Here is a 41,071-nt window from a genome sequence, read left to right as displayed (position 1 = left end):
CCCGGCCCCGGCCCGCGGGTCCCGGGCGCCGTGGGGGGGGCGGGGCGGGGGTCCCCCGCGCCCCCCCCCCCGGCGCGCTCGCCTCCGGACGGTTTAGAAGAAGTCGTCGTCCTCGTAGTAGTTGTTGACGACCACCTCGGGCGCGTCGTCGCTCAGCGCCTCGTTGAGCAGCACCCCGCCGACCAGCCCCGCCGCACCCGCGCCGATCAGCGCGCCGGTGCCGAAGCGCCGGCCCTGCTCCTGCTGGCCGGGCACCTGGGGGTGGCCCTGCTGAACGGGCTGCGGGTAGCCGCCCTGCTGCGGGTAGCCGGCCTGCTGCGGGGTGTAGAACGGCGGGACGGTGGTCTGGACCCTCTGGGCGCAGGGGCCGCACGCCTCGACCTGGCGCGGCACGCCCCACTGCGGCTGCCACAGCACGGCGGTCGAGCCGTAGCCGTGCGAGGGGTCGAAGAAACACGTCACGGGTGAACTCCCTGTTGCTGGCTGGGTCTTCGGAACGGCGGGCGACACGGCGGGGGCCGGCGGCACCGCGGGGAGGGGAGCGGCAGCCGGGGCGGGCGCCGGAGCGGCGGCGGGCGCGGGCTGGAGGACGTCGACGCCGAAGTCCGTCGCGATGCCCGCGAGGCCCGCGGCGTACCCCTGCCCGACGGCGCGGAACTTCCAGTCCGCACCGTGCCGGTAGAGCTCGCCGAACACCATCGCGGTCTCGCTGCCGGCCTCCGGCCGCACGTCGTAGCGGGCCACCTCGGCGCCGCCGTCCGCGTCGGTGAGCCGGATGTACGCGCCGCGGACCTGTCCGAAGGCCTGCCGCCGCTGCGCCGCGTCGTAGATCGCCACCGCGAAGACGATCTTCTCCACGCCGGCGGCGACGTCCGCGAGCCGGACCTCGATCCGCTCCCGGTCGTCGCCACCGCCGCTGCCGCCCTGGTGCCGGACGGAGCCGTCCGGACTCTGCAGGTTGTTGAAGAAGACGAAGTGCTGGTCCGTGAGGACCTTCCCGGAGGCGCCGCAGAGCAGCGCGCTGGCGTCGAGGTCGTACCCGTCGCCGACGGTCCAGCCGAGGCCCACCCGGACCACTCGCAGCCCGGGGGCCTGCTTGCCCAGGGAGACGTTGCCGCCCTTCGTCAGGGCCACACTCATGGGGTTTCCTCCACCACCGTCCGAATCACGCTGTCCGACCACGACAACGCTGTAGATGTCACGCCGGTTCCCACCCTCCACGTCGGAACCGCGTCAGGACCGCGTCAGGACCGCGTCAGCGGCTCGCGGGTGCCCCGCGGGTGTCCGGCTCAGTACCGGACCGGGAGTTCCAGCAGCCCGCGGGCCCGCAGGGCGGCCCGGTGGCGCAGCTGGCCGACCGGCGCGTCCAGGGCGAGTCCGGGGAAGCGGCGCAGCAGCGCGGTCAGCGCCACGGAGGTCTCCAGCCGGGCCAGCGGGGCGCCCAGGCAGTAGTGGATTCCGTGGCCGAGGGCGAGGTGGCCGTTCTCGCGGCGCCGCAGGTCGAGCCGGTCCGGGTCGGTGAACTGCTCGGGGTCGCGGTTGGCGGAGGCGAGCGAGAGCAGCACCGTCTCCCCGGCCGGGACGGTGACCTCGCCGATGGTCACGTCCTCGCGCGGGAAGCGGCGGATGGCCAGCGGCGCGGGTCCGTCGTAGCGGGCGAACTCCTCGACGGCGCCGGCGATCAGCTCCGGTTCGGCGCGCAGTGCGGCGAGCTGGTCGGGGTGGGTGAGCAGGGCCAGGACGGCGTTGGCGATCAGGTGGACGGTGTTCTCGTAGCCGGCGAAGAGGATCAGGAAGGCGAGCGAGGTCAGCTCGTCCTCGCTCAGGCGGTCCTGTTCGTCCCGGACGGCGATCAGGTCCGAGAGGAGGTCGTCGGCGGGTTCGGCGCGCTTGCGCTCGATCAGGCCGGCGAGGAATCCGAGCATCGAGGCGACGGCGGCACGGGCCTGCTCGGGGCGGGCCGGGTCCGGGGTGATCAGGGTGTCCGTCCAGGCGCGGAAGTCCCGCCGGTCGTCCTCCGGGACACCGAGCAGGTCGCAGATGACGGCGATCGGCAGCGGCGCGGCGTAGTTCGCCAGCAGGTCGGCGCGGCCCAACGGCTCGACGGCGTCCAGGAGTCGCTCGGCCACCCGCTCGATCGGCGCGCGCAGGGAGCCGATCCGGCGCGGGGTGAAGGCCTGGGAGACGAGGCGGCGGATCCGGGTGTGGTCCGGCGGGTCCATGTTGAGGAGGTTGGCGTCCAGTGCGGGCGGCAGCGAGAGGCCCCGGTAGTTCCCGGGAGCGGCGTGCGCCTTGTCGAGGGCGAGCGCCGGGTCGGCGAGCGCCTGGCGGACGTCCGCGTAACGGGTCACCAGCCAGAAGGGCAGGCCGTCCGGCCCGACGATCCGTCGGACGGGCGCCTCGGCGCGCAACTCGGCGTAGGTGCCGTACGGGTCGGTGAGCAGGGACGTCATGGTCGGGTCGGTGGGTGTCACCCGCCCACCCTACGGTCGCGCGGCAGGCGCTCTGGCGGGGCGTCAGCCCGCGACCTATTGTCGGTGGACATGACACAGCTTCGCCGTGCCTCCACCCGCGCCGCCGGACGTGCCGCCCGCCGGGCCGGGCACCCCGCCCCTCGCACCGTCGGACAGACCGTCGCCCGCGCCGCCGCCCTGGCCGCCGCCCTCGCCGGGACGCTCGCCGGCCTGCTGGTGCCGGCGACCGCCCAGGCCGAGCGGGCCGGCTGCCGGAGCGTCACCACGGCCGCCCTGGACGCCGAGCAGACCCGCCTCCAGGACGGCCGGACCGCCGCCTTCACCGAGCACTCCGGCTTCGACGACCTGCTGGCGGGCTTCCCCGCCGCGCTCTGCTCCGCCCGCAACGCCCACCGCGCCGAGCGGGTGGTGGCGGCCTGGGGCCGGGCGCTCTGGCAGGCCGGCGTCGACCGCGCCCAGGGCCGCCGGCCGGGCGGTGCGCTGCCCGCCCGCGACGACCGCCCGCTGTACTGGGCCAGGCTCGCCATGACCGTCCAACTCGCCCGCTGGCAACCCGCGTTCGACGTCGACCACGCCGACCTGCGGACCCGCTTCGAGGACGCCTCGCGAGGCCTGGACGACGGGTTCACCGGCGACCCGGGCATCCGGCGGATCTTCGTCAGCGGCTTCGACCCGTACGGTCTGGACACCGAACCGCGCCGCGCCAACCCGTCCGGTGCGGCCGTCCTGCAGCTGCACGGCCGGCGGATCACCCTCGCCGACGGCAGCACCGCCGAGGTCCGCGCCGTCGTCCTACCGGTGCGCTACGGCGACTTCGACGGCGGCATCGTGGAACGCGCCTTCGGCCCGCACCTGGTGCCCGGCCCCCAGGCGGCCGACCTGATCACCAGCATCAGCCAGGGCTACCCCGGCCTGTTCACCCTGGAGGCCTGGGCCGGCCGCGCCCGCTCCGCCGACCCGGCCACCGACAACGTGGGCGCCCTCTCCGGCGGCACCAGCACCCACCCGGTCGACGCCCCGGGCCTGGCCGACGGACCCCAGTTCATCCGCACCACCCTGCCCACCGACGCGATGACGGCCGTCCAACAGCCCTACCCGGTCGAGCTCAACACGCCCGTCACGGAGATCCCCGAAGGCTCCAGCACCCCCGTCACCCGCGACGACGGGCCCACCCCCGGCTCCCGGGCCGTCGCCGGCGGCGGCGGAGGCTACCTCTCCAACGAGGTCGCCTACCGCTCCAACCGCCTCCGCCTCGACCTCGCCCCCGACCTGCCCGGCGGCCACCTGCACACCCCGGTCCTCACCGGGCTCCCGGCCGACGAAGCCCAGGTCACCTCGCCGGAGTTCGAGCAGAACGAGGCCGCGATCTCCGACCAGGTCGGCGCCATCCTGCGCAGCGCCCGGCTCTGACCGCCGGGCGCCCCGCGCGGGCCGGAGCCGGGCGCGCCGGAGAGGCGGCCCACTGGGGCGGGAACGGCGGGAGAGGAACCGTTCCGACGGGGGCGGCCGCCCGGAACCGGCAGGCGGCGAGCACGGATCGCGCGCGCCCGCTCCCGCCCGGCCCTTGCGCCGCGCTCGCTCCCTCGGCGCCCGGCCCTCGCACCCGTCCGGTCCCGGCAGCCCGGTCCCGCGCCCGCCTTACGCCGGGTGGGCGAACCGGGTCCCCGCCGCACGGGCGCGGGACTCCGCGATCTCCGCGTACGCCGCCTCCCGCCCCGCCCAGTGCGAGCCCTCGACCGACTTGCCGCGCTCGAGGTCCTTGTACACCTGGAAGAAGTGGGTGATCTCCAGCAGGTCGAACTCCCGGAGGTCGCCGACGTCCCGCAGGGCCGCGTAGCGCGGGTCGCGGGCCGGGACGCACAGCACCTTCTGGTCCGGGCCGCGCTCGTCCCGCATCACCCACATGCCGACCGCACGGCAGGTCAGCACGCAGCCGGGGACGGCCGGCTCGCCCCCGAGGACCAGGGCGTCGAGGGGTTCGCCGTCGCCGCCGAGGGTGCCCTCGACGTACCCGTAGTCGTTGGGGTAGCGGGTGGCCGTGAAGAGGGTGCGGTCGAGGCGGATGCGGCCCGCGTCGAAATCCATCACGTACTTGTTCCGGGACCCCTGGGGGACCTCGATCATGACCTCGAACTCCGGGAACTCCACCGTGGCCTCCTGCTCGGCATCCTGGGGAGATTGTCCGCCGTCCCGGCGCCGGGGGCACCCGCCGGAACGTCCTCCGCTGTTCGGGGCCGGCCGGTACCATCCGGCGCATGGGAAGCTGGCGGGTCACGGTCACCGACCACCGACGCGAGCGCGGCGGGCGTCCGCAGGGCCGCCCGGAGGGGCCGCTGGCGCGGCGGGACGGGTGGGAGGTGCACGGCCGGGACGGTGAGGTCAGCTGCGTGGACACCACCGGCCGGGTCCGCTGGCGGCAGCCCTGCCCGGGGCGGCCGAACGCGGCGCACGTCTCCTCCGGTCGGGTGCTGGTCACCACCGACTCCTTCGAGTACACCGCCTGGGGCCACCTCGGCCCGGCCCTGCTGCTGGACCTCGCCGACGGCTCCCCGGTCGCCGAGTTGCGCGGCGAACGCGGAGCGGCGCTGGGCGGGGGCCGCTTCGTGCTCGGACTGGAGGGCTACGGCACCTTCGCCACCTGGGCCCACGACCGGGACGGCACCGTCGTCGACTCCTGGCGCAGCTACGGCCACTACGTGGTCGGCAGCGGGCTGCGGGTGGTCGAGACGGACCGCCGCCACCCCACCGAGAGCCGGGTGGTGCGACTGCTGCCCGGTGGGCGGATCGAGCGCGGCCCGCTGCTCGCCGACCCGCAGGCCCCGGCGCCGCTGGTGCTGCCGGACGGCACCCTGCTGGTCCTGGACGCGGGAGTGCTCCGCGCCGTCGGGCGGGGGCTGGACGACGCCGTGCTGGCCGAGCTCCACCCGCTGGCCGCGGAGGAGCGGCACCGCTTCACCGGGACGCTGCGCCGGACCGCCGAGGGCCTGGCCGTGACGCTCGTCGAACGCCATCCGACCCGCATGGGCGACTACACCACCCACGCCTGGACCCTCGGTCTGCACGCGCCGTAGGGCCGCCTTCCGGCCCTCACCCGGCGGTCGCCGCCCAGGGGCCGTCCTCGGGCCGCGCCTCGGTGTCCGTGCCGGGCCAGGGCGGCATGGTGACGGCCGTGATCCGCAACGGGCCGTCGGCGTCGGCCCGGAACTGGAAGGCGGTGCCCAGCGGTATCGACACGGCCGTCCCGGGCACCAGGCGGACGGTCTGCTCGCGGCCGTCCTGGCGCCGCCACAGCTCGCCGCTGCCCGCGGTGACCTGCCACAGCTCCTGGACGGTGGCGTGCGAGACCGCGCGGGTGACCTGCCCGGGGGCGAGGTGGAAGGCGGCGAGGCTGCCCTGACCGTCCAGGACCAGCAGCGGCCGGACCTCGGCGCCGTCCGGGGCGGTCACCACGGGGGCGGCGTCGACCGCGGCGGTGGCGAAGGGTTGGTGCACCGGCTGGTTGCTCATCCGACGACCCGGCCTCTCTTCCCGCGTCCTCCCGCGTTTCCCGTGCCGGGCCACGACGGGAGCACGGGAGCGGTGACGGCGTTCCTGGGCTCATCCCCCACCGCCGATGAGACCACGGCCGCCCGGCAGGCCGCCAGACCCGGCGCCGCCGGACCCACCGGCCCACGGCGCCGGCCCGCGCGCACCGGCCCACGGCACCGGCCCGCGGCTAGTAGGCCCGGTCCGGCACCCCTCCGAACTCGCGCACGGCGTCGGTGACGATGGCCTCCAGCCGCGCGTGGTGGGCGCCCCGCCAGTAGGCCTGCCCGCACTCCTCGCACTGGGCGAAGGCGTCGTAGGAGCGCTCGGTGCCGTCCCGGAGCTGTTCGCGCACCGAGGTCTTGGTCGCGGTCCGCAGCGCGCCGTTGCAGGTGGTGCAGCGGCTCCAGGGGACGAGCGGCGGCGCGAAGCGCGAGAGCACGTCGCGCAGTTGCTCGGCGGGGCGGTGGCTGTAGACGTAGGCACCGGCCCACAGTTCGCGGCGGCGCAGCAGGCCGCGGTCGCGGGAGAGCATGATGCGCTGCTCGGCCGCGGAGCGGGCGGCCAGGGCGGCGTCGCCGATGTCGGGGTTCTCGTAGGCGGCGTCGACGCCGAGCAGCCGCAGTCGGCGGGCGAGGGTGCCGAGGTGGACGTCCAGCAGGAAGCGCGGCGGGGCGGCCGAGGGCTGCGGCCTGGGCACGGCCTCGACGGTGACGTGTTCGCCGTCGGCCGGGACGTGCGAGTCCGGGACGGGCCGTCCGTCCACCAGCAGGGCGCCGACCTCGGTGAGCGGGACGCCCAGCGATTCGACGACGTGGCCGAGGGTGGAGGTGCCGTCGGTGTGCAGCTGGGTGCGGCCGGCCCGCCGAGGCGCGGAGACGAACAGGTGCAGCTCCGGGGCGAAGTCGAGCCAGATCAGGGGTCTGTCCACGCGGTCAGCATGCCAGCGCGTGGCGGGCGGGGGCCAGCGCTTTCCGGGAGCCGGCTCTCCTGCCGCTTCGTCCGTGCCGCGCGCCCGGTCGCCCGGTCACCCCTGGGCCGCGAGCGCCGGGGCGGCGGGCAGGGGCGGGCGGTCGCTCGCCGCCCAGCGGGCGACCGGCCCCATCGCGAGCCCGGCGGCGAGGAAGACCGCGCCGAGGACCAGCCAGCCCGCGAGGCCGCCGTCCAGCAGCAGGGTGGTCAGCAGCAGCGGCCCGGCGGTGCGGGCGACGGCCACGCCGGTGCCGAAGAAGCCCTGGTACTGGCCGATCCGCTCCGGCGGGGCCAGGTCGAAGCCGAGCTGCCAGGAGCCGGCCGACTGCCGCATCTCGCCCGCGACCTGCAGCACGGCCGCGACCGCCAGCAGCGCGCCGACCGCCCACACCGGGACGTCCAGCGCGGACAGCCCGCACACCGCGCAGGAGGCGAGCAGCAGCACCCCGGCCGAGCGGACCGCCTTCACCGCCGAGTCCAGCCCGGTGACGTCGCGCGCCGCCCGGACCTGGAAGGCCAGCACCGCCACGGTGTTGAGCACGAACAGCGCCGAGCCGAGCCAGCCGATCCCCGGCGCGCGCTCGGCGATCCACAGCGGCAGCACCAGGCTGAGCAGCGGCATCCGCAGCAGCAGCACGGTGTTGACCAGGGTGACGGCGGCGTAGCGCCGGTCCCGCAGCACGGCCAGGCGCGCTCCGGTGCCGGGTTCGGCCGCGGCGGGCGGGACTTCGGGCAGCCGGTGGAGGATCACCGCGCCGGCCAGGAGGCCGAGCGCGGTCACGGCGAAGGCCCCGAGGTAGGCGGTCCTGGTGCCGAGGGTGAGCGCGATGCCGCCGATGGCGGCGCCGACCGCCAGCCCGCCGTTGAGGGTGGACTGCAGGTGGGCGAGCAGCCCGGTCCGTTCGGCACGCGGGACGAGGCCGGCGACCAGCGCCTGCCGGGCCGCGGTGAGCCCGGACTGTGCGGTGGCGTAGAGGCACACGGCGAGCAGGAACGGCCCGTAGGAGCGGATCACCAGGAACGCGGCGACGACGGCCGCGGTGCCGAGTGCGAGTGCCACCGCCGTACGGCGCGGGCCCCTGCGGTCGGCGAGGTGGCCGAGCGGGACCCCGGCGAGCGAGCCGAGCGCCCAGGCGACGGCGAGGCCGGCGCCGAGGGCGGTGGGCGACATGCCGACCACGCGGGTGAAGTAGAGCGCGGAGCAGGTGTAGTAGGCACCGTCGCCCACGGCGCTCGCCAACTGGGCGGCGGCGAGGGTCCGTTGCGGTCCGGCGGGTGGCAGCAGGGCGGACCGGGCGGTGGCACCGCGGCTCGACGCGGCTCTCCTGTTCGGCACTTCTCTCCTCACGGGCGGATGGACTGGCGGCTGGCCCGACGGTTCACCCGGGCAACCGGGAAACCGCCGACCGGACGACCGGCGGCATGACGGGCCGGGACAGGCCCGACGGGCCGGGACAGGCCCGACGGGCCGGGACGGGCCCGGCCGCGCCGTCGGCGGCGCGCGAGCCCGGTGTTCACAACCGCTGTCCGTGGGCTCCCGGCGTCCGGAAACCCAGCCTAGGGTGCGAGTGGCCCGTCCGAAAGGTCCAGTGATCTCGAGTTATCCTGGGCCACTTCCGGAGCCGCCACCGCACCGCCGGGCGATCCGTGAACCCTCGTACGACGAGCAGAGGTCGCCCGGCAGCGCCGGGTCACCGCGGCGGGACGGGCCCCACCCGCACGGCCGAAGCGCCGTCCGTACCCGCTCCGCCCCGTCCGGCTCCCACGGTCAGCGGCGGGCCGGGCGGCTCCACCACCCCTGCCAGGGGCCAAGATTGCCGTGTTGACCCGTCAGTAACGCCCTCCTATGCTCATCGGCGTTCGCGATCCGGCACCGGGGCCGGGGCCGTCGGTGCCCGCCCGATCCGGCGCCGTCTCCGGCTCGAAGGGTCCCTCCCATCAGCACCTCCAGCGCGCCCACCGGCACCGCCGACCACACCGGCGGATCGGACCGCGCCGCCGCGTCCGGGTCCACCGGCCGGCGCCGGTTCCTCACCTACCTGCTGGCCGCCCCGACCCTCACCGTCGCCGCCCGGCTCGGCCTGGACGCCGCCGCCCCCGCCGCCGCACCGTCCACCGCGAGCACCGCTGCCGCCGCTGCCGCAGCCGCCCAGGACGCCGCAGCGGCACCGCAGTTGCTCGGCCTGCCGGGCATCCCGGACGTCCTCGACCTGGGCGACGCGATGATCCTCGCCGGGCTGCCGACCGCGCACCTGCTGGTACTGGAGATCACCCCCGCCGGTCGTGCCGCGCTGCACCTGCCCCGGCTGGAGGTCGGCCAGGGCCTCACCACCGCGATCGCCATGCTGGTCGCCGAGGAACTCGACGCCCGGCTCACCGACGTCGACGTCCCGCTCTCCGACGGCCGGCCCGAGCTGCTCTTCAACCAGCTGACCGGCGGATCCAACTCGGTGCGTTCGCTCTACGATCCGGTGCGCGCCGCGGCCGCCGCCGCCCGCGCCCGGCTGGTGACCGCCGCCGCCGGCCGCTGGAACGTTCCCGCGGCCACCCTGCGCACCGCCGACTCCGCCGTCCTCGCCCCCGACGGCCGCCGCCTCGGCTACGGCGAACTCGCCGCCGAGGCCGCCGCCATCGCCGTGCCCGCCGTGCCCGCCACGCCCAAACCGGCCGACCAGCGGCGCCTGGTCGGCCGGCCCACCGGCCGGATCGACGCCCGCGACATCGTCACCGGACGGGCCCAGTACGCCGGGGACCTCCGGATCCCGGGCGCCGTGCCCACCGTGGTCGCCCGCCCGACCACCATCAACGGCACCCTCAAGTCCCTGGACGCCTCCGCCGCCCGCGCCATGCCCGGGGTGCTCGCCGTGGTGCAGATCCCCAGCGGTGTCGCCGTGCTCGCCGAGACCTTCGACCAGGCGCTCAAGGCCCGCGACGCCCTGCGCACCGCCTGGAACCCGGGCCCGGTGGCGGACCTGTCCACCGCCGACATCCAGGCCCGGCTGCGCGCCGCCCACGCGCCGTTCCTCCTCCCGCCGCTGCTCACCCCTTACCTGGACGGCGAGTTCGACTTCGCCTTCGTCAACCACGCCCCGATGGAGGTGCTGACCGCCGTCGCCGACGTCCGGCCGGGCCGCGCCGACCTGTGGTTCGCCGCGCAGAGCCCGATCATCGCCCAGCAGACCATCGCCGCCGACCTCGGCCTGCCGCAGGACGCCGTCACCGTCCACGTCGTGCGCGGCGGCGGCTCCTTCGGGCGCCGGCTGTTCTTCGACGCGGCCCTGGAGGCCGCCCGGATCTCCAAGGCCGCCGGCCGCCCGGTCAAACTCATGTGGACCCGCAACGACGACATGCGCCACGGCCGGATGCGGCCCGCCAGCCACCACCGGATCCGCGCCACCTACGGCCTGGGCCAGGTCCTCACCTGGGAGCACCGGGCCGCCACCGTCCGGACCGACCTCTCGCACGGCCTCGGCGAGGCGCTCACCGCCGCCGGGTTCGACCTCTCACTGGCCGGCCTCAGCCTCGCCCAGGCCTTCTTCCTGCTCACCGAGAAGAACCCGTACGACGTGGGCATCCCCACCCAGTTGCTCGCCGAGGTCCCGCTGGCCGTGCACACCGGCAGCTGGCGCTCGGTCTACTCCGGCACGGTCCGGGTCGCCGACGAGATCATGATGGACGAACTCGCCCGCCGGATGGGTCAGGACGAGGTCGCCTTCCGCCGCGCCCGACTGCGCGACGCCGCCGGGCGCGCCGTCCTGGACACCGTCGCCAAGGCCGGCGGCTGGGGCCGTCCGATGCCCCCCGGCCGGGCCCAGGGCGTCGGCTACCACGACGAGAACGGCGGCCGGGTCGCCTACCTGGTCGAACTGGACGCCACCGACCGGGCCAACCCGCGCGTCACCAGGGCGGTGATCGCCGCCGATGTCGGCCAGGTCATCAACCCCCGCGGTCTGGAGGCCCAGTTGACCGGTGCGCTGGTCGACGGCATCTCGGTCATCCTCCAGGCCGGCAACCACATCGACAACGGCGCGGTGCGGGAGGGGAGTTACGCCGACTTCCACTACGCCCGGCAGCGGCACACCCCTCCGGTGGTCGAGATCCACCTCATGCCGCCGAGCGGGGCCCCGGGCGGCGCCGGCGAGTTGGGCGTCCCGGCGGCCTCCGCGGCCGTCGCCAACGCCTACGCACGCGCGACCGGCACCAGCCCGCGCTCCTTCCCCGTCAACTTCTGAACCCGCCCCCGACCGAAGCGCCCCGGACCGAACCGTCCCGGACCGAACCGTCCCTCCCGACCGAAGCACCGCCGACCGAACCGAGGACCTCGCTTCCCATGCCCACCCACACCTTCGTCCTCAACGGGCAGCCCGTCACCGTCGACGCCCCGGACGACATGCCGCTGCTCTGGGTCCTGCGCGACAAGCTCGGCGTCACCGGCCCGAAGTACGGCTGCGGGGTGGGCGTCTGCCGGGCCTGCACCAGCCACCTCGACGGCCAGGAGTTCCAGCCCTGCACCCGCTCCGTCAGGGACTGCGAGGGCCGGACCGTCACCACCATCGAGGGCCTGGCCGACGGCGACGTCCTGCACCCGGTGCAGGAGGCCTGGATCGACTGCGACGTCGCCCAGTGCGGCTTCTGCCAGCCGGGCCAGATCATGACCGCCGTCGCCCTGCTGCGCCGCACCCCCGACCCCACGGACGCGGACATCGACGAGATCCAGAACATCTGCCGCTGCGGCAGCTACCCACGCATCCGGGAGGCCATCAAGCGCGCGGCGGCCGCCGGAAGGACACCGGGCTGACGCGGGTGTGCCCCGCCCGGCGAACCGGCGGGGCACACCCGGTCAGCGCCGGCTCAGCTGCACGGGGGGACGGTCGGGACGTGGTAGTTCCAGTTGCCGTCCGTGTAGGCGCCGTAGACGTACCCCGTCCCGTACCAGTAGCCGTAGCTGGCGGAGTACACGGCCGTCACCCGGTACCAGACGTTGCCCTGGCTGTTGATGTCCTCGCCACGGATCCAGCACACCATGTTGACCGCGTCGCCGGACCACGAGTACGAGTAGAGGTCGCCGGCGACCTTGGCCGACCACGAGTACGGCTGCGAGTACACGCCCACCCCGTGGTTGGTCGGGTGGTTGTTGAGGTAGTACCAGCCGACGGCGTTCGCGTCGCCTGCCGACAGACCGATGCCGGCCCCCGCCAGCGCCACCGCCGCCACCGCGGTGCCGCCCCGGCGCCCGATCTTCTTGAGGATGTCCTTGACCATGCCGCGTCTCCTGTCCGGTCGAAACGTCCTGGCGCCGCCGGGCTGACCTCGGCGGCGGACACAGCTGACCGGATCCCCGGCGGTGTTCGGTACCGCCTGACAGGAACTGACAACAGCTGACACCCCGCCGAACGACGCTTACAGGCCTTGTTCCCGACCGAAGTCGACGGATCACCGATCACCGCTGCCACCCGCCGCTATGATCCGGACCCGACAAGAAAGCAGCGCCACCAAGGGATCTGACATCTGACAACAGGGGGTGCCATGGCGCAGCACGGTCAGGAGCCGCGACCGGGACAGGAACCGCCGGCACCCAGCGCCGCCGAGCGCTTCGCGGGCGAGCTCCGCACCCTCCGACTGGAGGCCGGCCAGCCCTCGTTCCGCACGATGGCCAAGAAGGCCGGGTCGATCTCCCACACCACGCTCTACGAGGCGGCCTGCGGCTCACGCCTCCCCTCGTGGCCCACCACCAGGGCCTTCGTCCAGGCGTGCGGCGGCGACGAGGAGGAGTGGCACCGCCGCTGGACCGCGGCCGTCGGCGGCGAGACGCCCGGCGAGTCCGTGCTCGCCGAGCCACCGACCGCGGCGCCGGAGCCGGCCCCACCCCCGGCGCCGGCGCTGGGGTCTCGGGAGGCAGCTCGGCCCTGGGGACCACCAGGTCGGCCGGGTCTACCCGGTCCACCGAACCCAGGAGGCCCACCAGGCACAGCAGGCCCCTCCGGACCACTGGAACCGCCACGCCCGGCCGCACCGAACCCGGACCTGCGCCCCCGCCGGCTGTGGACCCACGCGCTCAGCCTGCTCCTCGGCCTGGTGCTCGGCGTCCTCGGCACCCTGGGCCTGCTCGCCATCCGCGCGCCCGCCGCGCAACCCGCCGTGCGCGGTTGTCCCTCGACGGGCCCGTACGCCCCCGATCCGCAGCCCACGCCCGCCGCGGAGGACCCGGGCGCGGGCACCGCGCCCCGGTCCTGGATCGCCCGGACCGCCGGCGACCAGCAGGCCGCCTCCAGCACGGGGGTCACGCTGCCCGTGCGCGTCGCGGTCGCCCAGGGGGACGCCCTGGTCGTCTCGATGATGCTCACCGGCACCTGCTCGGGCCCGGTCAAGGTCACGGACAGCCACGGCGACCGCTTCCAGCTCCTGGGCGACGTGACCGACTCGCTGCGGCACCGGGTGCTCCTCCTCGCCGCCTTCGACGCCTCCGCGCTGACCACCGCCGACTCGATCCGCGCGGACTACCCGCGCGCCGCCGAGTACCACGTCAGCGTCGACGAGTTCCGGGGCGTCACCGCCGTACGGGCCGTCACCCGCGCCTCGGGCGACGCCGGCGGCACCGCCTTCACCACGGCGGCCAACCCGGCCGCGTGCGTTCCGGGCGACCTCCTGGTGGGCACGGTCGGCAGCAACTCGGGTACCGCCCCCGAGTTCGGCACCGGCTGGACCGCCCTGCCGGTGCTCCCGCCGACCTCCTCCCGCCTGGTCACCGCGCACCGGATCGCGACCGACACCGGCCACTGCGTCGCCGCCGGCCGGACCACCTCCCAGTGGGCGACCGTCCTCGCCGTACTGCGGTGAACCGCTCCCCCGGTGGCGCGCGGTGGCGGCCCGAACCGACTCCCGCGCCGTTCCGAAGTCCCGCGCCGTTCCGAAGTCCCCTGCCGTTCCGAGGTCCCGTGCCGCTGCGAAGTCCCCCGCCGTTCCCCTGACGGCCGTGCGTTCCTCCCGCCGTGGTCGAGGGCGGGTGCCGGGGGCGCGAGGCCCGGTGCCGTCACGCGTCGGTGACCGCCCGGGGGTCGCGGCCGAAGAAGCCGGCGAGCCGGTCGTACGGCGGGGCGTCCGCCGGGACGGGCACCTCCGGGCCGAAGGCCTGGTGGTCGGCCTCCTCCCCGCGGTACTCGGGTTTGAGTGCGCCGCGGGCCCAGGCGAGCGCCGCGAGCGCGACCTCGCTGTCCAGGCCGTCCGTGGACCGGCCGGTGGCCCGGGCCAGGTCCCAGGCGTGGACGGCGAATTCGGCGGTCTGCTGATCGACCGGGAAGCGCGCCGGGAGGGTGTGGCCGCCCGGGAGTTCCACCACGCCGGTGAGGTCGCCGGCCGACCGCCAGGCGTCGACCAGCTGCTCGGCGCCGGCCTCGAAGGCGTGCGACCAGTCGTCCTCCACCCGTTCGAAGGACTGGGACCAGTCCGGCCGGCCGCCCTGCGCCCGGACGGTGAACTGCCGCAGGTCGAACAGCAGGTGGCTGACCAGGTCGCCGACGTCCCAGGAGCGGCAGGGGGTCGGGTGCCCGGCCAGCTCGACACCGGTCCCGTCGATCAGACCGGCGGTCTGGGCGAGGGCCCGGGCGAGCAGCTCGATCGGGTCGTCCGCAGCGGTCATGGCACACCTCTCGGTCGGTCGGGGGCACGGGTCGTGCCGGGCGATCGTAAGCGCGCGCGCCGACGACCGCCCGGCACGACACCGGGCCCGGTCCGGTCGGCCGGTCAGGCCGCGAAGCCGCCGTCCACCGCCAGCTGCGCACCGCTGACGTACCGGCCGTCCTCACCCGCCAGGTAGGCGACGGCGGCCGCCACCTCCGCCCCGGTCCCGTAGCGGCCGAGCGCCGTGAGACTGCGCTGGAAGTCGGCGGACTCCCCGTCGGCCGGGTTCATCTCGGTGTCGATCGGGCCCGGGTGGACCAGGTTGACGGTGATCCCGCGCGGGCCGAGTTCCCTGGCCAGGCCCTTGGTCAGGCCGATCAGCGCGGCCTTGCTGGTGGCGTAGAGCGTGCCACCGGGGAAGGGGACGCGCTGGGCGATGCAGCTGCCGATGCTGACGATCCGCCCGCCGTCGGCCAGGTGCCCGACCGCCGCCTGGGCGTAGAGGTACGGCGCGCGGACGTTGACCTCCAGCACCCGGTCGAGGTCGTCGAGGCCGACCTCCTCGATCGGTCCCATCGCGCCCACGCCCGCGTTGTTCACCAGGACGTCCAGCCGGCCGAACCGCTCGGCGACCGCCGCGACGGCGGCGCGCACCGCCTCGGGGTCCGCGCTGTCGGCCCGGACGGCCCAGCCGGTCCGGCCCATCGCGGTGATCTTCGCGACCACCTCCTCGGCCCGTTCCGCCGAGGCCTGGTAGGTGAGCGCGACGTCGGCGCCCTCCTCGGCCAGCCGCAGCGCGACCGCCGCGCCGATCCCCCGGCTGCCGCCGGTCACCAGCGCCACCTTGCCGTCCAGCGCCGCCGCGCCGCTCGCCGCCGTCCCGGTCATCTCCATCGTCGTCTCCACCGTCTCCGCCATCGCCGTCGTCGTGGTCATGTGTGCAGAACTCTTCGATCCGTTCTCGGACATGACTCGATCCTCGGCGGGAACGCCCCGCTGTTCCGGCGGTATTCAGACGTCGAGTTCAACGTTCAACTACGACTTCGCACGCCCCCGTCGCACGACCGGGGCCCGCCGGCCGCCCGGTCCCGTCCGACCCGACCTGGCCCGTCCGACCCGGTCCGCCCGAGGGTGGGCGCCCGCGCACGAGAAGGGGAGCGGGTGCGTGCACCCGGCGCGCGGTCCCGCGAACGCACCGAGCGGCCACCCCGCGAGGGGTGGCCGCTCGGCCGGCGTCATGACGTGCCGGCAGCTCGTCAGGGCGCGCCGACCCCGGTCAGGACGCGCTCGGACGTCAGACGGTGAGGGTCTGCCCCGGGAAGATCAGGTCCGGGTCGCCGCCGATGGTGCGGGCGTTCTTGCTGTAGAGGGTGTCGGTGTCGACGCTGAACTTGGCGGCGATGTCACTCAGCGTGTCGCCGCTCCGGACGGTGTAGCTGCCGCCGGAGGTGTTCTTCTCCGCGCTCGGCGCCGACTGGGCCGGCTTGGCCGACGGCTGGCCGTTCGCGGCCTTCGGCGCGGCCTTGGCCTTGGGCGCGGCCTGCTGGGCGGCCTTCGGGGCCGCAGCGGGCTTCTCCGCCCGCTTCGCGGGCTTGGCCGCGTCGGCGTCGGCCGAGGTGTCGACGGCGGCCGGGGCGCCGCCCTTGCTCAGGCCGGCCTTCTTCGAGCAGACGGGCCAGGCACCCGGCCCCTGGGAGGCGAGGACCTTCTCGGCGACGGCGATCTGCTGCGCCTTGGTCGCCTGGTTGGCCTGAGGGGCGTACGCCGTGCCGCCGTACGCGGCCCAGGTGGACGGGGTGAACTGCAGTCCGCCGTGGAAGCCGTTACCGGTGCTGATGCTCCAGTTGCCGCCGCTCTCGCACTGGGCGACGGCGTCCCAGGCGGAGGTGGTCGCGGCGGAGGCCGAGGTGGCCGTGACGAGGCCGGCCACCGGCAGGGCCGCGACGGCGGCACCCGCGAGGACCGCCATCCGCACGCGGTTGCGCTTCGGGCCGGCGGTGGTGTCGGTGGCAGCGGCGGTCTCGTGACGGTGAGTCATGAAGTTCCTCTCGACAATCCCCGGGCGGGCAGCCGGAACCAGGCCCGGGACATGGGCGGGTGGGTCGCGCTTGCCTCGCTCGTCGGGCGGCCGCGCACGTGTCGGACGTGCCGTGCCGCCCCGGCCACCTCCGCTCGCCGACGGCCTGTTCGAGCCGGCCTCGTCGGCGGGCACCGCCCTTGCGCCGGGGGTCAGTCGGCGGGCAGTGCGTCGGGGTGAACCCGGGTGGCGCTCGTTGCGCCGCCAAGAAAGCTAGGGGCGATGTCCGGGGCGCAGCAAGCGCTTCTGGGAAATCGCAGGTCAGTTGACTGTTACCGGCGGTACGGATCAAGGAACTGCGGTCGATTTGACCGGGTTTGACCGTATTTCCAGGATGAAACGATCAACTTCCGTGCCGTCACTCACATCTGTCCGGCCGTCGGACCGGGCACACCATCGACGCTCCGTAGCGAAAAACTGACGTTCCGTCATCACGGCAACCGGAGTTCCCGATTCAGGAATCCGATCCAGTGGGATCCGCCACAGCGGGCACCCAGAGTGTTGACCCGGACACGCTCAGCTGCGGCCGTCGAGCTCCGCGTCCCGCGCCAACAGCGCCGCCTGGACCCGGTTCTCGCAGCCCAGCTTCGCCAGGATCCGGCTGACGTACGTCTTCACCGTCGCCTCGCTCATGTGGATCCGCGCCCCCGCGTCCGCGTTGGACAACCCCTCGCCGAGCAGCGCCAACACCTCCAGCTCGCGCTCGGTCAGCACCTCCAGCCGGCGCCGGGCCTGCGCCCTGCGCGCGGCCGCCGAGCCGCTGCGGCCGGAGGCCAGCGAGTCGACGATGTGCCGGGTGGCCGCCGGGGAGAGGAAGGCGTTGCCACTGGCCGCCGCCCGTACGGCCTGGATCAGCTCGTTCGGCGCGGTGTCCTTGAGCAGGAACCCGGCGCCGCCGCCGGTCACGGCGCGCAGGACGTTCTCGCGCTCTCCGAAGGTGGTGAGGATGATCGCCCGCGCGCCGGGTGCGACCCTCGCCAGCTCCCCCAGCGCCGCCAGCCCGTCCAGCACGGGCATCTGGATGTCCAGCAGCACCACGTCCACCCGGTGCGCCCGGGCCAGCTCCAGCGCCTCCCGGCCGTCGGCGGCCTCCGCGACCACCTCGATGTCGTCGGCCGAACCGAGGATCATCCTGATCCCGGCCCGGATGAGCGGCTCGTCGTCGGCGACGAGGACTCGGATCACTGGTGGTCATTCCCCTCGAACGGTGGTGCGGCTGCGGCACCATCCTCACATCCCGCCGCGCCCGCCTCCCGCCCGGGCGGCCCGGTGGCAGGGCGCTCGGACGGTCGGACGGTCGCACGGTCGGGCGCTCAGGCAGCCGTCCGGTCGGACGGTCGCACGGTCGGGCGCTCAGACGGCCGTCCGGTCGGGCACCCGGACGGTCGGGCGCTCGGACGGTCGGACGGTCGGACCGTCGCACGGTCGGGCTCGGGACGCTCGGGCTGCTGCACGGTCGCGCCGTGGAACGCCGGGCGGTCAGTCCTTGGTGACGTAGTCGACCTTGTCCACCAGGACCCCGCCCTTGAAGCAGAACCGCGCCACGTGGCTCTCCGACCAGGACTCGGAGCCGCTCTTCGACAGCGAGTACCAACGGCAGTGCGCGCCCTCCGGCCGGTCCGGGCCGCTGCGCTCGTAGTCGGAGGTGAAGAACTCGTTGCCGGGCGGCAGCTCCCGCATCACGTCGGCCTTCGACTCGCCGAGCCGGATCCGGTCGTACACCGACTGATCCACCGTGGAGTCGCCGGCGCCCCGGACGAAGGCCAGCGCGCCCCAGACCACCAGCCCCACCACGACCAGGGTGACCGCCCCCACCCCGGCCGCGCAGCCGACCGCCGGGCTGCGCCGCCCCTCGCCCGCGCCCTCCGCCGCGGGCAGGCCCTCCAGGACCCAGTCCTCCTCGCCGACCGGACCGGCCGCGCTCTCGCTCTCCGACCCCTGGTACGGAAGGACGGCCGCGAGCCGGAAGCCCTCCTCGGGCGTCGCGCCGGCGTGCACCATGCCGCCGACCAGCCGGGCGCGCTCCCGCAGCCCGGTCAGCCCCTGTCCGCCGCTGACGACCGACCCCGCGCCGACGGGTGCGCCGACGAGCTCCGGCGCGCGGGGGTTGGTGACCTCGACGACCAGCGCGTCCGGCTCGTAGCGGAGCGCGACCGCGATCGGCGCGCCGGCGGCGTGCTTGTGCGCGTTGGTGAGCGCCTCCTGCACGATCCGGTAGGCCGCGTTGTCGACCGCGGCCGCCAGCGGGCGCCGCTCGCCCTCGGTCGAGAACGCCACCTCCGCGCCGGCCGCCCGGGAGGAGGCAACCAGCTCCGCGATGCCGTCCACCCCGCCGCGGCCCGGCGCCGCGCCCTGCGCACCGACCGCCGGCGGCAGCGCCGTCGACTCGTCGTGCAGGACCCCGACCACCTCGCGCAGCTCGCGCATCGCCGCGACCGCCGCCTGCCGCAGCACGCCGACCGCCTCCCGCTGCCGGTCGGTGAGGGTGCGGTCCACCTCCAGCGCGCCGGAGTGCACGGAGATCAGCGCGAGCTGGTGGCCCAGGCTGTCGTGCATGTCCTGGGCGATCCGGTGCCGCTCCCGCAACCGCGCCTGGCGCACCACCATGACCCGTTCGCGCACCAGTTGGTCGTTGCGCTCGCGCAGCGCGTCCAGCAGGGCCTGCCGCTGGGCGCGGTAGCGCCCGTACAGCGCGGGCAGGACGGCGAAGACGAGGAACATGCCGAGTGACAGGCCGACGATCAGCTTGGGCGAGGCCGAGGCGCCGTCCTTCACCGTCCCGGTCACGGTGAACAGCAGATAGCTCAGTACGACGGAGCCCAGCAGCCGCCCGACCCGCCGGATCCGCGCCCCGGCCGCCCAGCCCGCGCAGACCAGCATCGGCACCGGCCCGAGCGACCAGCCCGCCATGGCCCCGACCAGGACGAGCACGGCGCCCGGGAACCCGCGGCGCAGCACCCACAGCACCGCGACGGCGGCTCCGAACGGCACCGCCAGTCCGGTCCGCGCGAGCACCTCGAGCAGACCGGCGACCCCGCCCATGAACAGGGCCTGCACCGCCTCGCCCACCACCCGCCGACGGGGCCAGGGCCCCGGCAGCGCCGTCCGTACCGCCCTCGACCAGGCCCGTGCGATCGCATTCACCCGTCGAGGCTAACCGGGGCGCCGCCCCGGGCGCGGTCACCCTTCGTCGCCCGGCGCATCGACGAAAGTCGCCGGTCGGTAGGCGGTGAGCAGCAGCGCCACGTCGTCCACCCGGCCGGTCGAGCCGACCTCGCGCAGCAACCGCTCGGCCAGCTCCTCCGGATCCTCCCCGGGCCGGCCGTGCGCCAGCGCCGCCCGCAGCCGGTCCACCCCCTGGTCGATCGCCAGCGCCGGGTCCTCCACCAGGCCGTCGGTGTAGAGGGCGAGCAGCGATCCGGGCCGCAGCCGCAGCTCGCTGGCCGGGTAGGCGGCTGCTCCGTCCACCCCCAGCAGCGGCCCGCCGGGGACGTACAGCGCCTCGGCCCGGCCGTCCGGGTGGCGCAGCACCGGCGGCAGGTGCCCGGCGCGGGCGACCCGGACGGTGCCGTCCGCGGGGGTGAGGCGGACCAGGCAGCAGCTGGCGAGCAGCCCCGGGTCGAGGTCCAGCAGCAGCCGGTTGGTGCGCCCGAGCACCTGGTCGACCGGCTCGCCGCCGCTGGCGAAGGCGCGCACCGCGCTGCGCAGCTGGCCCATCGCGGCGGCGGCGGCGACGCTGTGGCCCTCGACGTCGCCGATCACCAGGGTGAGGTCCGCGCCGGTGAGGATCGCGTCGTACCAGTCGCCGCCGATCTCCATGCCCTGGGTGCCGGGCAGGTAGCGGGCGGTGATCCGCACGCCCGGCACCTGGGGGAGGCGGTGCGGCAGCAGCCCCTGCTGCAGGCCGCGGGCCAGTGCGAACTCGGCGTCGTAGAGCCGGGCGCGCTCCAGCGCCTGGGCGATGAAGCCGCCCAGGCCGGTGAGCAGGCCGCGCTCCTCGAGGGTGAAGGCGTGCGGGCGGTCGAAGCCGAGGATGCAGCTGCCGACCGGACGGCCGGAGGCGAGCAGCGGCAGGAAGGCCCAGGCGCCCATCTCGTCCAGGGCCAGACCGGGGTAGGCGGCGGCGAGTTCGTGCACCGACTCGAAGAAGATCGGGGTTCCGGTGCTGAGCGTCTCCGCCCCGGGCACCCGGGCGTCGAGCGGGGTGCCCTCGAAGCCGTCCAGGAAGCCGTCCGGGTAGCCGGACTGGGAGACGAGGTGCAGCCGCTGTTCGTGCACCGTGTAGATGGCGAGTTCCTGGCCGCCGAAGGCCGGGAGGATCTCCTCGGCCACCGCCCGGCACACGTCGCGCACGGTGACGGCCTCGGTGAGGGCGCTGGCGAGCTGGAGCAGGTGGAGGGTGCCGCCGACGCCGGTCGCAGCGGTGGACGGTGGCGGGGCGGCGGGCGGTTCGTCCGCGCCCGGCGGGGACTCGGCGGCGACCACCCGGCCGGTGACGCCGTGCGCGTCGGGGTAGAGCGAGAAGGCGAGCCAGCCGCCCGGCGGGCGGGCGGCCAGGAAGGCGGTCGGCTGCTGGGAGAGCAGGGCGGCGCGGTAGCGGTTCTCGTAGAAGGGGTCGGCAAGCCAGGGCAGCACCTCCCACGGGTGGTGGCCGACCAGTTCGTCCCGGTCGGCCCGCAGCAGCGGCTCGGTGGCGCGGTTGGCGTAGGTGATCAGGCCGTCCGGGTCGAGCGCGAAGACGCCCTCGCGCATCCGCTCGACGGCGGCCGCGGCGGCGGTCACGGTGCGGACGTCCAGCACGGCGCCGACCAGGTGGGTCCGGCCGTCGGCGATCGCGCCCGGCACCCGGGCCCACAGCTCCACCGGGTACGGGCGGCCGTCCGCCCCGAGCACGCGCACCCGGGCGGCCAGCACCTCGCCCCGCTCCATGGCGGTCCGGGCCGCCGCCCGGAACCCGGGCACGTCGCCGGGGGCGATCCGGCGGGTCAGGCAGCCCACCGTGCCGTCGAACTCACCGGGGCCGAAGCCGAAGATCTCCTGGAACAGCGCGTCGGCGGCGAGCGCGCCGGTGGTGGTGTTCCAGTCGAACAGCCCCACCCGGGTGGTCGGGGCGGACGGCGGCGGCACCTCCACCACGGCGGCGTCCCCGGACGGCTCGGTCAGTCGCCCGGCCTCCGCCAACCTGTCCAGGCCCGCGCCCAGGCGGGCGGCGACGGCCTCCAGCCGGGCTGACTCCCGGGCCGGTGCCCCCTCGACCCCGGCGGGCCACAGCACGCTGAGCACCCCGAACCGCTGCCCGCCGTGCTCCACGGGCAGGCAGGCGGAGACGAAGTCGTACGGCAGCCCGACCGCGAGCTGGGGGAAGCGCCGCATGGCGTCCTCGGTGTCGGCCAGTGCGATGGTGCGCCCGGTCCGGAAGCAGACCGCGACCGGCAGCGGCCCGGCGGCGGCGATCCGCCGGAACGGGCTGATGATCGACAGCGGCACCCCGGCGAGGGTGAGCAGCACCAGCGACCGGTGGTCCCGCGACCGCAGGTACACCATCGCCCCGTACGCCCCGGTGGTCCCGAGCACCTGACGGACGGCCTTCGCCAGCAGCTCGTCCCGCTCGTCCACCGCCTCCGGCAGCACCCCCGGACCCGGCTCCGCACCGGTCTCCGCGCCCGGCTCCCGGACCACGCCCGAGCCCGCCTCCGGCTCCTGGTCCAGGACCGGTGCCGGCAGCGTTTCCGGGACCGCCGCGCGGACCGGCTCGTCGGCCCCGCCGGTCGCCTGCGGATGGCGCATGCTCCCTTGCTACGTCCGCCCCGGAGCACTGTCAAGGCGAGCCCGGCGGCCCGAGCCGCCCCTCCGCCGACCGCCGACCGGGGTCAGAGCCCGGAGAGGTCGATCTCCACGGGGTAGGGCAACGGCCTTGACGACCCCGCCGAACACCTCGCCCGCCTCGTACGACCGGCTCGCGGCGTCCAGTACATACGTGTGGACGATCGGCACCCGGGCGACCGCCTGCTCGACCCGCCAGTAGAAGGGGACGCCCGCCGTGGCGTACTGGTCGAGCTTGACCACCCGGTCGGTGGTCTCCGAGCCCGGCGAAACGACCTCGACCAGCAGCAGCACGTGCTCCGGCCTGGTCGGCGACTCGTCGATGCTGTCCGCGCGGTAGACCACCACGTCCGGCCGCCGGTTGTTGAGCGGTACGTCCTGCAGCCGCACGTCGAAGTCGGTGTCGGCGTTCCAGTCCTCGCCGCCCGCTTCGTCCAGGGCGTTCGCCAGGAGGCGCGCGATGCGGTGGTGGCGCTTGGAGGCGCTCGGGCTCACGACGACCATCCCGTCGACGATCTCGATGCCCGCGCACTGCTCCTCGGTCCAGGAGTCGTACTGCTCACTGGTGATCTGCCGGTGCATCCACTCGGGTGCGGTCATCTCGGCCGTCACGGCGTACCTCCCCCGGTCTCCTGGGCAGGCCTGTGCTGTGCGCCACAGCTTAGTACAGCCGCAGTCGCCGCCCCGGATGGTTCGCGAGCCGTCCACCCGCCCTCCCGGGCGCGCGGCGGCGCCGTTTTCGAGGGGTCCTCGCATGGCGGTGGGACGGAGGCGGCAGGATGGCCTGGTGCAGGTACGCCCGATCTCCCCCGACAAGCTGGCCGAACTGCTCGCCGACCGCATCACCGCACTGCCCGGCGCCGGCAAGCGGTGGCTGCGGGTCGCGGTGGACGGTGCCGCGGCCGCCCGGCCCGAGGTGCTCGCGGACGCCCTGGTGGAGCCGCTGCGGCTGCGCGGGCGGCCCGCGCTGCGGGTCTCCGCCGCGGACTTCCTGCGCCCGGCGTCGATCCGGCTGGAGTACGGCCACCAGGACGCGGACGCCTTCCACGACCTCTGGCTGGACGACGGCGCCCTGCTGCGCGAGGTGCTCGATCCGCTGGAACCGGGCGGCAGCGGCCGGGTGCTGCCCTCACTGCGCGACCCGGCCACCGACCGCTCCACCCGGGCCCCCTACACCGAACTCCCGCCCGGCGGGGTCCTGGTGCTGGACGGCGCGCTGCTGCTCGGCCGCTGGCTGCCGCTGGAGCTGACCGTGCACCTCGCGCTCAGCCCGGCCGCGCTGGCCCGCCGCACCCCCGCGGACCAGCAGTGGACGCTGCCCGCCTTCGCCCGCTACGACGCGGAGACCGGACCGGCCGAGGCCGCCGACGTCACCGTCCGGGTGGACGACCCGCGCCACCCCGCCCTGGTCGAGCGGACGTGACGGCCGGGGCCGGGCCGCGCTGGCAGTAGGGGCACCAGAACACCGCGCGGTCCAGCGGCGGGTCGCCCTGGCGCCCGGTCCGCACCGGCGTGACGCAGCGCGGGCAGGGCCGGCCCGCCCGGCCGTAGACCCAGTGCCGGTGTCCGGGCCGGGTGTCGCCGGTGGTGATGTGGCCGGAGCGCAGCTTGTTGGCCTCCAGCATCTGCTGGGCGCGCTCCACCAGCCGGTCGGGGTGGGGGAGTTCGCCGACCGCGGTCCACGGGGTCAGGCCGGCCACGAAGCACAGTTCGTTGGCGTAGACGTTGCCGATCCCGGCCAGGTTGCGCTGGTCGAGCAGGGCCTCGGCGAGCGGGCGGCCGGGGCGGGCGAGGAGCCGGCGGACGGCCTCGACCGGATCCCAGTCGGGGCCGAGCAGATCGGGGCCGAGGTGGCCGACGGCGCGGTCCTCGTCGGCGGTGCGCAGCAGTTCGACGACGGGCAGCCGGTAGCCGACGGCGGTGCCCCGCTCGGTGCCGAGGAGGGCGCGGATCTGCCAGGCGGGGCCGCCGCTCCAGCGTTCGCCCGTGCGGTAGAACTCCCAGCGGCCGTCCATCCGCAGATGGGTGTGCAGGGTGAGGCCGCCCTCCAGGCGGGTGAGCAGGTGCTTGCCGCGTGGGACGACCTCCAGCACCCGGCGGCCAGCGAGTGCGGCGGTGGCGTGCGCGGGCACCCGCAGCTCGGCGGCGGTCAGCAGTTGTCCGGCGAGGGCCTCGTGCAGCCGGGCCGCCACGCGGTAGACGGAGTCACCTTCGGGCATGACTCCATTGTGGTCCGGGTGGCGGCCCGGCGGGACGCCGGCCCCTGCGTCCGGGGGCTACTCGGCCTTGTCCCCCGTGAGGCCTTGGCCCTCGCGGACCACGACCACCGGGCAGGGCGCGTGCTCGGTGAGGTGGCGGCTGACGGAGCCGAGCAGGACGCCGGAGAAGCCGCCGAGGCCCCGGCTGCCGACCACCAGCAGCGCGGCGCCCTTGGCGGCCTGGAGCAGGGCCCCGGCGGCGTTCCCCGGCACCACGTTCTCGCTGATCGGCACGCCCGGCTCGGCGCCGACGGCCTTGGCGACGCTGTCGGCGAGCGTCCTGCCCGCGACGTCCTCGGGGTTGTAGACCTCGGCCGGCGCACTCGTGCCGCCCCAGCCGTAGAAGGCGGGGTACTCCCAGGCGGTGACCGCGTCGACGGCGCCTCCGACGGCCTTCGCGTACTCGACCGCCCAGCGCAGCGCCTGTTCCGAGGCGGGCGAGCCGTCCACACCGACGACGATCCGGGGCTTGGCACTCATGACGTGTCTCCTTCGGTTTGCTCCTGCCGGTCCCGATCACCCCCGGGACGGGCCGTATCGGACGTCCGGCCGGTGTCCGCCGCGCGGCCGCGTGGCGGACCGGACGCGGCCCCGAGGCCCACCGTCGAATCAACTGCGGTACGCCGCCCAGGTGTTCGCCATCCGCTCGGCCTGGCCGGGGGTGAACCTGCTCATGCAGGAGTCGTAGCTGTAGTCCATGAAGTTGTGGATCGGGTCGAGGCCGGGGGCCGGGCAGGTGTCGCGGCCCTCGGGGCAGCCGTAGGCGGGGCTGCGCTCCGGCGGGGTGTCGTCCACGTAGTCGCCCGGGGCCAGGCAGCCGCCCTGGAAGGTGTGGAACAGGCCCAGCCAGTGGCCGATCTCGTGGGTGGCGGTGTTGCCCTCGTTGTAGTGGACGGCGGGGCCGCCGGGCAGCGAGTCGTCGAGGACGACCACGCCGTCGCCGGTGGGGTCGGAGCGGTAGGTGTTCGGGAAGGTCGCCCAGCCGAGCAGGGACTGCCCGAGGTGGGCGGTGTACAGGTTCAGCGTGCCCTGGTCGCCCTTGTGCAGGGCCTTCTTCATGGCCTGCTCGGCGGTGGAGCCGGGGGTCATGCCCCGGTACCAGCCGGCGTCGTCCGTCCAGTCGGTGCCGGCCAGCTCGAACCGGAACCCGGTGGGTGTGTTCGCCTCGCCCTGGCCGCCGTAGGTGGCGTTGAGGTGGTCGATCTGGGCGAGGACCGCCCCCTGGTCGAGCCGGCCGGCGTCCCCGGCGTGGATCACGTGGACGTACACCGGAACGGTGGTCGGGGCGGAGGCCAGCGGGACGTGCGCGGAGCCGAGCGCGGCGAGCCGGCCGGCCAGGTCCGCCTGCATCGCCCGGGCCTCGGCGGCGCTGACGGCGTTCGGGTCCTTCCCGGCCTGGCTGCCCGCCGGCCTCCGGGCGGCGGCGTCGGCGCCGTCGCAGACGGCGGCCGCGGCCGCGGCGTGGTGCGGGGCCGGGGCGGCGAGCTGGCTCAGTCCGGCGGCGGCGACCAGCGCGGCGGCGCAGGGGAACAGGCGGGGGGCACGCGAGCGCACCCGGGCGGTACGGCGCATCAGCGCTCCTGTCAGGCGAGGGAGGTGACGGGGTGTCGCCCGCGCCGGCGGGCCGGCCCCTCGGCGACCGCCCACCGACGACCGGGCTGGCACGGCGGTCGGGTGCGGCGGCCGGGTGCGGCGGGCGGCGGCGCCCGGCGCGGATTCGCCGAGACTACGACGCCGTGAAGTCGATCACCCGTAGGGCGCGCGCGGCGCTCCGGTCGAGTACCACGGCCGACGCACAGCCGGCCGGCGGCCGCCGCGCCCCGAGGAGCCGTCGGCGCAGCCGGCCGGCGGCGGCCCGGTGCCGGGCGAAGGCGTAGCGCGAGACGCCGCGGGCCCGGCGCCGCTGGCCGGCCAGGGCCTCGGCCGGGTCGACGTCGAGCAGCAGCAGGTGCACCCGACGGCCCTGCCGGGCGGCGGTGCGGATGAGCCACGCCCGTACGAAGGGGAGGGTGCCGCAGTCGTGCACGGCGAGCGGGCCGCCGTCCAGGACGGCGCGGCGCAGCCGGCGGTAGTGGGCGATCCGGGCGAGCGGGCGGTACAGCGCGTACGGGAGGCGGCCGGGCAGCCGGGCCGCGTACTCCTCGCGGACCTGCTGGGAGTCGACCAGCGGGGCGCGGACGCTGCGGCGCATCAGGGTGCTCTTGCCGCTGCCGGGCAGGCCCGTGACGACCAGCAGGTCACCGGGCGGGTAGTGCAGGGCGGTCGGGCCCGGGCCGCGCAGCTCGTGCAGGCCGGCCCGGAGGGCCCGGCCGTCGGTGGCCCGGGGCGGCGGCACCGACGGCACCGCCGACGCCGCCGCCCGCGCCGTTCGTGTCCCGGCCACCGACCCTCCCCCGCCGTTCTCCTGCTCCCCTGGAGCATGGCGCATTCCCAAGGGTGAGTAAAGGCCCGTGGTCAGGGGCAGGCGGGGGCGGCCGGGACGCCGGTGCTAGCCCAGCTGCGGGGCGACCCGGGCGGCCACCAGCTCCAGGTGGTCCAGGTCGTCCAGGTCGAGCACCTGGAGGTAGACCCGGCTGCTGCCGACCGCCGCGTACCGGCCGATCTTCTCCACGACCTCGTCCGGGGTGCCGGCCAGGCCGTTGGCCTTCAGTTCGTCCACCTCCCGGCCGATCGCGGCGGCCCGGCGGGCCACCTCGGCGTCGTCCCGGCCGACGCAGAGGACCAGGGCGTTGGAGTAGACCAGCTCGTCGGCGGAGCGCCCGGCCCGCTCGACGGCCTCGCGGACCCGGCCGAACTGGGCGGCGGTGTCCGCCACGGAGGCGAACGGCAGGTTGAACTCGTCGGCGAAGCGGGCGGCCAGCGCCGGGGTGCGCTTGGGGCCGTTGCCGCCGACCAGCACCGGGATGCGCTCCTGGGCGGGCTTGGGGAGCGCGGGCGAGTCGGTGAGGGTGTAGTACTCGCCGGAGAAGTCGAAGGTGTCGCCGAGCTTGGTGCGCCACAGCCCGGTGATGATCTCCAGCTGCTCCTCCAGCCGCCCGAACTTCTCCTTGGGGAAGGGGATGCCGTAGGCGGCGTGCTCGGCCTCGTACCAGCCGGCGCCGAGGCCGAACTCGACCCGGCCGCCGCTCATCGCGTCGACCTGGGCGACCTGGATCGCGGTGACGCCGGGCAGCCGGAAGGTGGCGGCGGTCATCAGGGTGCCGAGGCGGATGGTGCTGGTGTCGCGGGCGAGGCCGGCCAGGGTGATCCAGGCGTCGGTGGGACCGGGCAGGCCGTCGACGTCGCCCATCTTCAGGTAGTGGTCGGAGCGGAAGAAGGCGCTGAAGACGCCGAGCTCCTCGGCGGTGCGCGCGACCTTCAGGAGGGTGTCGTAGCTCGCGCCCTGCTGGGGCTCGGTGAAGATGCGGAGATCCATGCGGACCATTGTGGTACGGACCACCGGCGTTCGTGAGCGCAGGGAACGGACCGCGCCACGGAACGTTCCGAGCGTGGCCAAGGTCTCAGCACGGAAGCGTCTCGGGCCGGCTCCCCCGCTCGGCGGCTCGCCTACCGTGGACGGATGTTCGCGACCCCCGACGAATCGTTCCGGCCCTCGCCCGACGGCCCGGCCGGTTGTCCGCTGCCCGGCATCGTGGCCTCCTTCACGCCGCGGCTGGCCGAGTTCGCCTTCGAGCCCGGCTTCGTCGCCGCGGTCGACCAGCACGCGGCGATGCTCCGGGAGCTGCTGTACGCGCAGGGGCCGGAGCTCGCGCCCCGGCCCCTGGACCGTGAGGAACTGGCGGACTACGCGTTGGGCTTCCTGGACGCGCTCGCCGAGATCGGCTGGCGGGAGCCGGTGGGGTACGACTACGCCGTCACCCGGCTGACCGCGATCTGCTGGCTGGTGCGCGAGCAGGGCCTTTTGGAGGCCTGAGCCACCCGGACCGCCGGGCCCGGGCCGTCCGGCCGGACCCGGCCCGCGCCGCCCGGGATCTAGCTCCGGCCCGGGTCGATGCCCGGGGTCGGCGGGTTGCCCGGGCCCGCCTGGGTGGTCGGCCGGACCGGCTGGTTGCCGAGCGCGTCGGCACGACCGGCCTGGTAGGCGGAACCGCGCAGCCGGGCGGTCTCCTGCTCGGCGCTGTCCAGCCACCGCTCCCAGCGCTGGCGCATCGGCATGATCAGGCCGCCGCCGACACCGACCACCACCACACCGGCGATGGTGGCGAGCGCCGCGATCAGCACCGGCCCGGTGATCGCGGTGGCGATCCCGGCCTGGCCGAGCGCCGCGATCACACCGAGGGCCACGATGAACCCCCAGACGACGGTGGAGACGGTGCGGCCGTACGAGGCGCCGGAGAGCGCGTTGCCGACGATGTCGCGCACGCCGTTGGCGATGGCCATCGCGACCACCAGGATCGCGACGGCGACGATGGCCCGGGGCAGCCAGGCGACGATGCTGTGGATCATCACGCTGATCGGGTTGGGGCCGAAGACGCCGAAGGCCAGCTGCAAGGCCATCAGCAGGATCGCGTAGTAGACGATCTTGCAGATGATGCCGGTCATGTCGTACTTGGAACCGGCCAGGTAGCGGGCCATCCCGGCCCTCTCCGCGACCCGCTCCGAGCCGACGCGGCGCAGCACGCGGTCCAGTACCCGGGCGATCGCCTTCGCCACGAACCAACCGATGACCAGGATCGCCAGGAAGGCGAGGAACTGCGGGATGACCTTGGCGATCTTGGACCAGGCCTGGGTGAAGCCCGACCCGAAGTCGACGGACAGTGCGAGCTGCTGAGCCACGGAGTCCTCCACTCGGTGACGCGGCGCCACCGACGGCGCCTGCTGTCCCCCACCCTTCGTGGATAACAGCACCCCGCCCGGGCTGCGCGCGCCCGGTGTGCGCGATGGTTCCGTCGGGTGAACACTCCCGCCGTCCGCCCGCGTACAGTGGCGGTCCGGAGGACCGGCCACGGGGGCGGGAAGGGGTGCGAAGGTGATCGGAACCGGCGCGGACGGCAGCGGCACGGACACCGGCGGCGCAGGACGTGGCACCGACGCCGCTCGTGCCGCGGACACCGGCCGTGACCCGGGCACCGGTACGGCCGCGCACCGGGTGCTGCGGTGGTGGGCACGGCCCGCGGAGGTGCAGGCCGCGGTGCTCGTGCTGCACGGCGGCGAGGAGCACAACCTCGCCCGGCCCGGACGCCTCAACCTGCCCCTGCTGCGGATGCACGGCTTCCTGCGCTCGCTCGAACGGGACACCGCGGGCGCCGGGATCGCCCTCGGCACCGTCCGCTACCGCCACCGCGGCTGGAACGGCGAGCGCGCCGACGCCGCCCGGGACGCGCTGGCCGCGCTCGACGAGGCCGCCGCGCTGCTCGGCCCGGTCCCGACCGTCCTGATCGGCCACTCGATGGGCGGCCGCGCCGCCCTGCGGGCCGGCGGCCACCCGTCCGTGACCGGTCTGATCGCACTCGCCCCGTGGTGCCCCGCCGGGGACCCGTGCGACCACCTGGCCGGCCGCGACGTCCTGCTGCTGCACGGCGACCGGGACACCGTCACCCCGCCCGCCGACACCCGGGCCTTCGCCGCCCGCAGCCGCGCCGCCGGCGCCCGGGTCTGCGGCTACACCGTCACCGGCAGCGGCCACGCCATGCTCCAGCGCATCCCCGACTGGCACCGCGCCACCACCCGTCTCGCCACCGCACTGCTGGGTCTGCGCCCGCTGCCGGCCGAGGCCGCCTCGGCGCTGGCGCTGCCGCCCGCCTCCCGGGAGGCACTGGGCCTGCCGCTGCCCCGGCAGCCGCGGACCGCCCCGATGCTGCCGTCGGACGGCTGAGCGGGGGGGCCGGTCCGGGGCAACGGCCGTTCGCCGTACGGGGCGCGGCCGTTCGCCGCCCGGGGCGCGTCGGTCCGCCGTCCGGCACCGGCCGCTCACCGCGCGTCTGGCGCCCGGGGCCGGGGGCCGGGGCCGGATCGCACCGGCGCCGGGCGCCGACCGGCTCAGCCCAGCTCGGCCGCCGACTCCACCACCACGCCGTACAGGTCCCCGATCGTGGCCAGGGCGCCGCGGTGGACCTGCTCGGCGGGCAGCTCGGCCCCGCCGGAGGGCAGCGGCCGGGTCGCGGAGGCGTCGGCGACGACGGTGGGGCGGTTGCCGCGCAGGAAGGCGCCGGCGGCGGTGAAGGCGACGCACATGTGGGTCATGAAGCCGGCGATCACCACGTCCTGGTGTCCGGCCGCGTCGACCAGGGCGCCGAGCTCGGTGCCGACGAAGGCGTCCGGGGCCTGCTTGACCACCACCCGCTCGCCCTCCACCGGGGCGACGTCGGGGTGGATCGCGCCGATCTCGGCACGGATGTCGTACGGGGTTCCCTCCCCGCCGTCGTTGACGACGTGGATGACGGTGGCGCCGGCCGCCCGGGCGCGGGCGAGCAGGTCGGCGGCCGCGTCGAGGGCCTGCCGCCAGCCGGTCAGCTCCATCACGCCGCGGGTGTAGGTGTTCTGGTAGTCGATCAGGATCAGCGTGGACGAGCCGAGCACGGCGGGCTTCTCGTCCAGGCCGGTGAGGGCGCGCAGGGTGGTGGTGGGCATGGCTGTACCGCCTTCTGCTGGATCGGGGTTCGGCAGGTCACGCCGGGTGCGGCCTGCCTCCGGAACGCTACGGGCGGCCTCGGCACGGCGGCAATGTCGCCTAACATGCAGATTCCGACATCGGATCGGACATCGGATCGGGCGGCGACTCCGACGACGACTCCGAGGGCGACGACTCCGAGGGCGACTCCGAGGGCGAGTCCGACGGGGAGTCCGACAACGAGACACAGGGGGGCCGGTCCAGTGGATTCCACCGGGAGCAGCACGGCGGCGCAGCTGCTGATCGTCATCGTCCTGTTCGAGGGCGTCGACCTGCTGGACGTCACCGGCCCGCCGGAGGTGTTCTCGCTGGTGCGCCGGGAGACCGACGACGGGAGCGGCTACCGGGTGGTGCTCGCCGCGGCCGGCCCCGGGCCGGTCACCACCGCGGCGGGGGTGCGCATCCTGCCCGACCTCACCTTCGACCAGGCCGCCGAGCGTCCCATCGACACCCTGCTGGTGCCCGGCTCCGTCGAGGTCGACGGCGAGGGCCGGGTGCGGGCGCTCACCGACCCGGCCGTGGTCGAGCGGGTCCGCGCGCTGGCCGCCCGGGCGCGCCGGGTCGCGTCCGTCTGCGTGGGTGCCCACCTGCTGGCCGCGGCCGGGCTGTTGGACGGCAGGCGGGCCACCACCCACTGGTCGACGGCGGGCCAACTCGCCGCCGAGTACCCGGGGATCGAGGTCGACGCCGACCCGATCTTCATCCGCGACGGCGAGGTGTGGACGGGCGCGGGCATCAGCGCCTGCCTGGACCTCTCGCTCGCCCTGGTCGCCGAGGACTTCGGCGAGGAACTCGCCCTGCGGGTGGCCCGGCAGCTCGTGATGTACCTCAAACGGCCGGGCGGCCAGAGCCAGTTCAGCGTCCCGCTGGAGCCGGTCTCCGCCACCCGGCGGATCGAGGGGCTGCGCCACCACATCCGGCGCAACCTCACCGGCCGGCTCTCCGTGCCCGACCTCGCCGCCCACGCGCACGTCAGCGAACGGCAGTTGGTCCGCATCTTCAAGGCCGAGCTGGGCACCACCCCGAGCGCCTACGTCGAGTCGGCCCGGGTCGAACTCGCCCGCCACCGGCTGGAGTCCACCGACGACACCCTCGAACGCATCGCCGCCGCCTGCGGGTTCGGCACCACCGACACCCTGGTGCGGGCCTTCCGCCGTCGGCTGGACACCACGCCGACGGACTACCGGCAGCGCTTCCGCACCGTCACGCCGCCGGCAGCCGCACGGTGAACACCGTCCGACCGGGCCGGCTCGCCACCGTCACGGTGCCGCCGTGCGCCTGGACGACGGCGCGGACGATGGCCAGGCCGAGCCCGGTCGAACCGGTGGCGCGCGAGCGGGCGCGGTCGCCCCGGACGAAGCGCTCGAAGACCCTGTCGAGCACCTCGGGTGCGATCCCCGGTCCGTCGTCCGCCACCTGCAACTCGACCTGACCGGCGGCCGGTCGCAGGGCCAGCTCGACGCCCGTGCCGGGCGGCGTGTGGGTACGGGCGTTGGCCAGCAGGTTGGCCACCACCTGGCTGAGCCGGTGCTCGTCCCCGGTCACCAGCACCGGTTCCTCGGGCAGGGCGAGCCGCCACCGGTGGTCCGGGCCGGCCGCCCGGGCGTCGGCGACGGCGTTGAGCGCGATCCGGGTCAGGTCCACCTCGTCCGCGGCGAGCGGCCGCCCCGCGTCCAGGCGGGCGAGCAGCAGCAGATCCTCGACGATCGCGCCCATCCGCAGCGTCTCGGCGTCGATCCGCTCCAGCGAGTGCCGCACCGGCCCGGGCACCTCCCCGGGGTGGCGCAGCGCCAGCTCGGCGTGGCCGCGCACCGTCGCCACCGGGGTGCGCAGCTCGTGGCTGGCGTCGGCGGCGAACCCGCGCAGCCGCTCCTCCACGGCGTGCCGGCGGGCCAGCGCGTCGCCGACATGCCCGAGCATCCGGTTGAGCGCCACGCCGACCCGGCCGACCTCGGTGCGCGGGTCGTCGTCCGGCACCCGCTCGGCGAGCATCACCTCACCGCTGGCGAGCGGTAGGGCGCTCACCCGCTCGGCCATCCGCACCACCCGGCGCAGCGGGCGCAGTGACCAGCCGACCCACACCGCTCCGGCGGCGCCGGCCGCGGCGACGGCCACCGCGAACACGGTCAGCTCCAGGGCCTCGAGCCGGGCGACCGTGTCCTCGGCCGGGCGCAGCGGCAACCCGCAGACCAGCACGTCGCCGTCCCGCCCGGCCACCGCGCGGACCCGGTAACGGCCCAGCGCCCCGCCGGGGACGAAGGTGCGGGCGGGGCCGTCGACCGGAAGCGCGGCGAGCGAGCGCTCCTGGTCGGGCGTGAAGGTGACCCGGTCGTCGCCGCTGGGGTCGTCGTCGCCGTCGTCAGCGTCGCCGTCGACCACGCCGGCGGCGGTGACGCGGCCGCCCACCAGTCGCACGCCCAGGGTGCCGGGGGTCTGCGCCCGGGTGTCGGAAGCGGCGCCCGTACCGGCGTGTTCCAGGCTCGCGGCGTAGCGGCCGCCGGACTCGGCGAGTTGCTGGTCCAGCCGGTCGACCAGGAAGTGGCGCAGGGCGGCCGTGGTGGCGAAGCCGACGGCGGCGCAGGTGACCACCAGCAGGACCAGCAGGCCCGCGATCAGACGGGCCCGAAGCGTCCGGGGCAGCAGCGAACGGGCGTACCGCAGAGAGGCGTTCGACGTACCGGCCTTCGGCGTGCCGACGATCGGCGTGCCGGCCTTCGGCGTGCGGCGCGGCCTCCGGGCCGGGGTCACTGCGCGGCCTTGATCAGGTAACCGGCGCCGCGCACGGTGTGGATCATCGGGCTGCGGCCCGCGTCCAGCTTCTTGCGCAGGTAGCTGATGTACAGCTCCACGATGTGCGCCTGGCCGCCGAAGTCGTACGACCAGACCGCGTCGAGGATCTGCGCCTTGCTGAGCACCTGCCGGGGGTGGCGCATCAGGTGCGCGAGCAGCGCGTACTCGGTCGGGCTGAGCTCGATGCTCTCGCCGCCCCTGGTCACCTCGCGCGCCCGGTCGTCCAGGACCAGGTCGCCGAGCACCAGCGCGTGTTCGGGCACCGGGCGCGGCCCGGCGGGCGGGGCCGCGCGGCGCAGCAGTCCGCGCAGCCGGACCACCACCTCGGCCAGGCTGAACGGCTTGGTCACGTAGTCGTCGCCGCCCGCCGCGATGCCGGCGATCCGCTCCTCCAGGGCGTCCCGAGCGGTGAGGAAGAGGACCCGCACCTCGGGCTGCCCGGCGTGGACGCGGCGCAGCACCTCCAGGCCGTCGAGGTCGGGCAGCATCATGTCGAGCACCACGGCGTGCGGGCGCCAGTCCACCGCCTGGCGCACGGCCTCCAGCCCGCTGGTCGCGCCGCGCGCCTGCCAGCCCTCGTAGCGCACGGCTCCGCAGACCACCTCGACCACGTCCGGTTCGTCGTCGACGACCAGGACGCGCCAGTCCGGGCGGTCGGTGCCGGTGTCGTCCATGGTGCTCCTCGACTCGATGGCGGCGGCCCGATGGCGGGGCGGCGTTCATTCTGGCCCGCCGCCATGAGAAACCGGTGAGATCCAGGAGCACGGTTCGTACACCTGCCAGCCCGGTCCGACCTGCACGGATCCCCTTCGCAGAGAGAGCGGGCCGACGTACTTCAGAGGGAGCTCAGAGCTTGCGGTGCGATCGTGGAGCGCCTCGGCGGGGCCGCGCCGCCGCCGGGAGTCGAGGAGGATCCGATGACCACTGCCACCGCACCGAAGTCCCTACCGGGTGCAGCCGGCCCGCGCCACCGGGCGGTGCCGCGCCCGCCGCTCGCCCTGCCGCCCCGGGCGGCGCTCGCCCTGATCGCCGCCGGAACGCTCGGTGTGCTCGGGCTGTGGTGGCTGAACACGCCGTCCGTGGTCGGCGCGGCCGGCTGGCTGACCGGTGCCGGGCGGATCACCGGGCTGCTCGCCGGGTACGCGGCGCCGGTGCTGCTCCTGCTGATGGCCCGGCTTCCGCCGGTGGAGCGCGGGGTGGGCGCCGACCGGCTTGCCCGCTGGCACGCCTTCGGCGGGCGGTGGCTGGTGGCCCTGGTCTCGGTGCACGTGCTGACGGTCGTCTGGGGCTACGCGCTCACCGACGGGCGCGGGCTGGTCGGCGAGGGCGTGGAGATCGTCTTCCACTACCCCGAGATGCTGAAGGCGACCTTCGGCACCCTGCTGATGCTCGGCACCGGCGCCGTGTCCGCCCGGGCGGCGCGGCGGCGCCTCTCGTACGAGACCTGGTACTACCTCCACCTGGCCACCTACCTCGCCGTCGCCCTGGCCTTCGCCCACCAGCTGGCCACCGGCGCCGACCTCGGCGGCGGCCCCGGCCAGGCCGCCTGGTACGCCCTGTACTTCGGCACGGCGGCGCTGCTCGGCTGGTTCCGCCTGCTGCGGCCCTGGCTGCTCGACCGGCGGCACGGACTGCGGGTCGCCGAGGTGCGGCCGGAAGGCGCCGGGGTGGTGTCGCTGTTCCTGTCCGGTCGGCGGCTGGACGAACTCCGCGCCGAACCGGGCCAGTTCTTCCGGCTGCAGTTCCAGGCCCCCGGGCTGCGCTGGGCCGCCAACCCGTACTCGCTCTCCGCGCCGCCGCACCCGGAGTTCCTCCGGTTCACGGTCAAGGACCTCGGCGGGCACAGCGCGGCCGTCGCCGGACTGCGCCCGGGCACCCGGGTGCGGGCCGAGGGACCGTACGGGGCGTTCACCGGGCGGCGGCAGCGGCAGCGCAAGGTCCTGCTGCTCGGGGCGGGCGTCGGGATCACCCCGCTCCGGGCGCTGTTCGAGACGCTGCCGGGCCGGGTGACGCTGGTCCAACGGGCCCGGCGCCCCGAGGACGTGCTGTTCCGGGCCGAACTGGCCGAGGTCGCCCGGCGGCGCCGCGCGGCGGTGCACGAGCTGCTCGGCTCGCGGGAGCAGGTCGGGGACCTCGGAACGGCCCTGCGCCGACTCGTCCCGGACCTCGCCGAGCACGACGTGTACCTGTGCGGGCCGGAGTTGCTGGCCGAGGAGGCCGTGCGCGCCCTGCGGGCGGCCGGGGTGCCGGCCGGGCGCATCCACCGCGAGTCCTTCGTCTTCTGAACCCGGCCGGCCGTCCCCTGTCCCCCTTCGTTCCCGAGGAGTTGTCCCGCTCATGCGTCGAGCCGTCGTGACCAGTGCCGCCACCGCTGCCGGGGTGGTGCTGCTGCTCTCCCTCAAACCGCACGAGGCCTCCGGGCCGGCGCCGGTGATCGGCTCCGGATCCGGGTCGTCGGGCACGGTCGGGTCCTCCGGCTCCGGGTCCTCCGGCTCCGGGTCCTCCGGTTCCGGTTCCGATTCCGGGTCCGGGTCCGGGTCCGGTTCGGCCGCCGGCGCCTCCGGCCCCTCCGCCTCCCCCGCGCCGGCCGCCTCCGGCGGAGCCACCCGGAAGGTCAGCGGGGACACCGTCAACACCCGCTACGGGCCGGTGCAGGTGCAGATCACCCTCTCCGGGAGCCGGCTCACCGCCGTCGACGTGGTCAAGTACCCCAGCCAGGAGCGCCGGGACCTCGAGATCAACAGCAGCGCCCTGCCCCTCCTCAACCAGGAGGCGATCTCCGCGCAGAGCGCCCAGATCGACGTGGTCAGCGGCGCGACCTACACCAGTGACGGCTACGTCCGCTCGCTGCAGAGCGCCCTCGACCGGGCGAAGGGCTGAGCCTCGTGCTGCGCCACGCCGAGCCCGTGATGGGCACCGTCTTCTCGATCGCCGTCCGCGACCCCGGCCCGGACACACCCGGGGCGCTGCGGCGGATCGTCGAGCGGCTGCACCGGATCGACGCCGTCTTCTCGACCTACCGGGCGGACAGCGACATCAGCCGGCTGGGGCGCGGCGAACTGGCCGTCCAGGACTGCGACCCGGAGGTCCGGACGGTGCTCGCGGCCTGCCGCGAGGTGGCCGCCGAGACCGACGGCTACTTCACCGAGCGGCCCGGCGGACGGCTCGACCCGAGCGGCTGGGTCAAGGGCTGGGCGGTCGCGGAGGCGGCCGCGCTGCTGCACGCCTGCGGCGCCCGGCAGTACTGCGTCAGCGGCGGCGGGGACGTCCAGACCTCCGGCGGCCCCTGGCGGATCGGCATCGCGGACCCCCACCGGTCCGACCGCCTCACGGCCGTCCTGAGCGGCGAGGGCCTCGCGGTGGCCACCTCCGGCACCGCCGAGCGCGGCACCCACATCCTCGACCCGCACACCGGCCGCCCGGCGGACGGCCTCGCCTCCCTCACCCTGGTCGGCGCCCCGGGCACCGGCATCGCCCGCACCGACGCCTGGGCCACCGCCGCCTTCGCGATGGGCCCCGACCGGGCGCTGTCCTGGGCCGCCCGCCGACCGGGCGTCGAGGCGCTCGCCGTGCTGCCGGACGGGACGAAGCGCTGGACACCCGGCCTGCCGGCCCACCTCCCGCCGTCCGGCCCGGCCGACTGGCACCTCGCGACGCGCTGACCGGCCCGCCCCCGCCACGCCGCCCGATCGGCCGGCGTCACCAGTTGGCGCGCTCCTGCTGGGCCGCGCGCCACGCCTCCCGCGCCACCAGCGGCGCCAGGTACGACCACCGGCGGGAACCGTCCGGGCACTCCCCGCCCTCCACCAGCGCCGAGACCACCCGGCGGGTGAACGGCACCCACGCCGCCATGTCGTGCTCGAACGTGCTGTGGCAGGCCTCGCGCCGCCGGTCGATCTCGGCGGCGTCCAGGCGCGCCCGGACGGTGGCGACCAGCGTGTAGCAGGAGGCCCGCTCGCTCCAGCCCAGCCAGCCGATCACCAGCGGCCCGACGTCCTCCGGCAGCAGGCCCAGCTCCTCCTCCAGCGCCCGGTGGACCAGCCCGTGAAAGTCCTCGGCCGCGCCCGGCTCGTCGCGGTACTTCATCGTCTCGTTGATCCCCACCGTCCACTGCGCCGGGAAGGTGTTGACGGCCAGCGAACGGCGGAGCAGCAACAGCCGCCCGGCGCGGTCCCGTACCGCGACGCAGGCGCTCACCATCGTCGGCGGCGCGACGGCGACGAACGCCGTCAGCCCCTGCCCCAGCGCCTCCCGCAGCAGTCGGCCCGCCCGCGGGTCCTCCCGCCCCAGCCGGGTGGTGGCCATGCACTCGGCGTAGTCGCTCTCGGCGATGCCCACCTCGCACACCCGCGCCGCGCTGTGCTCACCGTGATCGACCGTCAACCGCGTGATGTAGGCGGTACGCCCCGCCGCCCCGGCCGCCCGCTGGCGCGCCACCTCCTCGGCCCAATCCGTGCCGTCCAGCACGTGCGGACGCCGCAGCCGCCCCTCGTAGCGCGTCACCAGCGACCCCGGCGTCAACGGCCGCGCCGCCGACCAGGTGATCAGCGGCACCAACCCGTCCGCGCCCACGTCGTGCGCCCGCGCCCCCGCCGACAGGTGCGCCCGCCGCACCCGCGCCAGGGGAAGCCGCGACCCGCCGAACTTCACGAAGTCGTAGACCAGATTGGTCACCACCCCGAGCAGCAGCGCCCCGCCGATCCCCAGCAGCCACCCCACCTGTGCCCCCCACGCTCGTGTCCGACGGGATCATTGTGGCGTTCCGGCCCGGCGGCGCGAACCCCTTTCGCCCCGTCACGGGGGCGCCCGCCGGCAGCGGGGCCGACTCCGCGTCAACCAGCGTGGTCCACCTCGCGGGTGACATGCACCCGGTCGCCACCCGGCGCGGGCTGGGCGGGTCGCGCACGCAGCGACGGCGATGCCGCGGCGGCCCGCCGGGCGTCCCCATAATCGCGTGGTGATCACCTCCTACGACGAAGCGATCGACCGTCTGCGTACCCGGCCGGGGCTCTCCGTCAGCCGTCGGCCCCTGGTCGTGCTTCCCCTGCTGCGGGCGGGCTGCCTGTCGACGGTGCTGAGCGTCGAGGCCGCCGACGCGGACTGGGCCGGCGAGTTCGGTGTCGAGTTCCACTCCCTGGAGGCGGCCACCCGGGTCCGCGACCACCTGGGCCTCCGTCCGGGGATCGACGAACTGCTGCGCCGCCTCCCCGAGCGCACCGGCCGGGCGTGGCACGGGCGCGAGTTCGGCCTCCACTCCTACCTGGCGTTGCACGCGCCCTGGCAGGCGGCCCTGGCGGAGCTCGGCGCCCGGGTCGTGCCGCCGCATCCCACCCCGGCCCTGCCGGTGCTGAACGACAAGGTCGCCCAGCGCGAGTGGTTCCGGGCCATCGGGGTGGCGACGCCGCCCGACACCGTGGTCGGAGAGCTCGACCACCGGGCGCTGGGCCGGCGGTTCGGCGAGGTGTACGTCGTGCAGGCCCCGCAGGGCTCCAGCGGGCAGGGCACGTACCTGGTGCGCGGCGAGGAGGACCTGCGCCGCCTCGCCCCGGCCGAGCGGTGGCTGGTGAGCCGCTACACCGAGGGCACCGCGATCAACGTGCACGGGCTGGTGTCGGTGGACGGCGCGGTCTCGGTGCTGCGCACCTCCGTCCAGCTCACCCGGGTCGACGGCCTCGGCACACCGTTCGGCGCCTACGCCGGCTGCGACTTCGAGGCGCCCGCCGCGCTGCCCCCGCGGGCACTGGAGCGGGCCGATGCGACGGTGGCCCGGATCGGCGCGGAGCTCGCCGGGCTCGGCTACCGGGGGCTGTTCGGCGCGGGCTTCGTCCTCGACGAGGACCGCAACCCCCTGCTCCTGGAGCTCAACTGCCGGATGCAGGGCTCGACATGGCTCCTGGGCGAGCTGGAGCTGGCGGAGCGGGCGGTGCCCGCCGCCCTCCGGCACGTGCTGGAACGGTACGGCCACGCCACCCGCTCCCCCGCCCGGTTGGACCCGGTCGGCGGCACCCAGCTGCTGGTCCCGCACACCGGCCCCACCGCCCGGCTCACGACCGCGCCGGTCGGCGGGCTGCACCGGCTCAAGGACGGCGGGCTGCACCGCTGCGGCGACGGCCTCGGCCTGCTGGAGTGCGGGCCGGACGACTGCGTGCTGCTCCAACTGCCCGGCGCCGGCACGGTGGTCCACACCGGCGCACCGCTCGGCCGGATCGTCACCCGCTACTCGCTGACCACGGCCGACGGCACGACGCTGAACCCCGTGGGCCGCCGGCTGGTGGACGCGCTGCGCGCCCGGTTCGCCTTCGAGCCGTGCTGACGCCGGCGGCGCCCGCCCCGCTGTACCTGCGCGCCGCCGTACCGGCCGACCTCGACCGGCTGGCGGCGCTGCGCGCGGACGCGGCGGCCTGGATCGGCCGCGAGCACGGCTCGACGCAGTGGTCGACGCCCCTGAACGCCGAGAACGCCCTCGCCTCGATCGAGCGCCGGGCCACCGTGGTGGCGATGCTGGAGCCCGAGGGGCCGCCCATCGCCACCCTGACGGTCCGGCCGACCGGGAGCAGCAGACTCTGGACGGCGGAGGAGCTGGCCCGGCCCGCCCACTACGTCAGCCGCTTCACGGTCGACCGCCGCCACGCCGGCCGGGGCATCGGAGCGCGCCTGACCGACTGGGCCCGGTGGCGGGCGGCGAGGGCGGGCGCCGAGCTGGTCCGCGCCAACGCCTGGAGCGACAACACCGCCCTGCACGCCTACTACCGGGCGAACGGCTGGCGGCTGGTGCGGATCGTCGAAGGCGTGCGGTCGGGCGCGCTGCTCGAGGTGCCGGTGCGCCGCACGCCGGCCGCGGAGGTCCACGAGCTCGGCACCGCACCGCCGCGGCTCGGCTGACGGCGGGCTCGCGGCCCGGTCGTCAGCGGCCCGGGGCGCTGAC

The 41,071-nt window shown here is 75.6% G+C and carries 36 protein-coding genes and 2 pseudogenes; 14 read left to right on the top strand and 24 right to left on the bottom strand.

What is annotated here, in order from left to right; translation table 11 throughout:
• Positions 1-588: 588 nt before the first annotated feature.
• Positions 589-1,140 (bottom strand): annotated as a pseudogene (locus tag ABT247_RS08060) (TerD family protein); the annotation flags it as partial.
• Positions 1,141-1,289: 149 nt separating this feature from the next.
• Complete coding sequence (locus ABT247_RS08055) at positions 1,290-2,453, bottom strand: cytochrome P450 family protein (RefSeq protein WP_350739740.1); 1,164 nt, start codon at positions 2,451-2,453, stop codon at positions 1,290-1,292.
• Between the two features lie 90 nt (positions 2,454-2,543).
• Here ABT247_RS08055 and ABT247_RS08050 point away from each other — a divergent pair, with 90 nt between their 5' ends.
• The gene (locus tag ABT247_RS08050; RefSeq protein WP_350739725.1) at positions 2,544-3,884 is read left to right on the top strand and encodes a PA0049 C-terminal domain-containing protein; all 1,341 of its coding nucleotides are present in this window, start codon (positions 2,544-2,546) and stop codon (positions 3,882-3,884) included.
• A gap of 228 nt (positions 3,885-4,112) precedes the next feature.
• On the opposite strand, the gene ABT247_RS08045 is transcribed toward ABT247_RS08050, so the two are convergent.
• Positions 4,113-4,598 carry an inorganic diphosphatase gene (locus tag ABT247_RS08045; protein ID WP_350739737.1) on the bottom strand — a complete coding sequence of 162 codons (486 nt, stop codon included), beginning with the start codon at positions 4,596-4,598 and terminating at the stop codon, positions 4,113-4,115.
• A gap of 131 nt (positions 4,599-4,729) precedes the next feature.
• On the opposite strand from ABT247_RS08045, the gene ABT247_RS08040 reads away from it, so the two are divergent.
• The gene (locus tag ABT247_RS08040; RefSeq protein ID WP_350739722.1) at positions 4,730-5,545 is read left to right on the top strand and encodes a hypothetical protein; all 816 of its coding nucleotides are present in this window, start codon (positions 4,730-4,732) and stop codon (positions 5,543-5,545) included.
• A 16-nt stretch (positions 5,546-5,561) separates the two neighbouring features.
• On the opposite strand, the gene ABT247_RS08035 is transcribed toward ABT247_RS08040, so the two are convergent.
• From ABT247_RS08035 to ABT247_RS08025, 3 genes are all read right to left on the bottom strand, one after another.
• Positions 5,562-5,981, bottom strand: coding sequence for a cupin domain-containing protein (locus ABT247_RS08035; RefSeq protein ID WP_350739719.1), 420 nt, complete (start codon positions 5,979-5,981; stop codon positions 5,562-5,564).
• A gap of 208 nt (positions 5,982-6,189) precedes the next feature.
• Positions 6,190-6,930, bottom strand: a complete 741-nt coding sequence (locus tag ABT247_RS08030) for a Mut7-C RNAse domain-containing protein (RefSeq protein WP_350739716.1) — start codon at positions 6,928-6,930, stop codon at positions 6,190-6,192.
• 96 nt (positions 6,931-7,026) lie between these two features.
• Entirely contained in the window at positions 7,027-8,307 is a 1,281-nt protein-coding gene (locus ABT247_RS08025; RefSeq protein WP_350739713.1) for an MFS transporter, read from the bottom strand.
• A gap of 838 nt (positions 8,308-9,145) precedes the next feature.
• On the opposite strand from ABT247_RS08025, the gene ABT247_RS08020 reads away from it, so the two are divergent.
• Together ABT247_RS08020 and ABT247_RS08015 are read left to right on the top strand one after the other, a co-directional pair.
• Complete coding sequence (locus tag ABT247_RS08020) at positions 9,146-11,203, top strand: xanthine dehydrogenase family protein molybdopterin-binding subunit (protein ID WP_350739710.1); 2,058 nt, start codon at positions 9,146-9,148, stop codon at positions 11,201-11,203.
• Between the two features lie 98 nt (positions 11,204-11,301).
• Complete coding sequence (locus ABT247_RS08015; protein ID WP_350739707.1) at positions 11,302-11,769, top strand: (2Fe-2S)-binding protein; 468 nt, start codon at positions 11,302-11,304, stop codon at positions 11,767-11,769.
• 53 nt (positions 11,770-11,822) lie between these two features.
• Here the strand turns inward: ABT247_RS08015 and ABT247_RS08010 are convergent, their stop codons facing one another.
• On the bottom strand, positions 11,823-12,233 hold the full coding sequence (locus ABT247_RS08010; RefSeq protein ID WP_350739704.1) for a hypothetical protein: 411 nt from the start codon (positions 12,231-12,233) through the stop codon (positions 11,823-11,825).
• Between the two features lie 264 nt (positions 12,234-12,497).
• Here ABT247_RS08010 and ABT247_RS08005 point away from each other — a divergent pair, with 264 nt between their 5' ends.
• Entirely contained in the window at positions 12,498-13,808 is a 1,311-nt protein-coding gene (locus ABT247_RS08005) for a helix-turn-helix domain-containing protein (protein ID WP_350739702.1), read from the top strand.
• Positions 13,809-14,001: 193 nt separating this feature from the next.
• On the opposite strand, the gene ABT247_RS08000 is transcribed toward ABT247_RS08005, so the two are convergent.
• From ABT247_RS08000 to ABT247_RS07970, 7 genes and pseudogenes are all read right to left on the bottom strand, one after another.
• A complete protein-coding gene (locus tag ABT247_RS08000; RefSeq protein ID WP_350739699.1) occupies positions 14,002-14,607 on the bottom strand; it encodes a TIGR03086 family metal-binding protein in 606 nt (201 codons plus the stop codon).
• A gap of 104 nt (positions 14,608-14,711) precedes the next feature.
• Positions 14,712-15,482 (bottom strand): SDR family NAD(P)-dependent oxidoreductase, encoded by a 771-nt coding sequence (locus tag ABT247_RS07995; protein ID WP_502892408.1) that lies wholly within the window; start codon positions 15,480-15,482, stop codon positions 14,712-14,714.
• A gap of 400 nt (positions 15,483-15,882) precedes the next feature.
• Positions 15,883-16,626, bottom strand: a complete 744-nt coding sequence (locus ABT247_RS07990; RefSeq protein WP_350739696.1) for a LysM peptidoglycan-binding domain-containing protein — start codon at positions 16,624-16,626, stop codon at positions 15,883-15,885.
• Positions 16,627-17,181: 555 nt separating this feature from the next.
• Complete coding sequence (locus ABT247_RS07985; RefSeq protein WP_350739693.1) at positions 17,182-17,850, bottom strand: response regulator transcription factor; 669 nt, start codon at positions 17,848-17,850, stop codon at positions 17,182-17,184.
• 294 nt (positions 17,851-18,144) lie between these two features.
• The gene (locus tag ABT247_RS07980; RefSeq protein WP_350739690.1) at positions 18,145-19,809 is read right to left on the bottom strand and encodes a sensor histidine kinase; all 1,665 of its coding nucleotides are present in this window, start codon (positions 19,807-19,809) and stop codon (positions 18,145-18,147) included.
• 36 nt (positions 19,810-19,845) lie between these two features.
• Positions 19,846-22,452 (bottom strand): SpoIIE family protein phosphatase, encoded by a 2,607-nt coding sequence (locus ABT247_RS07975; protein WP_350739687.1) that lies wholly within the window; start codon positions 22,450-22,452, stop codon positions 19,846-19,848.
• Between the two features lie 83 nt (positions 22,453-22,535).
• Positions 22,536-23,100: pseudogene (locus ABT247_RS07970) on the bottom strand (Uma2 family endonuclease).
• 175 nt (positions 23,101-23,275) lie between these two features.
• Between ABT247_RS07970 and ABT247_RS07965 the strand changes: the two are divergent.
• Positions 23,276-23,911, top strand: coding sequence for a nucleoside/nucleotide kinase family protein (locus tag ABT247_RS07965; RefSeq protein WP_350739681.1), 636 nt, complete (start codon positions 23,276-23,278; stop codon positions 23,909-23,911).
• Here ABT247_RS07965 and ABT247_RS07960 read toward each other — a convergent pair.
• From ABT247_RS07960 to ABT247_RS07940, 5 genes are all read right to left on the bottom strand, one after another.
• Positions 23,859-24,707, bottom strand: a complete 849-nt coding sequence (locus ABT247_RS07960; RefSeq protein WP_350739678.1) for a DNA-formamidopyrimidine glycosylase family protein — start codon at positions 24,705-24,707, stop codon at positions 23,859-23,861. The two genes, ABT247_RS07965 and ABT247_RS07960, sit on opposite strands and share 53 nt — an antisense overlap.
• Before the next feature lie 57 nt (positions 24,708-24,764).
• Positions 24,765-25,226, bottom strand: a complete 462-nt coding sequence (locus ABT247_RS07955) for a universal stress protein (RefSeq protein ID WP_350739675.1) — start codon at positions 25,224-25,226, stop codon at positions 24,765-24,767.
• Positions 25,227-25,355: 129 nt separating this feature from the next.
• A complete protein-coding gene (locus ABT247_RS07950; RefSeq protein ID WP_350739672.1) occupies positions 25,356-26,318 on the bottom strand; it encodes a zinc metalloprotease in 963 nt (320 codons plus the stop codon).
• A 154-nt stretch (positions 26,319-26,472) separates the two neighbouring features.
• The gene (locus ABT247_RS07945; protein WP_502892406.1) at positions 26,473-27,174 is read right to left on the bottom strand and encodes an AAA family ATPase; all 702 of its coding nucleotides are present in this window, start codon (positions 27,172-27,174) and stop codon (positions 26,473-26,475) included.
• A gap of 60 nt (positions 27,175-27,234) precedes the next feature.
• A complete protein-coding gene (locus ABT247_RS07940; protein ID WP_350739669.1) occupies positions 27,235-28,161 on the bottom strand; it encodes an LLM class F420-dependent oxidoreductase in 927 nt (308 codons plus the stop codon).
• Positions 28,162-28,305: 144 nt separating this feature from the next.
• Here ABT247_RS07940 and ABT247_RS07935 point away from each other — a divergent pair, with 144 nt between their 5' ends.
• Entirely contained in the window at positions 28,306-28,659 is a 354-nt protein-coding gene (locus ABT247_RS07935) for a DUF6401 family natural product biosynthesis protein (protein ID WP_350739666.1), read from the top strand.
• 59 nt (positions 28,660-28,718) lie between these two features.
• Here the strand turns inward: ABT247_RS07935 and ABT247_RS07930 are convergent, their stop codons facing one another.
• Positions 28,719-29,522 (bottom strand): mechanosensitive ion channel family protein, encoded by an 804-nt coding sequence (locus ABT247_RS07930; protein ID WP_350739663.1) that lies wholly within the window; start codon positions 29,520-29,522, stop codon positions 28,719-28,721.
• Positions 29,523-29,715: 193 nt separating this feature from the next.
• On the opposite strand from ABT247_RS07930, the gene ABT247_RS07925 reads away from it, so the two are divergent.
• Positions 29,716-30,561 (top strand): serine aminopeptidase domain-containing protein, encoded by an 846-nt coding sequence (locus tag ABT247_RS07925; RefSeq protein WP_350739660.1) that lies wholly within the window; start codon positions 29,716-29,718, stop codon positions 30,559-30,561.
• A 164-nt stretch (positions 30,562-30,725) separates the two neighbouring features.
• On the opposite strand, the gene ABT247_RS07920 is transcribed toward ABT247_RS07925, so the two are convergent.
• Positions 30,726-31,316, bottom strand: a complete 591-nt coding sequence (locus tag ABT247_RS07920) for an isochorismatase family protein (RefSeq protein WP_350739657.1) — start codon at positions 31,314-31,316, stop codon at positions 30,726-30,728.
• A 243-nt stretch (positions 31,317-31,559) separates the two neighbouring features.
• Here ABT247_RS07920 and ABT247_RS07915 point away from each other — a divergent pair, with 243 nt between their 5' ends.
• On the top strand, positions 31,560-32,585 hold the full coding sequence (locus ABT247_RS07915; protein WP_350739654.1) for a GlxA family transcriptional regulator: 1,026 nt from the start codon (positions 31,560-31,562) through the stop codon (positions 32,583-32,585).
• Here ABT247_RS07915 and ABT247_RS07910 read toward each other — a convergent pair.
• Both ABT247_RS07910 and ABT247_RS07905 read right to left on the bottom strand, forming a co-directional pair.
• The gene (locus ABT247_RS07910) at positions 32,560-34,017 is read right to left on the bottom strand and encodes a sensor histidine kinase (protein ID WP_350739728.1); all 1,458 of its coding nucleotides are present in this window, start codon (positions 34,015-34,017) and stop codon (positions 32,560-32,562) included. The two genes, ABT247_RS07915 and ABT247_RS07910, sit on opposite strands and share 26 nt — an antisense overlap.
• A gap of 83 nt (positions 34,018-34,100) precedes the next feature.
• On the bottom strand, positions 34,101-34,820 hold the full coding sequence (locus tag ABT247_RS07905; RefSeq protein WP_350739651.1) for a response regulator transcription factor: 720 nt from the start codon (positions 34,818-34,820) through the stop codon (positions 34,101-34,103).
• A 243-nt stretch (positions 34,821-35,063) separates the two neighbouring features.
• Between ABT247_RS07905 and ABT247_RS07900 the strand changes: the two genes are divergently transcribed.
• Genes ABT247_RS07900 through ABT247_RS07890 form a run of 3 tightly spaced genes read left to right on the top strand, consistent with a single transcriptional unit; the run spans position 35,064 to position 37,808 of the window.
• Entirely contained in the window at positions 35,064-36,431 is a 1,368-nt protein-coding gene (locus ABT247_RS07900) for a ferredoxin reductase family protein (protein ID WP_350739648.1), read from the top strand.
• A 52-nt stretch (positions 36,432-36,483) separates the two neighbouring features.
• The gene (locus ABT247_RS07895) at positions 36,484-37,026 is read left to right on the top strand and encodes an FMN-binding protein (RefSeq protein WP_350739646.1); all 543 of its coding nucleotides are present in this window, start codon (positions 36,484-36,486) and stop codon (positions 37,024-37,026) included.
• A 29-nt stretch (positions 37,027-37,055) separates the two neighbouring features.
• The gene (locus ABT247_RS07890; protein WP_502892407.1) at positions 37,056-37,808 is read left to right on the top strand and encodes an FAD:protein FMN transferase; all 753 of its coding nucleotides are present in this window, start codon (positions 37,056-37,058) and stop codon (positions 37,806-37,808) included.
• 37 nt (positions 37,809-37,845) lie between these two features.
• On the opposite strand, the gene ABT247_RS07885 is transcribed toward ABT247_RS07890, so the two are convergent.
• Positions 37,846-38,865, bottom strand: a complete 1,020-nt coding sequence (locus tag ABT247_RS07885; protein ID WP_350739640.1) for an NUDIX domain-containing protein — start codon at positions 38,863-38,865, stop codon at positions 37,846-37,848.
• A 238-nt stretch (positions 38,866-39,103) separates the two neighbouring features.
• Here ABT247_RS07885 and ABT247_RS07880 point away from each other — a divergent pair, with 238 nt between their 5' ends.
• Together ABT247_RS07880 and ABT247_RS07875 are read left to right on the top strand one after the other, a co-directional pair.
• Entirely contained in the window at positions 39,104-40,459 is a 1,356-nt protein-coding gene (locus ABT247_RS07880; protein WP_350739637.1) for an ATP-grasp domain-containing protein, read from the top strand.
• On the top strand, positions 40,453-41,028 hold the full coding sequence (locus ABT247_RS07875; RefSeq protein ID WP_350739634.1) for a GNAT family N-acetyltransferase: 576 nt from the start codon (positions 40,453-40,455) through the stop codon (positions 41,026-41,028). Before ABT247_RS07880 ends, ABT247_RS07875 begins: the two co-directional genes overlap by 7 nt.
• Positions 41,029-41,071: the final 43 nt, after the last annotated feature.

Source organism: Kitasatospora sp. NPDC001539, from assembly GCF_040298565.1.
Taxonomy (GTDB): Bacteria; Actinomycetota; Actinomycetes; order Streptomycetales; family Streptomycetaceae; genus Kitasatospora.
Note: the sequence above shows the minus strand (reverse complement) of the source record. Positions and strands in the feature narration are given on the sequence as shown.

Coding starts and splice junctions, on each gene's coding strand:
- ABT247_RS08055 (WP_350739740.1), bottom strand. CDS start 2,453: ATGACGTCCCTGCTCACCGACCCGTACGGCACCTACGCCGAGTTGCGC.
- ABT247_RS08050 (WP_350739725.1), top strand. CDS start 2,544: ATGACACAGCTTCGCCGTGCCTCCACCCGCGCCGCCGGACGTGCCGCC.
- ABT247_RS08045 (WP_350739737.1), bottom strand. CDS start 4,598: ATGATCGAGGTCCCCCAGGGGTCCCGGAACAAGTACGTGATGGATTTC.
- ABT247_RS08040 (WP_350739722.1), top strand. CDS start 4,730: ATGGGAAGCTGGCGGGTCACGGTCACCGACCACCGACGCGAGCGCGGC.
- ABT247_RS08035 (WP_350739719.1), bottom strand. CDS start 5,981: ATGAGCAACCAGCCGGTGCACCAACCCTTCGCCACCGCCGCGGTCGAC.
- ABT247_RS08015 (WP_350739707.1), top strand. CDS start 11,302: ATGCCCACCCACACCTTCGTCCTCAACGGGCAGCCCGTCACCGTCGAC.
- ABT247_RS08010 (WP_350739704.1), bottom strand. CDS start 12,233: ATGGTCAAGGACATCCTCAAGAAGATCGGGCGCCGGGGCGGCACCGCG.
- ABT247_RS08005 (WP_350739702.1), top strand. CDS start 12,498: ATGGCGCAGCACGGTCAGGAGCCGCGACCGGGACAGGAACCGCCGGCA.
- ABT247_RS08000 (WP_350739699.1), bottom strand. CDS start 14,607: ATGACCGCTGCGGACGACCCGATCGAGCTGCTCGCCCGGGCCCTCGCC.
- ABT247_RS07995 (WP_502892408.1), bottom strand. CDS start 15,482: ATGGAGATGACCGGGACGGCGGCGAGCGGCGCGGCGGCGCTGGACGGC.
- ABT247_RS07990 (WP_350739696.1), bottom strand. CDS start 16,626: ATGACTCACCGTCACGAGACCGCCGCTGCCACCGACACCACCGCCGGC.
- ABT247_RS07975 (WP_350739687.1), bottom strand. CDS start 22,452: ATGCGCCATCCGCAGGCGACCGGCGGGGCCGACGAGCCGGTCCGCGCG.
- ABT247_RS07960 (WP_350739678.1), bottom strand. CDS start 24,707: ATGCCCGAAGGTGACTCCGTCTACCGCGTGGCGGCCCGGCTGCACGAG.
- ABT247_RS07955 (WP_350739675.1), bottom strand. CDS start 25,226: ATGAGTGCCAAGCCCCGGATCGTCGTCGGTGTGGACGGCTCGCCCGCC.
- ABT247_RS07950 (WP_350739672.1), bottom strand. CDS start 26,318: ATGCGCCGTACCGCCCGGGTGCGCTCGCGTGCCCCCCGCCTGTTCCCC.
- ABT247_RS07945 (WP_502892406.1), bottom strand. CDS start 27,174: ATGCGCCATGCTCCAGGGGAGCAGGAGAACGGCGGGGGAGGGTCGGTG.
- ABT247_RS07940 (WP_350739669.1), bottom strand. CDS start 28,161: ATGGATCTCCGCATCTTCACCGAGCCCCAGCAGGGCGCGAGCTACGAC.
- ABT247_RS07935 (WP_350739666.1), top strand. CDS start 28,306: ATGTTCGCGACCCCCGACGAATCGTTCCGGCCCTCGCCCGACGGCCCG.
- ABT247_RS07920 (WP_350739657.1), bottom strand. CDS start 31,316: ATGCCCACCACCACCCTGCGCGCCCTCACCGGCCTGGACGAGAAGCCC.
- ABT247_RS07905 (WP_350739651.1), bottom strand. CDS start 34,820: ATGGACGACACCGGCACCGACCGCCCGGACTGGCGCGTCCTGGTCGTC.
- ABT247_RS07900 (WP_350739648.1), top strand. CDS start 35,064: ATGACCACTGCCACCGCACCGAAGTCCCTACCGGGTGCAGCCGGCCCG.
- ABT247_RS07895 (WP_350739646.1), top strand. CDS start 36,484: ATGCGTCGAGCCGTCGTGACCAGTGCCGCCACCGCTGCCGGGGTGGTG.
- ABT247_RS07890 (WP_502892407.1), top strand. CDS start 37,056: ATGGGCACCGTCTTCTCGATCGCCGTCCGCGACCCCGGCCCGGACACA.